Raw genomic sequence first — 57,671 nt, forward strand, 5'->3', positions numbered from 1 at the left:
CGCCCACAGCTCGTCGGCCTCTGACGTCCAGACGACCTTCGCGTCGGGGTCCTGCGGGTCCGGCGCGTTCGGAACGGTCATGAAGGTGATGTTGCCACTGGTCGCGCCCTTGAGGCTGAAGGCGAGCCCGGCGAGGCTCGGGATCGACGAGAGGTTGTCGCTCATGGTGAGCGACTTGGTGCCCGCGTCGACGAACCCGTAGATCTGACCGAGGTCCGAGAGCACGTTCTTCGAGAGAACCTGGTTCACCGTCGCGGCGAGGAGCTGTTGCTGACGGCTGATGCGGCTGAGGTCCGACCCGTCGCCCACGCCGTAGCGGGCCCGCGCGAACCCGAGCGCCTGGGCGCCGTCCAGCGTCTGCCAGCCCGCGGCGAGCTGGAGGTCCGCCTTGGGCGAGTCGATCGCCTCCGGGATGCAGATGGGGACGCCCCCGATCGCCGTGACCATGTTCTGGAAACCGGCGAAGTCGACCACGACGAAGCCGTCGACGAACACGTCGGTGAGGCTCTCGACCGTCTGCACCGTGCACGCGGCGGCGGAGTCGACGTCGCCGCCGACGGTCGCGCCGTTCGCGAACGCCGCGTTGAAGCGCGTGTTCGCGGGTGCGGTCGTCTTGCCGCTCGTCGTGTTGCAGGCCGGGACGTCGACGCGCGAGTCCCGCGGGATCGAGACCATCTCGACGCGCGAGCGGTCCGCGGAGACGTGCACGAGGATCGTCGTGTCCGATCGCATGCCCTCGACGCCCTCGACCTCGTGGCCGTTCTCGCCCCCGCGTTCGTCCGAGCCCATCACAAGGATGTTGAGCGGCTTGCCGGCGTTGGGGTCGTCGGGGTCGGGCGTCGACGGCGCAGGACGGTCCTCGACCAGGTCGAGAGCGCTCGAACCCGAGATGTTCCCCACGATGTTCGACACCGCGGCCGCGCCGCCCACCGCGCCGAACGCGAGCACCGCGGTCGCGACGAGGCCGGCCGTCCTGGCTGCGCCGTGCGTACGGAGAGCCCGCGCGTGCGACGGCCCGCGCGACTGCCGGTCGGCAGCCGCGGTGCGAGCCTGGGCACGGGAACGGGACGTCACGGGCAACGAGCATAAGCGGCGTGTGCGATGCCACGGCGCGGGGGGCGGGCTCGGCGCGTGGAGGAGTTGTGGAACCTAGAGTTCGCGGGGGGCCGCGGTCCGACGGCTGCGCTCGTCGTCCCCGAGGACGGGCCCTGGCTCTGCATTCTCGAGCTGGACGGCGGAGTCGTCCACGCGCTCGAGCCGGGCCTCGGCGAGGCTCAGCTCGCGGGTCAGGACCGTGATCTTGCGCTCAAGCTGGTTGGCCCGACGGTGGCTCGTCGCGATGAAGCTGACGAACGCGATCACCAGGGCGTACAACAGGAGGTCGGTACCGCGACCCACGTCGAGCAGGTTGGCGACGAAGGTCAGTGCCTCGGGGAACAAGATCGCGAGGACGGCGGCGATGACGAACCCGACGAGGAGCAGCCGGCGGATCGCCTGGTGGCGTGCGTTGGTGGTCGACCGGGTGAGCAGCACGGTCACCACCACGACCGCGGCGACGAGGATGACCTGGATGAGCATGACCGATCCCTGCTACTTGAAGACGAGGTCGACGAGGATGTTGACGGAGTTCCAGAGCGACTGGCCCTTGCCCTTGGAGTAGTCCGTGTAGAGCACGTGAACCGGGTGCTCGCGCCACGGGAGGCGCGTCCGGCCGAGCTGGAGGACGATCTCGCTCGCGTGCGCCATGCGGTCCTGCGTGAGGTCGACCTTCCGTGCGGCGTCCACGCGGATGACCCGGAGGCCGTTGTGCGCGTCGGTGAGACGCAGACCCGTGCTCTGGTTCGTGAACCACACCGCCGTCCGGAGCACGAGCCGCTTGAGGAGCCCGGGCTTGGTGCGGTCGTCGAGGAAGCGCGAGCCGAAGACGACAGCGAGGTCGTCGGAGCGGGCCAGCTCCACCATGGCGACGGCGTCCTCGACCTGGTGCTGACCGTCCGCGTCGAACGTCACGAGGTAGCGCGCGCCCTCCTGGTCGCGCGCGTACTCGATGCCCGTCTGGAGCGCTGCCCCCTGGCCAAGGTTCACCGCGTGACGGACCACGATGGCGCCCGCCTCGCGTGCCCGTGCCGCGGAGTCGTCCGTGCTGCCGTCGTCCACGCAGACGACGTTCGGAAAGGTCTTGCGCGCCTCGGCGACGACGCCGCCGACGACCGCGTCCTCGTTGTAGAGCGGGATGACGAGCCACACGTCGTCGGTGACGGTGCGAGTGGGCGCGCGACCGTCCGTCGCCGCGTCCGAAAAGTCCATGCCCTCATTCTTGCAGCATCCGGAGCGAGGTCGGGACGAAGGTCTGTCGTCCCGCGCCGACCGCGTCGGTAGGCTGGCCGACGCGGCGCCGCGGTTAGAGTGAGCCCGCCCACTGCTGTCGAGAGCGAGGAGCTCTTCCCATCATGAGTGTGCGCATCGCACCCAGCGCCGATGTCGCCGAGAATGCCGCGATCGGCGACGGCAGCCAGATCTGGCACCTCGCCCAGGTGCGTGAGGGGGTGTCGATGGGGGAGTCGTGCGTCGTAGGACGGGGCGCCTACATCGGCACCGGCGTGCAGATGGGCCGGAACTGCAAGGTGCAGAACTACGCCCTCGTGTACGAGCCGGCGACGCTCGCGGACGGCGTCTTCATCGGGCCCGCCGTGGTGCTGACCAACGACACGTACCCGCGCGCGGTCAACCCCGACGGGTCGCTGAAGAGCGCGGACGACTGGCACGCCGTCGGCGTGACGATCGGCGAGGGGGCCGCGATCGGAGCTCGCGCCGTGTGCGTCGCCCCCGTGACGATCGGCGCCTGGGCGACCGTGGCCGCCGGCGCCGTCGTCACCAAGGACGTCCCGGACCACGCCATCGTCGTCGGGGTTCCCGCGCGGCGCGTCGGCTGGGTCGGGCGAGCGGGCCGACCGCTGGAGCAGGACGGCGAGCACTGGGTCTGCCCGGTGACAGGGGTTCGCTACGAAGAGCACGACGAGACCATCAGAGAGGTTGCGGCCGAATGAGCCAGACACTGATCCCCGCGGCGAAGCCGATCGTCGGGGACGACGAGCGAGCGGCCGTGGACCGCGTGCTGCGCAGCGGGATGATCGCCCAGGGCCCGGAGGTCGCCGCCTTCGAGCAGGAGTTCGCCGACGTGCTCGTCGGCGGGCGCACGTGCGTCGCCGTCAACTCCGGGACCTCCGGGCTCCACCTGGGCCTCCTCGCCGCGGGCATCGGCCCCGGCGACGAGGTCATCGTCCCGTCGTTCACGTTCGCGGCGACCGCGAACTCGGTCGCGCTGACCGGTGCGACGCCGGTGTTCGCGGACATCGAGCCGGACCACTTCTGCCTGTCGCCCGACGCGGTGCGCGCCGCGATCACCGAGCGCACCAAGGCGATCATGCCGGTGCACCTCTACGGGCACCCCGCCGACATGACGGCTCTCGGCGCGGTCGCGGACGAGCACGGGCTGCTGCTGTTCGAGGACGCGGCCCAGGCGCACGGCGCGACGCTGGCAGGACGCCCCGTCGGTTCGTTCGGCTCGTTCGCGATGTTCAGCCTCTATCCCACGAAGAACATGACCTCGGGGGAGGGCGGCATGGTGTCGTGCGCGACGGACGAGATCGCGCGCAACGTCCGCCTCCTGCGCAACCAGGGCATGGAGCGCCAGTACGCGAACGAGCTCGTCGGGTTCAACGCACGGATGACCGACGTCCACGCGGCGATCGGGCGGGTCCAGCTCACGAAGGTCCAGGGCTGGACGGCTGATCGCCAGCGCAACGCGGCGTTCCTCTCGGAGAACCTCGAAGGCGTCGTCACGCCGCCGGTCGCTGACGGCGCGGTGCACGTCTACCACCAGTACACGATCCGGGTCGCCGACGACCGCGACCGGGTGGTGACGGCGCTCCGCGAGGAGCACGGCGTCGGATCGGGCGTCTACTACCCGATCCCGAACCACCGCCTCGAGAGCCTCAAGCACTTCGCACCCGACCTCGACCTCCCCGAGACGGAGATCGCCGCTCAGCAGGTGATCTCGCTCCCGGTGCACCCCTCGCTCACGCAGGAGGACCTCGACCGCATCGTCACCGCGGTCAACACCGTCGTGAAGGCTGGTGCGTGATGGCAGACCTGCGTGCGGGCCTCATCGGGCTCGGAGCCATGGGCCGGCACCACGCCCGGGTGCTCCGCGAGATCGACGGTGTCGACCTCGTGGCCGTCGCCGACCCGGGCGGTGACCCCTACGGCGTGGCCGGCGACCTCGACGTCCTCCCGGACGTCCAGGGACTGATCGACAGCGGCATCCAGATGGCGGTCGTCGCCGTCCCGACGGTCTTCCACGAGGAGGTGGCGCTCGCTCTCGCCGCCACCGGGGTCCACACCCTCGTCGAGAAGCCTATCGCGGCGACGAGCGAGGCCGGACGCAAGGTGGTCGACGCGTTCGCGGCCGCCGGCCTCGTCGGTGCCGTTGGGCACATCGAGCGGTTCAACCCGGCGCTCCAGGAGCTGCGGCGCCGGATGGAGGCCGGTGAGCTGGGCGAGGTCTACCAGATCGCTACGCGACGCCAGGGACCCTTCCCGTCACGCATCGCCGACGTGGGCGTGGTGAAGGACCTCGGCACGCACGACATCGACCTCACCGCGTGGGTCGCCCAGAGCCACTACCGCTCGGTCGCGGCGCAAACCACGCACCGCAGCGGTCGTCCGCACGAGGACATGGTGACGGCCATCGGGCGTCTCGAGAACGGCGTCGTGACCAACCATGTCGTCAACTGGCTCTCGCCGATGAAGGAGCGCGTCACCATCGTCACGGGTGAGCGCGGTGCGTTCGTCGCCGACACGGGGACCGCCGACCTGACGTTCTACGCCAACGGCGTCATCCCCACGGAGTGGGAGGCCGTCTCCGCTTTCCGGGGCGTCTCGGAGGGAGACGTCACCCGCTACGCCTTCGCCAAGCGGGAGCCGCTGCGCGTGGAGCACGAGGCGTTCCGGGACGCGGTGCTCGGCCTCCGCCAGGATGTCGTGACCATGGAGGAGGGCCTTCGGACCCTCGAGGTCGCCGAGGCCGTGCTCGAGTCGTCGCGGACGGGATCGACGATCTCCCTCTGAGCGCTGGCGCCCCGCCATGCGGAGTTCCTCCTGTGACCGTACGGTGTCGAGAGCGTGCCCAAGGCACACATCTCGATCGCAGGGGAGGAACGATGCGGGCTCGACGCCGGCTCGGAAAGTCACTTCGAATCGTCGTGGCGGGCGCCGCCGCGCTCGCGCTACCTCTCACGGTCGCGATCGCCGCGCCCGCCACGTCGGAGCCCGTCGGCAAGACCCTCCAGCCCGACGGCGGCAGCGAGGGGATCGAGTCCGAGGTCGCGGAGCTCACGGTGGACCAGGGCCCCGAGACGCTCGGCACGCAGGCCGCTCCGGACGACCCCTTCGAGCAGGCTGGTGTCCCCGAGAGCGCCGGGACCGTCGTCGCGACCTCGGGACAGACGTCCGGCCTCGCCGTGGTGGGCGTCACGTGGGCGCACGGCACCGCGCCGGAGGGGGCCAGCGTCGTCATGCGGTCGCGCACGGCGGACGCTTGGTCGGAGTGGGCACTCCTCGAGCAGGAGGACGTCGTCTCGGAGGACCCGGGTGCCGACGACCTCGGGTCGGCGGCGACGGAGGTTCGTGACGGGACCGAGCCGGCCTTCGTCGGCGCGGTCGACGAGGTCGAGGTCGCGGTCCGCGGCGCGGGCGAGGCGCTGCCGCAGGACATCCGGCTCGTCGTGATCGAGCCGGGCGAGGCCGACGCCGAACCCACGGTCGCGAACGCCAGCTTCGTCGGGGACCCGGACGCCGTGCCGGCGCCCGCGATCGTCGACGAGTCCGCGTCCGGGGTCTCGACGGGGACGCCGGACGCCTTCACGACGGCCGCGGTGGCGCGTCCGGCGATCAACACCCGGGCGCAGTGGGGCGCCGACGAGTCGATCATGACGTGGACCCCCCAGGTCGGGCGCGTCAACGGTGCCGTCGTCCATCACACCGCTGGTTCCAACAACTACACCGCAGCCCAGGTCCCCTCGATCATCCGGGGCATCTACACCTACCATGCGCAGTCCCGCGGCTGGGGCGACATCGGCTACAACTTCCTCGTCGACAAGTTCGGCCGCATCTGGGAAGGGCGCGCAGGCGGGGTCGAGCGGGCCATCGTGGGCGCGCACGCGGCGGGGGTCAACTCGCACACGTTCGGGCTGTCGCTCATGGGCAACTACGACCAGGCCTCGGTCCCCGCGGCCGCCATGGACGCGATGTCGCGTCTCCTCGCGTGGAAGCTCTCGCTCCACGGCGTCCGGGCGAACGGGACGGCGAGCATCGACGGCCGGACGCTGCCCGCAGTCGTCGGGCATCGAGACGTCGGCCAGACCGCGTGTCCCGGGGCCAACCTGTACGCGCGGCTCGGTGAGCTGCGCTCGCGCGCCGCCAACCTCCAGCCGAGCCCGCTTCGCGGACCGCTTGTACGCGACCTCACGGGCGATGGCTTCCCTGAGCTCCTCGCTGAGAATGGAGGCGTCGTCTCGCTGGTCACAGCTGGCCGCACGTGGTCGGCGTCCACGAGGTACGGGCCTGGCTGGAATGACGGGAGGGTCTTCTCACCCGGCGATTTCGACGGCAACGGCCGTGGCGACCTCATGCTGATCGACCGCACGGGGCGACTGTACTTCTATGGGTCGAGCGGCTCCGGCTGGCAGCCCCGACGATTCATCGGATCCGGCTGGAGCGTGATGGACGCGGTCGTCGGGGGTCACGACTGGGACGGGGACGGCCGTCCCGACCTGCTGGCGCGCCGTAGCAGCGACGGGTCCCTATGGCTCTACTCCAACAGTGGCGCGGGTGGCTTCCGAGGTTCACGGCAGATCGGCTGGGCGTGGCAGCAGATGTCCGCGATCACCTTGATGGGCGACCTGAGTGATGGCCGACCGTCGCTCGTGGCCCAGCAACCTGACGGTCGGCTCGTGACGTACGTCGGTGACGGGCGGGGGAATTTCGCGGTGAGCCGGCCTCAAGGAACCGGGTGGAACACGATGACGTCGGTCCTGGGGCCCGGTGACGCGACCGGAGACGGCGCGTTCGACCTCGTCGCTCGCGACGGCGCCGGGCGGCTCCTGCTGTACCCCGGCAACGGTGACGGATCCTTCCGTAGCCCCGTCCAGATCGGCCAGGACTGGCAACAGTTTTCCACGGTTTTGGTGACGCGGAGCGGGGAGACCGTCGAGTTCTACCCGGTGTCCCGGAGCGGGGTGCTTCACCGCTACCCATACGTCCGCAGCGGGCAGTTGACGAGCTCGTTCTCGACATCGGTGCGCGCGGCACGCGGTTCGGACGTCATTGTGCCGGGCGACTGGGACGGTGACGGTCGGCCGGACCTCGTCGTGCGCGACCGAGCGGGGAGCCTTTTTCTGCACCGGGGTACAGGAACGGGGACCTTCAGCAGCACCGGCAACCAGATCGGTCGCGGATGGGAGGGCATGCGTGACATCGTGGGTGCACCGAGCTTCGGTGCTGACGGTGAGCCCGGCATCCTCGCGCTCGAGGCCTCCACTGGCCGGATCTGGCTGTACCCCGGAACGGCGCACGGTGCCTTTAAGTCGCGAGTGCTTATCGGGAGCGGCGCCACCCGTGCAGACATGATCGTGAGCGTCGGGACGTGGACCGGAGGGAGCCACGACCTCGTGACCCGGGAAGGTGGCGACCTGATCCTGCGCAAGGGGAACGGGGCTGGTCAGCTCGGGCCCGCCCAGCAGATCGGGTGGGGCTGGGGCGGTGCATCCGCAATTGTCGGAGTGGGCGACGCGACGTCCGACGGCGTGCCTGACCTCGTCTTCGTCGACGCCGGCGGATCGGTCCGTCTCTACCCGGGCAACGGCAAGGGTGGATTCCTTGCGGCCCGGCCGTTCGGCCAGGTGTCGTCGGGAGCAGTGGTGTTCTGAGTCGGGAGCCTGCTGTCCCAGGACCGCGGGACTCGGCTGCTTTCTTTCCCAGTAGTCAGACGAGGCGCTCCACCGAAGTCCAGCCCGGACCAATGGCAGTGCGGCGCGGGAAACTTGTCCCTGACCACGCGTAGAGGTAGAGCGTTCCACCGGGATCGGCTGCGACCAGATCCGGTCGTCCATCGCCGTCGAGGTCCTCCGTCGTGGAGACGAGGCGCATCGGCGACCACCCCTGGCCGATCGGCGTCGCCGCGAAGCCCCCTTTGCCGTTGCCCCGGTAGAGGAACAAGGTCCCCGCCGCGTCCGTCGCGAGGAAGTCGGAATGACCGTCGTCGTTCCAGTCGCCTCCGCCGACCACGTTCGTCATGGAGCCCCAACCTGGGCCGACACGGACCTTCGAGCCGAAGCCTCCGCGACCGTTGCCCGCGTAGAGCCACATCGTGCCCATGTTGTCGACGGCCAAGATGTCGGAGTCCCCGTCGCCGTCGACATCTCCGGGCGCGACGACGGTCGTCATCGAACCCCAGCCCGGGCCTACGGCCACACGCGGTCCGAACCGACCTGCGCCGTTGATCGGGTACCGCCACATCCGGCCTGCGGCGTCGACCGCGAGGACGTCGACGCGCCCATTCCCGGTAAGGTCGTTGGCACGTACGGCTATGCGCATCGCCTGCCAGCCCTCGCCAACCTGCGTGACCCTACCGAAGGTTCCGGCACCCGTACCCTCGTAGTGGTCGAGCGCGCCGTCGTCCTTCTGGACGAGAAGATCCGGTCGACCGTCCGTGCTGAAGTCGGTGTCCAGGCGTGTCGAGCCCGTGATCTTCCACCAGTCGCTCCGAAGCCCCAGCGCGGACCGGATGCCGGCACCCGTCGTGGTCTGCTGACCCTGCGTACCGGTCACCGTCACGCTCTCGACGCGGCCGCCCCACTCCCCATTGGCGGTTCGGGTACGAACCTCGATGCTCCGAATCTGGCCGATCCCTGGGAACGCGGCGGCGAACTGGGAGACCGAAACGGAGACGCTCCACGAATGGACCGGATTGCCGACTGCGTCCCAGGGATCTGCCCTCGCCACCAGGTACGGTTGGCTCCCCGTCTTCGTCCAGCCGCCGTTGGACGAGCTGAACTGCGTGAACGCCGGTGCGCCCCCGTATGTCCGAATCTGCCCGGCCGTCTCGCGGATCGCCGTGTCGGTGCGCGCGGCCTCGTGGACTGTGACGACCGAGCCACTCCCGTTTAGGGTCCGGTAGCCGCGATAGACCTGGCACTGCGTCGTGTCGCACGTGTCCCACGCACGCGAACCTGCGGCCCGTCGGTCGAACGAGGCGTAGGTGCGTGCAGCGACAGCCTGTGCGCGCAGGGCGTCGTAGGGCCAGCTGGACGGTGACTCGGCGGGGACGACAGAACGGAGATAGCTCTCCATCGAGACCTGGTTCACCGAGCGCAAGCCCGGGGAGGAACCGTCGGCGACAGCCCGGATCAAGCCTCGGTACTCTCGTCGTGTCCCGTCAGGGACGACGAGCTGGACTGTATCTCCGGGGGTCGCGAAATCGAGGTGCGTGGTCCGCAGGGTGGACCAGCGAACCCAGCTGCCCGCGGAGAGGCCGTCGACATGGAGGTCGGCTCCCGAGCGGACGACGCGCCACTGCGTGACCGTACGTCCTGCGAACTGGGGGGTTCGCACCGTCCCGGCCGCGTCCCTCACGGTCATCCCCGGGACGGCGACGACTCGCACGTCGTTGTCCGTGTCAGCGGAGACGAGTGCCCGGATCGGGGAGTCGCGCTGGCCGGTGTGCGCGGTGCCCGGGTAGTAGAAGTCGAGGATCGCCCTATACCCCACACCCTGCGTCGCCGCCCCGCGCGCACCGTACTGCGAGAGCCCGATCCCGTGCCCGTAACCGTGGCCGGCGATCGTTACGGTCCCGGACGGCGGTAGGTTCACGCGCTCGGCCGTCACGATCGACGCCTGGGCCGGGGCGCCACCCAGCAGGGCGAGCACGAGCCCGAGCCCTGCGACCACCGCCGCCCCATGTCGCTGCTGCGACCCTCGCAGCCATGTCCACGTCATCGTGCCACCTCGTTCCTTGCGTACGATTCCCCTCCAGGCTAGAGCGTGTCTTCCGCTTTGCGAGAGAGGTGTCCTCGGGAGCATGGGGTGCCCTGTGACGTCTCGGATCCGGCTCCTCGGAGAGCGGAACGTTCTGTAACGGTTCGGTACACCAAGCTCGCAGACGGGGGACTGGCGGTGATCCGCGCTCCGCGTGCCAGGTAGTGTTCTCTCGGTCGTGCGGAGCGTTCGCGTGTCTTGCGAGGCGTCCCGGCGTCCGCGGAGCGGACGCGAGGGTCGCACGGGGCTCATGCGATAGGAAGGTGGATGACGCCGATGGGTCGAGTGACCTTGGCGACGAGGATCTACGCACCCGAACCGGCCGCCGCGGCGTTCCGGCTTCGCGCGCTGGCGACAGCGCTGGTGAACGAGGGTCTGAGCGTCACGGTGCTTACGTCGCGCGCGCCCCTGCGCGGCGGTGAACGTGGAGAGCACTCTTCCGGCGTCGACGTCCGACGCTTTCCCGTCCTTCGCGACCGTACCGGGAGCGTCCGAGGCTACGTGCCGTACCTCAGCTTCGACATACCGCTGTTCTTCCGGATGCTAGTCGCTCCCCGCCCAGACGTTGTCGTGGTGGAGCCGCCCCCGACGACCGGCCTCGCCGTGCGCCTCGCCTGCGCGATCCGGCGCGTCCCGTACGTGTACTACGCGGCGGACATCTGGTCCGACGCGTCGGCCGCGCTCGCGCCCCGGTTCGTGGTTCGCGCACTCCGCGCGCTCGAGTCGTGGGTGATGCGGGGCGCGGCGTCCGTGATCGCTGTGACCGACGGGGTAGCGGAGCGCGCGAAAGAACTGGGAGCTCGTGGCGTCCGACTCGTCCGCAACGGGATCGACACGGCGGTATTCACGCCCGCCGGCTCCGCGCACCCCAACGCTCCAACGGCACCGTACGTCGTCTACGCCGGGACCATGTCGCAGTGGCAAGGGGCCGAGGTGTTCGTCAGAGCGATGGCGCTCGTGCGCGAGAAGGTGCCCGACGCGGTCCTGGTGTATCTCGGTCAGGGAGCATCCTGGCAGACGATCGAACGCGAGGCCCGGAAGCTCCCTGACGGTGGGCGATGCGTGCGCATGCTGCCTCCTGTTCCTCCGGCTGAGGCGTCCGCGTGGCTTCGTGGAGCGCGGGCCGCCCTGGTCAGCATGAGACCGGGCGCCGGATACGACATGGCGTTCCCCACGAAGATCCTCGCCGGCCTGGCGTCCGGCGCACCTGTGCTCTACGCCGGCTCGGGCGTCGCACGAACTGTGGTGGCGCAGCAAGGGCTCGGCCGCACCGCCGACTGGGACGACGAGAGCGTCGCGGCCGAAATGGTCACGATGCTCGAGAAGGCTCTCGACGGGGAGGAGCGCCGCCAGCTCGCTCGATGGGTCGACGCCAACGCGTCGTGGACCGCGCGTGCGAGCGAGGCTGCGAAGATCATCCGTGGGGCATTGCCGGAAGGAGCCCGATGAAGATCATCGTCGACCGGATCCGAGCGCTTCTTCCCTATCTCCCCCCAGGGGCACGAGCGTTCTTGGTGTGGCATGCGATCGTGTCCAGCCTCCTGGCGCTCGTCGACGTCGTGGCGCTCGGCTTGCTCGCCGCGGTGGTGAGCGTCATGGCGACAGGAGGCGAAGGGCAGGTCCCGTTGATTGGGACGGTCGATTCGTCGCAGTACCCGTGGATCATCGTCGTTCTCGTGGCGCTGATCTTGCTGAAGTCGGCTGCCAACATCGCGCTCCAGTGGTTCGCCACGCGCAGGTTCGCGCATTTCGAGCTCGAGATTGGGGACCAGCTCTTCGCGTCGTATATGCGGGCGCCTTGGCTCGACCGCCTCAAGCGGACGACGTCGGAACTCGTGCGGCTGTCGGACGTGGGTATCGCGAACACAATCGCCGGTTTTCTCCTCCCCGTGCTGATGCTGCCGTCGCTCGTTGTGACTTTCGTGGCGCTCGTTGCGGTCCTTCTGCTTGCCCAACCCGTTACCGCGCTCGTCACGCTGTGCTATCTCGGTGGAATCGGAGCAATTCTCTACTTCTGGGTGGCGCGCAAGTCCCTGCAGGCAGGGCGTGTCAACCGGGACTACTCGATGCGCGTTGCGGGCCTAATGACTGAAATGGTCGGGGCGCTGAAGGAGATCACCCTCCGCGACAAGTTCGGCGAGGTCGCCTCTGTCATCCGGGAGAACCGTCAGCGTTCGACTCATGCGCGCGCCAACATCTCGTTCCTGGGTGCCGTACCCAGATTCGTAATCGACTCAGCGCTCGTGGGCGGGTTCCTCCTGGTCGGCGCTGTGAGCTACCTCGTCTCAGGGGCAGAAGGCGCGATCAGCGCGGTCGCCCTGTTCGCAGTCGCGGGGTTCCGCATGGTGCCGTCGTTGACCGGCTTTCAGGGTGTCGTGACGACGGCCACGTCGAACGCCGCCCACGTCTCCGCGGTGCTGGCGGATATCGAGATGGCGAAGACTTACACAGCACGTGCCGAGGAACTCGGGAAACACACCCTTCCCGACGACGCGGAGCGAATCGCCTTCCGAGGGGTGACCTTCAATTACCCTGATCGGTCGGAGGCCGCGGTGCGGGATGTGAACCTGAGCATCGAGCTCGGCTCATCCGTTGCGCTCGTCGGTGCCTCCGGGTCCGGCAAGAGCACCCTGGTCGATCTCATGCTGGGACTGATCGTGCCGCAGAGAGGATCTATCCGCGTCGGGGACGCGCTGCTCGGAGACGTGCTCGGTGCATGGCGCAGGCGTGTGGGCTACGTGCCTCAAGACGTCGCCATCTTCGACGGCACCGTGGCTCAGAACGTCGCGCTCACGTGGGACGAGGAGATCGACAAGGACAAGGTTCGGGAGGCCCTCAGGCGGGCGCAGCTGCTCGACGCGGTGCTGGCGCGGCCCGGCGGGCTAGAGTCACGGGTCGGAGAACGCGGGCTCGCCCTCTCAGGCGGTCAGAGGCAGCGCCTGGGGATCGCGCGCGCACTGTTTGCTGATCCGCTGGTGCTCGTCATGGACGAGGCCACGAGTGCGCTCGACACCAAGACGGAGTCCGACGTGACGGCAGCGCTGCGTGCGCTGCACGGCGAGGTGACGCTTGTCTCTGTGGCGCACCGTCTGGCGACGATCCGTCATGCGGATCAGGTCTGTTTCATGAGCGACGGAAAACTCGTCGCGACCGGCTCGTTCGACGAGCTCGTCCGGGACGTGCCGGAGTTCGCGGTGCAGGCAACTCTGGCGGGCCTGGCATGAGCGGGCCGACCGTAGACGTGGTCATCGCGGTGCACGACTCTGCGCGCCCCCTGCGCCGCGCGATCGACTCAGTTCTCGACGGAGCGCCGTCTGGTGTTCGGGTGATCGTCGTCCGCCACGGGCTGCCGGCGGAGTCGTTCGGTGACCTCCGCGACGCCTACGAGGCGTCACTCGTGACATGGATCGACTTTGCGGACGGAGTCCGCAGCGCGGCGGGGCCGTTCACGGCCGGTGTCCAGGCGGCGACCGCGGAGTACGTGGGTCTCCTCGGCTCGGACGATCGCTTCGAGGTTGGCGCGTTAGCTCGCATGGTGGGGCGTGTCGCGACGGACCGTCCTGACGTCCTGGTCTATCCGATGCGATACGACGACGGCCCCCCGTTGGCCAACCCGCTGAGCCGCTGGCGGCGCGAGCGCCGCCTGGACCCCGTGCGTGACCGCCTCGCCTATCGGACCGCCCCTCTGGCGCTGTTCAGGAGGACGCTCGTGGACGATCTCGGGCTGCGGTTCACGCCGGGCGTCGCTACGGGTGAAGATGCGGAATTCTCGGCGAGGTTGTGGTTCGCCGACGTCCGCATCGACTTTCACCCGCGCGACCCGGGCTACGTGATCATGGCCGACGCCGGTACCCGTGTCACGATGACGGCGCGACCTTTTCGCCAGGACCTCGAGGCGTACCGCGGTCTCTTCGACTCGGACTGGATCCGTGGACTGGGGCCGCGAGAGCGCCACGCGTTCGTCGTCAAGACGGTCAGGGTCCACGTCTTGGGTGCCTTGCTTGCTCGAGCGTCCGGCGAGGCGTTCTCGGCGGACGACGTCGCTGCCGCTCGGGAGCTCGCGCAGATGGGCGTCCAGCTCGCTCCGCGGATGCTCGACCCGTTCTCTCGTGCGGATCGCGCGGTGCTGGACGTTCTGCTGGACGAGTCGACCGGACCTGACCGCATCCGGGCGGTCGGCGCCGAGCGCGGACGCGCGTCCCGTGTCGCCCGGTGGACGCCTCGGGCACCGTGGCGGATCTTCGATCGCGAAGGGACCCTGCGCCGTCTCGTACGCTACGTGACCTGGCCGGGGCGGAGGCAGGGGACCACGACGTGACGCGCTCCCGCCTCGTCCTCCTCACGAACGAGTACCCCTTCGCTCGTGGCGACGCAGCCTTCCTTGAGACGGAGGTGCCGCACCTCGCCTCCGCTTTCGACGACGTCGTGGTCTTCAACTACCCGCAACCCGGGGACGAGGAACTTGTCGCGATGCCGCCCGGCGTCAGGTACGGCGGCTCGGTCAAAGGCGGCAGTCGCCGACGTGCCCTGGGGCACCTGGCCGTGCCCTCGGTGGCGTCCCGCCTGCTCGGTATGCTCGTCCGCGAGTGGCGTGCCGGGCGCCTTCGGGGAAGGTGGCGGACCGAGACGATGGCGGCGCTGGCCAGCATCAAGCGCGGTCGAGACGCACGACTCCGGGCCGCGCTCCGCGAGCCGGGTTGGCGTACGACGGTCTACGCATACTGGGCTGCTGGGGCGGGGCTGGCGGTCGCGGGGCTGCCGAGATCGTCCGGACCGGTCGCGCTCCGGCTCCACCGGTACGACCTCTACGAGGAGGAGCAGAGGTCCGGTCAGCCTCTGCGGGCGAGCTTGATGAACCGGGCGGACGTCGTCCTAGCCATCTCCGAACATGGGCGCGACTACTTGCTGGAGCACTACCCTGAGCACGTTGACAGCTCGTGGATCGAGCTTTCTCGTTTGGGGACAGCGGACCACGGCGTGCAGCCGCAGCGGGTGGCCGGTGGGCCGCTCGTCGTCGTCTCGTGTTCGTCCCTCACGCCGGTGAAGCGCACGACGTTGATCCTGGACGCTGTCCATGCCCTGAGCCGGTCGCGCCCGGTTCGGTGGGTGCATCTCGGTGGCGGACCGCTCGAGCACGATCTCCGTGAGCGTGCGAGTGCGGTCGCCGATGCCGGGCTCGAGGTCGAATTGCGGGGCCAGATGAGCCACGACGAGGTGATCGACTTCTTCCGCAGCACCTCTGTTGACGTGTTCGTGAACGCGAGCGCGAGCGAAGGCGTCCCGGTGAGCATCATGGAGGCGCTCTCGTTCGACGTCCCCGTGGTCGCCACCGACGTCGGCGGTACTGGTGAGATCGTTGGCGAGGCGCACGCTTCTGGCATCCTGGTCGCCGCAGACGTCGAACCCAGCGAACTCGCGGCGTCGATCGAGCGGGCGTTCCTTGAACGTGAGCGGTTCGCGCCGCGCGAGACGTGGAGGCGTCTGAGCGACGCCGACGAGAACGGTCGGCGCACGGCGCAAGTCGTCGCGCACCTCACACCTCGACGGAAAGGTCAAGCCACGTGAGCGGATCGCCGCGTCCCTCTCTGCTCATCATCTCGTTTTCCCGCCTCGCGTCAGACGCACGCGTCCTGAAGCAGATCAAGCGGTTCGCGGGGATCTATGACGTGACGACGTGCGGCTACGGTCCACGGCCTGACCCGCGGGTAGAGCACGTCCGGATCGAGGACGAGCACTGGCGCACCCACCACGGTCGCTACATCACCCTGCGTACATATCCCCTCGCCCACCGGCTCACGCCCAAGGCGGTTGAGGCGCGGGCGAAGCTGCGCGGTCGCCGGTTCGACCTCGCGATCGCAAACGACCCCGACACCATTCCGCTTGCGTTCTCCTTCGTCCCGCAGCGGCGTGTGCTCGCAGACCTCCACGAGTACTCGCCCCGGCTCCACGAAGACGACGATGTGTGGCGTAGCCGGATCGGGCCCTACTACGCGTGGCTGTGCCGGCGGTACGGCACTCGTGCCGGCGCGGCCACCACGGTATCTCAGGGGCTCGCGGACGAGTACCAGCGCGAGATCGGGCTCCGTTGCGAAGTCGTGACGAACGCAGCTCCGTTCGCTGATCTCCGGCCGGGACCGGTCGGAGATCGGATCAGACTCGTACACAGCGGAGCGTGCCTGCGCAACCGGCAGCTCATGCTCTTGCTGGACGCTGTCGAACTGAGCTCCGCCCCGGTGTCCTTGGACCTGTACCTCGTGCCCAACGATCCGGGTTACCTCGACGAGCTCCGCAGCCGCGCGGGGGCCCTTCCGCACGTTCGCGTGAACGATGCCGTCCCGTACGCGGAACTCGTGCCGCTGCTCAACGGTTTCGACGTGGGAGTCCACCTCCTGCCACCAGTGAACTTCAACAACGCGTGGGCATTGCCCAACAAGTTCTTCGATTATGTCCAGGCCCGGCTGGGGTTGCTCGTCGGACCATCGCCAGAGATGGCTTCGGTGACCACGCAGAGAGGGCTGGGACTCGTCGCGCAGGGCTTCACGGCTGAGGATCTCGCAGCACAGATTGATCGGCTGACGCCGGAGACGGTCGCGTCGTTCAAGGCTGCCAGCGACCGAGCGGCGCGACCCCTCGCGGCGGACGCTCAGGTCGACGTGTGGGAGCGTACACTTGCCAGCTTGCTGGAGTCGGGCGCATGAGCCGTCCATCCGTGCTGATCATCTCGTTCTCGCGCATCGCGAGCGACGCGAGGGTGCTCAAGCAGGTCCGTCTCCTGAGTGAGAAGTTCGACGTGAGAACCTGCGGTCACGGCCCGCGGCCCGAGGGTGTGTCGGAGCACGTCGAGATTCCGGAGGAGTGCCAAGCCTGGGTGAAGGACGCGCGGTGGCTGCTCCTCCGGCAGTACAAGCGGGTCTACTGGACGAACGCGGCTGTCCGTGAGGCGCGAGCAAGGCTGACGGGACGCTGCTTCGACGTCGTGCTGGCAAACGATGTCGAGGCGGTCCCGCTCGCCCTCGCGCTCCGCCCACGCGGTGGGGTGCATGCCGACCTCCACGAGTACGCGCCAGGGATGCACTCCGAACTGCCTCGTTGGAGATGGTTCGTGGCCCCGTACTACCGTTGGTTGTGCCGGACGTACGTGACCCGGGCCAGCTCGACGACCACCGTGGGGCCCATGATCGCTGCAAGGTACGCGCAGGAGTTCGGGATCGATGCCGGGGTAGTTCTCAATGCGACCCCCTTCGTCGACCTCGCGGTGGGGGAAGTCGGTCGTCCGATCCGACTGGTCCACAGCGGGAACGCGATGGTCTCGCGCGGCCTGATGTCGGTCGTCCAGGCGGTCGAGGCATCGACGGCCGACGTAACGTTGGACCTTTACCTGATGCCCAACGAGCCGGAGCACCTCGCCGAACTGAAGAGGCGGGTAGCCGGCTCGGAGCGGGTGCGCGTGCTCGATCCCGTCCCTTACGCGCAACTTGTTGAGAGGCTCAACGAGTACGATGTGGGAATCCACGTCCTGCCGTCGATCAACGAGAACAACCGGTGGGCCCTGCCGAACAAGCTGTTTGACTACGTCCAGGCGCGACTCGCCGTGCTCGTGGGACCTTCACCTGAGATGGCCGCGATCGTCCGGGAGCGCGGCCTGGGCGCGGTCACCGAGGGTTTCACAGCGCAGGACCTGACGACGGTCCTCGACGGGCTGGCATCGGACGAGGTCATGGAGTGGAAGCGGTCGTCCGCCTCTGCCGCGCGCGACCTCTCGGCAGAGGCAGCGACGGCCCCGTGGCTCACTGCAATCCAACGCATCGCGGCCTCAGCCGAGACGGCTGACGACGTGCGGTAAAGGACCGCCGTTGGCCCGCTGTCCGCGGGGCGTAAGCCTGCCGCGTGGGGCCTCCGCAGTTGCACCTCAAGCGCTGGGATCGCGGGCCGGCCGCCGATCGCTTCACGCGCGCGCCTCGAGCGTCTTGATTACGCGGTGCGCGGCGTTGCCGTCGCCGTAGGGAGCGGTGTCGGTAGGTCGGGGAGCGGGCCGGCGGACGGCCGCGGAGATCTCGTCCGCGGTGTCGGCAAGGACGTTCCAGCCCAGGTCCACCGTCTCGACCCACTCGGTCTCGGTGCGGACGGTCGTGCACGGGACCCGAAGGAGGAACGCCTCCTTCTGGAGACCACCCGAGTCCGTCACCACCCCGGCGCTCGCGAGCACGGCGGCGACGAGGTCGGGATAGGCGAGCGGAGCGTGCACCCGCAGCGAACCCTGTTCGAGGGCGACGCCGTGGACAGCGGCCTTGGCGACCACGCGAGGGTGCGCCAGGAGGACCACAGGGCGGTCCAGCGTCGAGAGGGCTGCGGCGATCGTGCCGAGCCGCTGCGGGTCGTCGGTGTTCTCGGCGCGGTGGAGCGTCGCCACGTAGTACCCGCCGCGCTCGAGGGAGAGCTCCGTCAGGAGGCCGACAGGTTGCTCTGCGACCGTGTCGCGCACCTGGAACAGGACGTCCGTCATCACGTCGCCCACGAGGACCGACCGCTCGGCGAGACCCTCGGCCGCGAGGTGGCCCATGGCGACGTCGGTGGGCGCGAGGCACAGGTCCGCGGCGTGGTCGGTGAGGACCCGGTTGTGCTCCTCGGGCATGCGCCGGTTGAACGACCTCAGGCCCGCCTCGAGGTGGGCGAGGCGGAAGTGCAGCTTCACCGCGGCGACGGCGGCCGCGAGGGTCGAGTTGGTGTCGCCGTAGGCGAGGACCCAGTCCGGACGGTGCTCCTCGAGCACCCCGTCGAGCGCCCCCAGGATGGCGCCCGTCTGGACGCCGTGGCTTCCGGACCCCACTCCGAGGTGGACGTCCGGGTCGGGGATCTCGAGATCCTGGAAGAACACGTCGGACAGCATCGGATCGTAGTGCTGGCCGGTGTGCACGATGACGTGCTCGACGCCTGCCGCGGACGCGGCGCGGGCGATCGGGGCGAGCTTGACGAACTGGGGACGGGCGCCGACGACACTGAGGAGCTTCACGGGCGACGATGCTATCCGGTCGCCCTGGTAGCGTCCTCCGTGATGAAGATCGTCGCCGTGACCACGTGGTACCCGACCGGGTTGAGCCCGTCGCTCGGTCCGTTCGTCGAGAAGGACGTCGAGGTGCTCTCGCGGGACCACGAGGTCGAGGTCGTCCACCTCGTGCCGCCGTCTCTCCACGACGGGGAGTCCGTGGTCGAGCGGGGTGGTGTTCGCGTTCACCGGGTGGTCATGTCGACCCAGAGGCCCGACCATGTAGCGCGCGCGGCGCGTGAGCTGCGTCCCCTCCTTCGTGAGGCGGACCTCGTCCACACGATGGCCTTCTCCGCGCTCCTTCCCTTCGCGCTCGGTCGCCCCGATGCGCCCTGGGTCCACACCGAGCACTGGTCGGGCCTGACGAACCCGGGCACGTTGCCGGCGGTCTGGCAGGTCGCCCTGCCGGTGCTGCGACCCCTGCTCGCGCGACCCGACGTCGTCACCGCGGTGTGCGAGTACCTTGCGCGCCCGATCCGCGACGTCCGGTCGGGCAGGACCGCCATCGTCCCGTGCATCGTGCCGAGCCCGACGTCCCTCGCGCCACGTCCCGAACGGGGCGAGGTGCTGCGCCTGGCTGCCGTCGGCGGTCTCATCGACAGGAAGGACCCGGTCCTGGCGGTCGAGACGGTGGCGGCGCTCCGGGAGCGGGACGTCGTGGCGGAGCTCACGTGGGTCGGTTCCGGACCGTTGAGGGACCGTGTCCTCGGGCGGGCGAACGAGCTGGGGGTCGCCAACCGGGTCCACCTGCCCGGCGTGCAAGACGCGACGGGCGTCTCTGACGTCCTCGCGGGTGCCGACATGTTCTTCCTGCCCACGCGTGCCGACAACTTCTGCGTCTCCGCCGCGGAGGCTCTGGTGCACGGACGTCCCGTCGTCGTCGGGGCGACCGGCGGCCAGGGCGAGTACATCCGTTCCGAGGTGGGCAGCCTCGTGGACGTCCAGGACGCCGGAGCGTACGCGGACGCCATCGTCGCGACGGATGCTCGGACCCGGTCGCTCGACGCCGCAGAGATCGCTGCCACCATCGGGGACCGGTTCAGCCCCGAGTCGGTGCAGCAGGGTTACGCCGACGCCTACCGGGACGCTGCGGGCGCCCGGCGAGAGGCGGGCAGGTGACACCTCGGGAGGTCGACGTCGTGGTGGCCGTCCACGACCCTCGTCGTCCGGTGGCCCGCGCGGTCGCCTCGGTGCTCGCGCAGGACGGCGTGCACGCACGGGTCACGGTCGTGTGCCACAACACCGATCCCGCCGTGATCGTCGAGGCGCTCGGGGCTGTGCATGCGGCGGGCGGCGACGACCGGGTACGGACGCTCGAGTTGCGCGACGGCGTGCCAAGTCCTGCCGGGCCGTTCAATCTCGGGCTCGACCGCGCCGAGGCGCCCTTCGTGAGCATCATGGGATCCGACGACTGGCTCGAGCGCGGCGCGCTTGCGTCCTGGCTGGAGGTCGCGCGGGGTACGGGCGCGGAGGTGGTGATCCCGCGCCTCGCGCACGCGAACGGAGCGCGGGTCCCGACGCCGGCGGCGCGACCCGGTCGTGTCCGGGACCTCGACCTCGTCGAGGACCGTCTCTCCTACCGGAGCGCTCCGCTCGGGCTTGTGCGACGTGAGACGGTCGACCGGCTCGGGCTCCGCATGCGCGAAGGTCTGCGCGTGGGCGAGGACGTCGCCTTCGCGACCGCGCTGTGGGCCGGCGCGAAGGTCGCGTTCGACCGGCGGGGCCCGGCCTACGTCATCGGTGACGACGCTGTCGAGCGTGTGACGTACACCCCGCGTCCGATCGCCGAGGAGCTGGCCTTCGTCCTCGACCTCGTCGCCCTGCCGTGGTTCACCGCCCTTCCACCGGCCGCCCGTCGGGCGATCGCCGTCAAGGTCGTGCGCATCCACGTCTTCGGAGCGGTTTTCCATCGGCAGAAGCGCGAGCTGTGGACGAGCGAGGAACGTCGTGACCTGAGCGCGGTCGTCCACGCGCTCGACGCCGCCGCGCCGCACTACGATCGGGTTCTCTCGCTCGCCGACCGAAAGCTCCTCGACCTCACGCGCTCGCGCACCGGGACGGCCGATGCGCTGATCGCGGCGTCGGTCAGGAGGCGGCACCACGGACGCCCGGCGACCGTCCTCACGCGCGACCTGTCGCGTCTCCTCGCGCGCGAGGCCCCAGTGCGCTTCATGGCTGCGTCGTTTCTGACGACGCGTTGAGCACGCCTATTGTTCTCTCGGACCACCATCCTGCCGACGCACCTCTGAGGACCACCATGCGCATCGCCGTCATCGCCCTGGGCAAGATCGGGCTTCCCCTTGCTGTCCAGTTCGCCGACCAAGGGCACGACGTCGTGGGCGTCGACGTCAACCCTGCCGTCGTCGACAAGGTCAACTCCGGGGTGGAGCCGTTCCCCGGCGAGGCGCATCTTCAGGACAAGCTCACCGAGCTCGTGCCGGCGGGGCGGCTGCGGGCGACGACCGACTACGGCGACGCGGTCCCCGGCGCCGACGCCGTCGTGCTGGTGGTCCCGTTGTTCGTCGACGAGGAGACGGCGCAACCGGACTTCGGGTGGATGGACGCCGCGACGCGGTCGCTCGCCGAGCACCTGACCCCGGGGACCCTCGTGTCCTACGAGACGACTCTTCCGGTCGGGACCACGCGCAAGCGGTGGAAGCCGCTCCTCGAGGAGGTCTCCGGCCTCCGCGAGGGTGAGGACTTCCACCTCGTCTTCTCCCCGGAACGCGTGCTGACGGGACGGGTGTTCGCCGACCTGCGCCGTTACCCGAAGCTCGTCGGCGGTCTCTCCGAGGCCGGCGCCCAGCGGGCCCGCGAGTTCTACGAGGCGGTGCTCACGTTCGACGAGCGGGCCGACCTCGCCCGCCCGAACGGCGTGTGGGACCTGGGCTCGGCCGAGGCGGCGGAGCTCGCCAAGCTCGCGGAGACCACCTACCGGGACGTCAACATCGGCCTCGCCAACCAGTTCGCCCTGTTCGCCGACGAGCACGCGATCGACGTCTACTCCGTCATCGAGGCGTGCAACTCGCAGCCCTACAGCCACATCCACCGCCCGGGGATCGCGGTGGGGGGTCACTGCATCCCCGTCTACCCGCGGCTCTACCTCTCGGTGGACCCGAAGGCCTCCATCGTCCGCGAGGCCCGATCCGTGAACGCGGCGATGCCCGAGCGTGTGGTCGAGCGCGCGGCCGAGGTCCTCGGCGACCTCTCCGGGCTGCGCGCCGTGGTCCTCGGCGCCGCGTACCGCGGTGGGGTCAAGGAGACGGCGTTCTCGGGCGTCTTCGCGACCGTCCAGGCACTCGAGAAGCGCGGTGCGACCGTCGTCGTCCACGACCCGCTGTACTCCGACGAGGAGCTGCGTTCGCTGGGCCTCGAGCCGTACGCGTACGGCGAGGCCGCCGACCTTGCGGTGGTCCAGACGGACCACGCCGAGTACGCGGAACTCGCTCCGGAGCGGATCCCGGGCGTCCGCCTCGTCGTCGACGGCCGCCGCGTCACCGACGCCGCCCGGTGGTCGGGTACGCCGCGCATCGTGCTCGGTGGCGGGACGGCGTGACCGCACCGGACGGTTCCGCGGCGCGGGTCGTCGCCGTCGTCGTCGCGTACGCGCGCCGAGACCTGCTCGTCGAGGCGCTCGACGCGCTCGCCGAGCAGACCCGTCAGGTCGACGCGGTGCTCGTCGTCGACAACGCGTCGCCCGACGACTCGGCGGTCGTGGCGTCGACGCACCGGGTGCAGCCGACCGTGCTCGAGCTCGCGCGCAACACGGGCGGCGCGGGGGGCTTCGCCGTCGGCATCGCGCACGCCGTCGACGCGATGGGCGCGGACCTCGTCTGGCTCATGGACGACGACACGATCCCGCGACCCGAGGCGCTGCACGAGCTCCTCGCGGCGCGGGACGACTACGACGGACCGGTCGCGATCCTCGGGAGCCGGGTCGTCTGGACGGACGGGCGCGAGCATCCGATGAACACGCCGCGCCGACGCCCCGGCGCGTCGGGTCACGCGATGCGCTCGGCGGCGTCCGTCGCGGCGATGCCGGTGCGGTCGTCGTCGTTCGTGTCCATGCTCGTCGACGCCCGAGCGGTCCGGTACCACGGGCTGCCGATCGCGGACTATTTCATCTGGAACGACGACTTCGAGTACTCGGCCAGGCTGCTGCGGACTGGGACCGGGCTGCACGTCCCGCGCAGCGTCGTCGAGCACCGGACGAAGTCCTTCGGCGCGTCCGACGCCGACCCGGGGCCACGCTTCTATTACGAGGTGCGCAACAAGATCTGGATGCTCACGCGGTCGTCGTCGCTCTCCGCGTCCGAGCGCGTCCTGTATGCGGGCGCGAGCGCGCGTCGATGGGTCCGGACCGCCGGGCGATCCGAGGATCGGCGGGCGCTGCTCAGGGCCGGTGCACGAGGCCTGCGCGACGGCTTGTTCCGGAGCCCCCGGTCGAACGTGACGTCGCTAGCCGGACTCGGCCCCGTCAGCGGCTCGGTGGAGCGACTGGAACGGTCCGCGCGGTGACAGGGACGCCGTTCTCCGTCCTGCTCCCGTACTACCGCAACGACGACCCCGCGCACCTGCGAAGGTCCTTTCTCTCAGTGACGGCCGATCAGACACGCACGCCGGACGAGGTCGTGCTGGTCGAGGACGGTCCGACCGGTCACGAGCTCGACGCGACGGTGCGCGGACTGCTGGAGGGGTCCGTCGTCCCGGTCCAGCACGTGCGCCTCGAGACGAACGTCGGGCTCGCCCGCGCCCTGGAGGAAGGGCTGGCCCGCTGTCGACACGAGATCGTCGCCAGGCAGGACGCGGACGACGTCTCTCGCCCGGGGCGCTTCGCCCGGCAGCTTCCGCTTCTCGAGCAGGGTTTCGACCTCGTCGGTAGTGCGATCGAGGAGCTCGACGACCGGCGTGCCGGAGAAGGGCTCGTCCGTGTGCCACCGACGACGCAGGCCGACATCGAGCGGCGGGCGCGCTTCGCGTCTCCCTTCAACCACCCGACCGTGGTCTTCCGTCGGACCGCGGTCCGGGAGGCCGGTGGATATCAGCACCTCGATCTTCTCGAGGACTACTGGCTGTTCGCTCGTATGATCGCCCGCGGCGCCCGCGTGGCGAACGTCCCGGAACCGCTCGTGCTCTACCGGGTCGATGCCGGCGCGTATCGTCGCCGTGGAGGTCGAAGGCTGCTCCGCTCGGAGATCGAGCTGCAGAGCCGCATGCACCGCATCGGATTCACCACGCGTGCGCAGCACGTCCGCAACGTGGTCCTTCGCGGCGGCTATCGTGTCCTGGGCGAACCGGTCCGGCGCGCCCTCTATCGGTCCTGGGTCCGGCTCGCGACCCGCCGAGCGCCCCTGGGGCCTGCCCGGCACGCGAACCACCAGGCGAAGACCCGTGATGAGTGAGGAAACGAGGCGTCGGTGAGCTGGTGGTCCGTCCTGGACGAGCTCGGGTGGGCGCTCGCCTTCCTCTTCGGACCAGGCCTCGCCGTCGGTGCCGCGCTGGGCCTGCGCCGCGCCTGGCTCCTGGCTGCTGCCCCCGCCGTGAGTGTGGCAACGCTCGGTGGCGGGGCGATCGCGCTCGAGCTCGTCGGGGTCCCGTGGGGACGTCTCGGCGCCGTCGCCGTCACCGTGGTCGTCGTCCTATGCGTCCTCGGGCTCCGTCGTCTTTTCGGCTCCCGGTGGCCATCCGACTCCGCTACCCCGCCCTCCGGCATCTGGACGCTCGTCGGCCTCGCGGTCTCCGTCCCGCTCGCGGCCCTGCCCATCAAGCGAGGGATGGTCGACCCAGGCATGCCGGCTCAGACGTGGGACACGCCGTTCCATGTCAACGCGGTGCGCTGGATCCTCGAGAACGGAGACGGGTCGACGCTCCACCTCGGCGCGGTCTCGACCAACCCGCAGATCGAGCGCTTCTACCCGGCGGGCTGGCACGACGTCGTTGCGCTGGTCGTCGGTGACTCGATCCCCGCGGCGATCAACGTCACCGCCATCGTCGTGGCCGCGGTCGTGTGGCCTCTCGGCCTCGCGTGCCTCGCTGGCGCGATCGTGCCGGCGAGCCGCCTGGCGCCCGTCGTCGCGATGTGCGTCGGCGGCGCGTTCGTCGCCTTCCCCGCCCGCATGCAGTCCGTCGGGACGCTCTGGCCCAACGCGCTCGCGTTCGCCATGCTCCCCGTCGCGCTCGCTCTGACCGTCCGGCTGACCGGGATGCGGCGTGCCGCGCTGCCGGGAGCAGATGCCGGGAGCCGACCCGTCGTCCTGCTCGCGCTCGTCGCGGTGCTCGGGGGTATCGGTGTCTGTCACCCCAACGGTGTCCTGGCCTACGTCGTCCTGAGCGCCCCGCTGTGGGGCGCCGCATGGTGGCGTGCCGCCCGCGACTACCGGACGGCGTCGGTCGCGGTGCGATCCGTGGTGGTCGCGATCCCGGTCGCGGTCCTCGTGGTCGGATCGGTGCTCGCGTTCTCCCCGCTCGTCCGTTCCGTGTCCGCGTACGAACGGGAGCATCTCCAGGGCCGCGGCAGCGCCGTGGTCAGCGTTCTCACGGACGCCCAGCAGGCGGGCATGATCTACGGCAACTCGGACAGGGCGTGGTGGCTCCTCGTGCTCGTCGCAGCCGGGGTGCTGACGGCCCTGCTGCTCCGTCGTGGTCGATGGCTGCTCGTGAGCCTGGCTCTGGTGACCGGCATGTACACCCTGACCGTCGCCCCGATGCCGGCGCTCCAGTGGATCGTGGGGCCGTGGTACTCGGACCCGCTGCGCATCGGCGCTCTCGGTGTGGTCGCGATGGCACCCCTGGCCGCGCTCGGTGTCGTCGGCGTCGGCGAGACTGCCCGCCGGGCCGTGGGCGCGCGCGGAGGGGGAGGGGCCCGGCGCGCGGCGGTCATGGCCGACGTCGTCACGGCGGGAGTGCTCGTCGTCGCGGTCGTCGGCAGCGGCTGGCTGCGCGCCGACGGTCGGCAGTGGATGTACGACCTCTATTACGCTGACCCCGAGGGCCGTTGGGGGCTGGTGACCGAGGACGAGCTCGCGATGATCGAACGACTTGGCGACGAACTGCCCGAGGACGCGGTCGTGCTCGGTTCGCCTTTCACCGGCGCCCCGTTCGTGTACGGGATGACTGGTCGCGAGGTGGTGTTCCCCCACATCACGGGCACGTGGGGGCCGGACGAGAGGCTGATCGCGACCGATCTCGATCGGCGGTGGGACGCGGACGAGGTCTGCGCGGCGATGGAACGCGTCGGGGTGACCCACCTCTACGTCGACTCTCGTCCCTACTGGCCGGAGAACGAGAACCAGGTGCTCTACGAGGCCTTGCTCGACGAGCCCGACGAGCTACCGCTCGGCCTCGAGCTCGTGGACGAGGGCGGCTCGGCGCGCGTGTACGCGATCACCTCATGTGAGTAGCCGTCCCCGCCCGTGAACGTTCGGTGTTGACCCCGTCGCCGGAGCCCGCGACGACGGTCCCGGACCTGCCGGTCACGTAGGCTGTCCCGGCCAGCGTGCTTACTAAGGAGATTGAGTGGACGCCGACCTTGTCGTTGTCGGTTCGGGTTTCTTCGGCCTGACCGTCGCAGAGCGCATCGCCGCGGAGCACGGCCGGAAGGTGCTCGTGATCGACCGCCGGCCGCACATCGGGGGCAACGCCTTCAGCGAGGCCGAGAAGACGACGGGTATCGAGGTGCACCGCTATGGCGCGCACCTCTTCCACACGTCGAACGAGCGGGTGTGGGAGTACGTCAACCGCTTCACCGCGTTCACGAGCTACGTCCACCGCGTGTACACGACGCACCGTGGCGAGGTCTTCCCGATGCCGATCAACCTCGGCACCATCAACCAGTTCTTCCGGTCCGCCCACGGCCCGGACGCTGCGCGCGCGCTGGTCAAGGAGCTCTCCGCCGAGCTGGGCGGCAAGAAGCCGGAGAACCTTGACGAGCAGGGCGTGTCCCTCATCGGACGTCCCTTGTACGAGGCCTTCATCCGCGACTACACCGCGAAGCAGTGGCAGACCGACCCGCGCGAGCTGCCCGCCTCGATCATCTCGCGCCTGCCGGTCCGCTACACGTATGACAACCGCTACTTCAACGACACGCACGAGGGCCTGCCGGTCGACGGGTACACCGCGTGGCTCGAGCGCATGGCGGACCACCCGAACATCGAGGTCCGCCTCGGGGTCGACTTCTTCGACGAGTCGCAGCCGGTGAGCAAGGGCAACGTCGTCGGGAACGTCCCGGTCGTCTACACGGGGCCGGTGGACCGGTACTTCGACTACGCCGAGGGCGACCTGTCGTGGCGCACCCTCGACTTCGAGGAGGAGGTGCTCCCGGTCGGCGACTTCCAGGGCACCTCTGTGATGAACTACGCCGATGCGGACGTGCCGTACACCCGCATCCACGAGTTCCGGCACTTCCACCCTGAGCGGGACTACCCGACGGACAAGACCGTCATCATGAGGGAGTTCTCGAGGTTCGCCGAGCGTGCCGACGAGCCGTACTACCCCGTCAACACGTCGGCGGACCGCGAGCGGCTGCTCAAGTACCGCGACCTCGCGGCAGCGGAGAAGGACGTCCTCTTCGGCGGTCGGCTGGGCACGTACAAGTATCTCGACATGCACATGGCTATCGGAGCGGCGCTCTCGATGGTCGACAACAAGCTCGCGCCGTACTTCGGCGGCGGGACCAGCATCGTGAGCGGAGGAGTCGACGCGTGACCGCGACCGAGGAGAGGGAGAAGGTCGACGAGGTGGTGGAGATGCGCACTGTCCAACGGGTGATCTTCCCGCTGGAGTCGGACTCCGACAGCCTGGCGCTCTACGTTGAGGCGGGCGACGCACGGCCCTCTCCGACGAAGACGGACCTCGCCTCGCTCCGCGCCGGTACCGCGCAGGGCCAGCCTCGGGCGACCGCCGAGTCGATCCGCTCGCAGGATATTCGGAGCAGGTCCTCGATGAGCGTCCGTGCCGGTCGCCGGGTGTCGTTCGGCAGCTACTTCAACGCCTTCCCGGCGGGTTACTGGCGCCGGTGGACCGTCGTGCGCACGGTCCGGCTGACTGCGGAGCTGCGGGGCTCGGGGAACCTGACCGTCTACCGTTCGAACGCCAAGGGCGCACAGCACCGTGTGGAGTCCTTCCACGTCGAGGGGCACCGGACCATCACGGTCGACCTCCCGCTCGACCGGTTCGGGGACGGCGGATGGTACTGGTTCGACCTCATCGGCGGGACCGACCCGATCATCCTCGAGCGTGCGGAGTGGTCCGTCGAGGAGACTGCGGCGCGGCGCGGGCGGACGTCGCTCGGGATCACGACCTTCAACCGCCCCGACTACTGCCTGGAGACGATCCGCAGCGTCGCGTCGAACGAGGGCGTCCGCGAGATCCTCGACGAGCTGATCATCGTCGACCAGGGGACGCAGCGGGTCGAGGACGAGGACGGGTTTGCCGAGGTGGCGGCGGAGATGGGCGACCAGCTGCGCATCATCAAGCAGGCGAACATCGGGGGTTCTGGCGGTTTCTCCCGGGCGATGTACGAGACGGTCACCCAGGGGCGGAGCGACTACGTCATCCTCCTCGATGACGACATCGTCCTCGAGCCGGAGAGCGTCGTGCGCCTCGTGACGTTCGCGGACTTCACGCGTGTTCCGACACTCGTCGGCGGTCACATGTTCGACATGTACAACCGGTCCGTCCTGCACACGTTCGGGGAGATCGTGGAGCCGTGGCGCATCCAGCCCGGCCTGCCCCACCCGGACATGGAGAACGGGCACGACTTCCGCGAGAGCGGACTCCGGGCGACCTCCTGGCTCCATCGGCGAGTCGACGTCGACTACAACGGCTGGTGGATGTGCCTGATCCCGACCGAGGTGATCCGGACCATCGGCCTCTCGCTCCCGGTGTTCATCAAGTGGGACGACGCCGAGTACGGCTTGCGGGCGCGTGCGCACGGGTTCCCGACGGTCTCGCTTCCAGGTGCGGCGGTGTGGCACGTCTCCTGGGGTGACAAGGACGACCTGGTCGGCTGGCAGTCGTACTTCCACGAGCGCAACCGACTGATCACCGCGCTGCTCTACTCCTTGTACGAGCGAGGTGGCCGTGTGCTCCGTGAGTCGACGTACATGGACGTCAAGCACCTCATCTCGATGCAGTACTACACCGAGCGAGGGCGAATCCTCGCGATGCGGGACGTGCTCGCTGGTCCGGGCGGCCTGCACGACATGATCGGCACGAAGCTGCCCGAGATCCGTCAGCTCACGAGCGAGTTCACGGACGCGCAGTTCAAGCCCGATCTGGACGCGTTCCCGGCCCCGGGAGCGGCCAAGCCGCGCAACAAGGGGCGTGGGGTGCAGATGCCGAGCCGGCTGATGTTGGGGCCGTGGGCGGCGAAGACCGTGGTGCGGCAGGTGGCGAAGCCGGTCCCCGAGGCCAAGCAGGGGCGCCCCGAGGCGGTCGTCCCGCACCAGGACGCGCGGTGGTGGCGTCTGTCGCAGTACGACTCCGCGATCGTCTCGAACGCCGAGGGCACGGGCGTCTCCTGGCACAAGAGGGACCCTCGGGTCGTCCGGCGGATGCTCGCCGAGGCCGTGAAGTTGCATGCGGAGCTGTTCGCGCGGTGGGGCGACCTGCGGACGACGTACCGTGACGCACTCCCGCACATCACGTCCTTCGAGGCCTGGGAGAAGACCTTCGCCGACAACCCGCCGGCGTCGTGACCACGGGGGCACCGCTCGTCGCCCCAGGACAAGGTCGCGGGCTTCTCGACGTCCTGGACCGCCGGTTCCTCCTCCGGCTCATCGTCCGGAAGGAGCTCCGGGTCCGCTACCGCGGATCCGTGCTCGGGATGGCCTGGTCGTACGTCAAGCCGGCGACGCAGTTCGCCGTCTTCTTTGTGGCGATGGGGCTTTTTCTCCGGCTCGGTGACCAGATCGAGGACTACGCGGTCTACCTCTTCTCGGGCATCGTCGTCATCAACTTCTTCGGCGAGGGCTTCGGCAACGCGACCCGCTCGATCGTGTGGAACGCGCCGTTGGTCCGAAAGATCTACCTGCCGCGCGAGCTCTTCCCCGTGGCGTCGATCTATGTTTCGGCGGTCCACTTCTTCCCCCAGCTAGTGGTCCTCCTCGTCGGGACCGTGATCGCCGGCTGGAGGCCCAGCGCCGCCGAGTTGGCCGCCGGCGTGCTGGGGCTCGTGATCATCGCGACGCTCGCCCTCGGGCTCGGGCTCCTCGCGGGGGCGATCAACGTCTTCTACCGCGACGCCGAGAACTTCGTCGACCTCATCGTCATGGTCGCGACCTGGGCGTCTCCCATCCTCTACAGCTGGGAGATGGTCCGGGACACCCTTCCAGGGTGGCTCTTCACCGTCTACCAGCTCAACCCCATCACGGCTGCGGTCGAGCTCTTCCACTACTGCTTCTGGTTCCCTGCCACGTCCCGGACCGCCGAGATGCCGCCGAACCTGTGGATGTGGGGATTCGTGGGCCTCGGAATCTCCGTCGCGGTCGTGTTCCTCGGCCAGTCCGCCTTCCGGCGCCTCGAGGGGCGCTTCGCGCAGGAGCTGTGATGACGACGTCCATCGAGATCTCTCACGTCCAGAAGCGGTTCACGCTGCGACACAACCGCTCCCTCAAGGAGCTCGCCGTCGCGCTGGTGCGCGGAAAGGACCTGTCCGACACGTTCCTGGCGCTCGACGACGTGTCACTGACCGTCCAGGAGGGCGAGACGGTCGCCCTGCTCGGGTTCAACGGCTCAGGAAAGTCGACGCTTCTCAAGCTCATCTCCGGCGTCCTGCAGCCGGACTCCGGGACGATCGGCACCCGTGGCCGGGTCGCGGGGCTCATCGAGGTCGGCGCGGGCTTTCACCCGGACCTCACGGGTCGCGAGAACGTGCTGCTCAACGGTGCGATCCTCGGCATGTCCGAGAAGCAGGTCCAGCAGCGCTTCGACGACATCGTGGCCTTCAGCGAGATCGAGAAGTTCATCGACACCGAGGTGAAGTTCTACTCGTCCGGGATGTTCCTGCGCCTGGCGTTCGCGGTCGCGGTGCACTCCGACCCGGAAGTCTTCCTCATCGACGAGATCCTGGCCGTCGGGGACGAACCTTTCCAGCGTAAGTGCCTCGACCGCGTGCGCCAGCTGCGTGACGAGGGGCGGACGCTCGTGATCGTCAGCCACGACCTCGACATGGTGGCCGACCTGTGCGACCGCGGTGTCCTGCTCGAGAAGGGTGTCGTCATCGCGGACGGCGAGTCGCACTCCGTCGTCGAGAAGATGCGCCAGGGCTGACGCGCCGTGACGCGCTCTGAGCGATAGTCCGGTGGTGGCGCGCACCCCGGAGGTGCGCGCCGCTGGCGTCACCAGACCGTGACGCGCTCGGCGGCGACGAGCCGGGAGAGCGCCTCCGCGTCCGCGGCGAGCGCGTGTGCCCGGCCGCAGGAGAGCTGGACGACCGACCCGTCGTCGGCCAGGACGCCGAGCACCGCGCGGAGCGCCTCCTCGAGGGTGGTCCCGCCCCGTGCCAGGACGCGGGCGCCCGGGGTCGCACCCTCCGGGGGCACGGACCCCAGGACGAGGTCGGCGTGCAAGGCGACGATCCCCGCGGCGGTCTCGAGCGCGGCCGTCCCGCGGCCCGGCTCCGGAGACCAGCCGACTTGATCCCCGTACGTCATGACGGCGGACGCGGCGTCGACGGCGCCCGCCGGGAGGTCGCCGTCGTAGCGCCGTGCCAGCGCGGGCAGGGAGATGGCCACGAGCTCGGCACGGGTGCCGGCCCAGCGGTCGGGGCGCGTCGTCACGACGACGTCCGGTCGCGCGGTGCCGCGACCCGTCGTAGCGTCGTCCTCGGCGGCCACGAGCACGACCGTCGCTCCGACGCGCCATACAGCCAACGCCCAGACGACCGTGCGCCAATGCACGGGAAGGTCGAGGACGACTCGTGTACCGGGGCCCGCGTCGAATTCTTCGACGAGAAGGTTGGTCGTCTTGTTGACCCAGTTCTCGAGCACGGCGCCGGAGAGCTCGACGCGCTCACCGTCGTCGCCGTACCACGTCAGACGCGGCCGGCCCGGGTCCCGGGTGAGGAGATGCAGCAGGTCAGCGACGTGCGCGGGGCGGTCGCTGCGAGGTCCGAGGGGATGGGGAGCGGTCACCATGGACTCCACCCTAGAGTGCTGATATCGCGTCCCGACATGTCGGAATTTCACCCCTCGCCTCCTCGTCGCTATCACATTTCGGCTTGACGCCCGCGGACGACACGCGTGTAATTTCCTCAATGCAGTTTCCGGCGGGGTTCTCGCCACGAGGCCCGGCGAACGGCATGAAGGGGCGCACGATGTGGAACATGCTGGACGGGACGGGAGGGGCTTTCCCCTCCGACGCTGAACGAGAGGTGGAGCGCGTGGCACCGGTGCTGCCGCTCTTCGGCGAGCCGGTCGACGACTCGCTCATGGGGTGGCAGGAGCGCGCGCTCTGCGCCCAGACGGACCCGGAGGCCTTCTTCCCGGAGAAGGGCGGGTCCACGCGTGAGGCCAAGAAGGTCTGCACGGGCTGCGAGGTCCGCGCGGAGTGCCTGGAGTACGCGCTCGAGAACGACGAGCGGTTCGGCATCTGGGGCGGTCTCTCGGAGCGCGAGCGCCGCAAGCTCAAGCGCCGCGTCGTCTGACGACGAGCCCACCTCGGGCCCGTCGTCGGGCCGCACCGTGACGGGGTCACGACACCCCGCCACACCGGGGCGCGCAAATGCCGCGCCCGGAGCCGTGTCCGTCGCATGATCGACGGGACATGACTTCCTCCGACCTCACCACGTCCGCACGCAGCGCCCGCCCCGGCGACCTCACGCCGGGGGCGGCCGCGCGTGCCGCTGCGGTGCCGGGCGTCGTCGCGGCGCCCGAGATCGTCGCCGCCATCACCGGGGCGCTGCCCGTCGTCACGACCGTCACGGCCGTGGTCGTGACACGCGGGAGCACGCCGTTCCTCGCGCACACCTTGGCCGCGCTGCGCGCACAGACGACGAGCCCGCACGCGGTCGTCGTCGTCGACGCCGCGACCGGCGACGCGACGCGTGAGCACGAGGGCCTCCAGCTGGGGGACGCGCGGTTCGTCGCGGCCCCGCGGGCCCGCTCGTTCGGGGACGCTGTCGACACCGCGCTCGCGCACGTCGAGCCGGGCACGTGGCTCTGGTTGCTCCACGACGACTCGGCCCCCGCGCCCGATGCGCTCGCCGAGCTCCTGCGCGCGGTCGAGCACTCGACCGCGGTCGCGGTGGCGGGACCCAAGCAGGAGCGCTGGACGGTGGGCAGAGGAACCGATCCCGCCGCGCCGTTCGAGCCGGGCACGGCGAGCCGCCTCGTCGAGGTCGGCGTCACGACGACGCCCCTGGGGCGGCGGATGACGGGGATCGACGACGACGAGATCGACCAGGGCCAGCACGACGCGCGCGACGACGTGCTCGCCGTCGGGCTCGCGGGCGCGCTCGTGCGCCGCACGGTGTGGCAGGAGCTCGGCGGGACCGACCCCGAGTACGGGCCGTTCGGCGACGGTCTCGACCTGTGCCGCCGGGCGCGGCTCGCCGGGCACCGCGTGATCGTCGTGCCGTCCGCGGTGGTGCGGCACGCGCAGGCGTCCCTCCTCGGCCTGCGCGACCGACGACGCGGGACGAGCGCGCTCCCCGCGCCCGATCCGGACTCCTCGTCCGCCGCACGGCGCCGGTCGCAGCTTCATGCGCGGCTCGTCGGAGTCGCTGCGCCGTGGTTGCCGTTCGTCGCGCTCGCGATGGTCCTCGGCGCGCCCTTCCACGCCGCCTACCGGCTGCTCGTCAAGCAGCCCGGCCACGCCCGGGACGAGCTGCTCGCTCCGTTGTGGGCGCTCGTCCGGGTCGGGCCCGTGTGGCGCGCGCGGCGCGCCGCGCGACGCACCCGCAGGCTCCCGCGTCGTGCGCTGCGTCCGCTCCGCGGCACGTGGCGCGAGGTCCTCGCGGAGCGTCGCGACCGCCGTCTGGCCCGCGCGGAGCAACGGCGGACCGCATGGGCCCCGACGGACATCGAGCGGCGCGAGCTGCGCGCCCTCGCCCTACGGCGGCGGACAGGGCTCGTCGCGACGGTCGTGGCCCTGGGGGCGTTCACGGCCCTCGTGTTCGGCCCGCTCGCGGGGGCGCTGCTCGCCGGCGGGCGCCTCGTCGGCGGGTCGCTGCTCCCCGCGACGGGCACGCTCGGCGACGTCTGGCGCGCCGCCACGACCGGGTGGGTCACGACCGGGCTCGGAGCCCCGGCGCCGGCCGATCCCTACGTGACGGCGCTGGTCCCCGCCTCCCTGCTCGCGGGCGGGGCGACGCAGACCGCGGTGAACCTCCTGGTGCCGGCGTGCTTCGTCGTAGCGGGGCTGGGCGCCTGGTTCGCTGCGGGGACCCTCGTCCGCTCGGTCCCGGCGCGTGCGTGGGCCACCCTCGTGTGGGTGGCCGCGCCGGCGCTGCTCGCCGCCGTCGGCGCTGGGCGGGTGGGCGCCGTGCTCGTGCACGCCACCCTGCCGTGGCTCGCGCTCGCGATCGTCCGGGCGCTCGGGCTGCAGCGCGTCGACGCCGTCGCCCCGGCAACGCCCGATGCCGCGCGTCCGGTCCCGCGGCGCGAGCCGGGGTCGCTCGCCGCGGCCGCGACCGCGGGCCTGCTCTTCGCCGTCGTCGTCGCGGGCTCGCCCGTGCTCCTCCCGGTCGGCGTGCTCGTGCTCGTGGTGGTCGCGGTCGGGGTGCCGGCCCACCGCCGCTACCTGGCCCTCGTGCCGGTCCCCGCACTCGTGCTGTTCGCACCGTTCCTCGTGCACGTGGCGAGGACCGCGGGCGACGGCGGGTGGCGTCTTCTGCTCGCCGACCCCGGTGCGCCCGTCGCGGCCACGGCCGCGCCGCCGTGGCAGCTGCTCCTCGGCCTGCCCGTGACGCCGGGCGCCTGGTTCGGGCTCGACGGCTCGGGCGCTGTCGACCTGCTCGCGCGGTGGGCGCCGTTCGCGGCCGGGGCGGTGGTCGTGGCGCTCGCCGTCGTGGCCGTGCTCCGCGGTCGTCGCCTCGCCGTCGGCGCGTGGTTCGTCGCCGCGCTCGGCCTCGCGACCGCCATCCTCGCCGGCTCGACCGTCGTCGCCGCCGGGACGACGCCGGACGCCCCGGTGACGGGCTGGCCCGGCGCGGGCACCTCGCTCGCGCTGCTCGCGCTCCTCGGTGCCGCGCTCGCCGGGGCGCCGCGGCTGCCCGACGGCGACGCCCCGCCCTGGCGGTCGGGTGCCGTCGTCGCCCTCGGTCTCGTCGTGACGCTGCTCCCGCTGGGCACCGCGGCGTCGTGGACGGCGGGCGTGCTCGACCGGGACGACGCCCGGGTCGGCGACGTCCGCGCGACGACCCAGCCCGTCGTCCCGCCGGTCGGCCGCCAGATGCAGTCCTCCCCGCGCCAGGCCCGGGTGCTCAGCCTCGAGCTCGGTCCCGGTGGGGTGGTCGAGTACGCGGCCCTGCGCTCGGACGGTCCGCAGGCGGTCGACTCCTCGGTCGTCGTGGAGGCGTGGCAGGCCGCGGACCCCGGCGCGTCCGAGGGCGAGCTGCCCCGGGTCGTCGCCGACCTGGTCTCCGGCACGTCCGCCGACGTGAGCGACGGCCTCGGGCGCCTCGGCGTGGGCGCCGTGCTCCTGCCGGCGTCGGCGGAGCAGGACCAGGCGCGCGCGGAGCTCGTCGCGCGGCTCGACACGGTGCCCGGTCTCGAGCGCATGACGGAGGGGCAGTCGGGGCTGGTGTGGCGCGTGGCGCCTGACGGCCTCGACCCCGCCTACGCGTGGGTCGAGTCGGCCGCGGGGGCGCAGCCGCTCGACGCCGACCGTCAGGCGCTCCGACCCGTCGACACGGCCGTGCCGGCGGGGTCCGAGGACCGCGTGGTCGTGCTCGCGGAGGACGCCTCGTCGGGGTGGCGGGCGACGCTCGACGGCCGGCCCCTCGAGGCCGTCGACCCGGCGACCACCGGGGGGCTCCAGACGTTCGCCCTGGGTGGCGCGGGCGGGCGGCTCGAGGTGTTCCACGCGGCCGACCACCGGTCGGGCTGGATGACGGCGGCAGGGATCACCCTGCTCGTGTACGTGCTGCTCGCGGTGCCGGTGCGGCGTCGTCGGGCGGGGACGAGGTAGCGCGGTGACGACGGAGAACGAGACGGGCGAGGGCCGGGCGGTCCCGGACGGGACGACCGCCGGGACGTCCCGCAGCCGGCGGCGCGGGATGGTGCGACGCGTCACGACGACCGGCGCCGGCCTGGTCGGGATGCTCGCGGTCGGCGCCGTGGCCGCGCTCGGGAGCACGGGTGCGACGCTCGTCCCCGCCGCGCCGGCCCCCGCCGACCCGGTCGAGCAGGTCGCCGTCGAGCCGGCCCCCGAGATCACGGTCTGCCCGGGCCCCGCGCGCCTCACCGACCCGGAGACGGTCGGCGACGCGCAGTTCGGTCCCGCGCCGGTGGGCACCGAGAGCAGCCTGCGCGCGGTCGTGGCGGGCGACGGGTCGGCCGGGCTCGGCGCGTTCGACGGCACGGCCGCGCGCGCCGACGCCCGGGCGCTCGATCGCGCCCCGGACGCGGACGCGACGGTGAGCACCGTCGAGGACCCTGCTGCGGGCAGCGTCCTGACCGTGCGCCCGGGCGAGGGAGCGGCGCCGCGGGTCGCGGCGTCGGTCGGATCCGTGACGACCGCCGGCGACCTGCGCGGCCTCGCCGCGGCGAGCTGCGCACGGCCCGGCATCAGCCAGTGGCTCGTGGGCGGGAGCACCCAGATCGGCAGCAGCACCCAGCTCGTGCTCCAGAACCCGGGCCTCACGCCGGCGGTCGTCCAGGTGGACGTCTGGGGCCAGGGCGGCCCGGCGGTGCTCTCCGGGGGCGGGCAGCAGCTCGTCGGTCCGGGCGAGGAGGTCGTGACGCTCGTCGAGGCCGCCGCCCCCGAGCAGCGCCGCCTCGTCGTGCACGTCGCGGCGTCCGGCGGGCTCGTCTCCGCGTACCTCCAGCACTCGACGCTCGACGGTCTGGTCCCGCTCGGGGTCGACTATGTCGTCCCCGGTGCGGAGCCTGCCGAGGACCTCGCGCTCGCGGGCGTCACGAGCGTCGGCGAGGCCGTCGACGACCCGCACGCCCCGCAGCTGCGCCTCCTCGCCCCGGGCGACGCCGCCGGGACCGCACGCGTCACGGTCTACGGTGCGGACGGCCCCGTGCCGCTGCGTGGCGTGGAGGACGTCGCCCTCACGCCCGGGGTGGTCACCGACGTCTCGCTCGGCGGGCTCCCGGCCGGCTCGTACGCCGTGGCCGTGCATGCGGACGTCCCCGTCGTCGCCGGCGCGTCGGTCGACCGGCGCGGCGAGGCAGACCCCGACCTGCTGCACGAGGAACGTCAGTACGACCGGGCGTGGATCGCGGCGCGCACGCTGACGCCGGCGTCCGCGGACGCTCTTCCCGACGAGGACGCCCCCGTCCACGAGGCCGACGCGCGTGCGGGTCAGGTTGCGCTCGTGCCCGGGACGGCGTCGGCGCTGACGCTAGCGGCGGTCCCGACGGCGGGCGGGGCGGAGGGCGACGACGTGACCGGACGCCTCGAGCTCCGCGTCCGCGCCTACGACGAGGACGGCGCCGAGGCCGGGACCACGACCGTGCAGCTCGCGGCCGGCACGGCGCAGACGCTCGACCCGTCCACGCTGCGGCCCGAGGGCTCGGAGGCGGTGGTCGCGGCCCTGACGGTCGACGTCGTCGGTACGCGGGGTGACCTGGACCCCGTCTGGTCGGTCACGGCGAGCGCGGGTCCGCCGAGCGGCGACGAGGGCGACGAGACACCGAGCCTGCTCTCGGTGCTGACGCCCGTCGTCGACGCGCCCGCGCCCGGCGAGGTCGCCGTCCGCGCGTCGGGCACCGCCGGCCTCGGGGGCTGACGGGCGCCGCACTCAGCGGTCGCCCGTGTACCGGGGGTCGATCTCCTCGGGGGTGCGGGCCAGCAGGTGCGCGACCTGCTCGACGAGCACGTCCCGGACGAGGTCCTCGAGATCCTCGGCGTCGAAGGCACGAGCCTCGATCGGACGCCGGTAGACGACGATGCGTGCGGGCTGCCCGGACTCTGCGGGGAAGCACCGGCCGAGCGGCACGCCACCGTCCTCCCAGGGTGCCGGGTCCGACGGCGGGACGTCCTCGACCGCGAACTCCGTCCCACGCAGCTGCTTGGCCCACGAGCGCTCGACCCGTTCGACGACGTCCACGACGACGTCGTCGAACTTCTCCGCCCGCGTGCGGCTCGCGGGGGCGGTGGGCGGCAGGAGCGGCCCGCGGATGCCGCGACCACGGCGGTCCCGGCGTCGCGGCACGGGTCCCTGGCCGCCCGGACCGGGCGCACGGGGCGGGATGACGAGGTCGTCGAAGGAGACCGGAGCAGGGGTGGCGGCGCCGCGCCGCGACCAGCGGTCGCGGGCTCGGCGCCCCTTGCCGGCGGGCTCGGGCCGCGAGCCGGGGGAGGGAGTGTTGCCACGCACACGACGACTCTAGCCCGCGGCGAACCGGCGCAGCGTGCCCACCACCGGCGGCGCAGGCACCTCGGACGGCGTGTGGCGTCTCCGCGACACGCCCGGAGGGCGTAAGGTCAGCGCGTGAGATCCGTCAGGCAGTGCTCGCGCACGGCGTGCGTCCGTGCCGCCGTCGCGACCCTCACCTACGTCTACGCCGACTCCACGGCGGTTCTGGGCCCGCTCGCGCACCTCGCCGAGCCGCACAGCTACGACCTGTGCGCCGAGCACGCGGAACGCCTCACCGCGCCGCGCGGCTGGGAGGTCGTGCGTCTGTCGCCGCAGTTCGTCGAGACCGGCCCGAGCGACGACGACCTGTCAGCGCTCGCGGACGCGGTGCGCGAGGCCGGCAAGGTGCGGACGGAGCCCGAGCCGCCGGATGTCACCGAGGTCGGACGACGTGGTCACCTGCGCGTGCTGCGCGCCGAGGGCGACTGACCCGTCACCGGCCGAGGGTGCGCACGTACGCGTCGACCTCGTCGGCGCGGGGGAGCGCACCGGCCTCGAGCGCGGCCCGGAGCGACGGGGCCGCGGCGTCCTTCGCGGAGAACGACGGGACCAGCACGCGTCCGTCGGGCCCCGACGTCGGCCAGGCGATCGCGAGGTCGCGGTCGGTCGGGTCCACGCCGTGCTCACGCTCGGGCGCGTACCCGCTCGAGCAGAGGTAGACGACGGTCGCCCCGTCCTCGAGCGCCATGAACGCGTGCCCCACGCCCTCCGGGAGGAAGACCGCGCGACGCTCGTGCGTGTCGAGGGTCACCGCGTCCCAGTGCCCGAACGTCGGGGAGCCGACCCGGAGGTCGACGACGACGTCGAGGACGGAACCCGCGACGCACGTCACGTACTTCGCCTGACCGGGCGGGACGTCGGCGTAGTGGACGCCGCGGACGACGCCGGCTGCCGACACCGACGCGTTCGCCTGCGCCAGGTCGAGGGCACGTCCGGTCGCCTCGCGCAGGACCGAGGCCTTGAACCACTCCAGGAAGACCCCGCGCTCGTCGGCGTGCTGGCGCGGGGTGAGCTCCCACGCGCCGGGGACGGTCAGCTCACGGGCGTTCATGCTGCTCCTCGGTAGGGTGCGTGCGGAGGTGGTCGTGGTGCGATGGGTGGTCACGGGGGCCGGGGGGATGCTCGGCACCGACCTCGTCGACCTGCTGCGCGCCCGGGGCGAGAACGTTCGCGCACCGGGCCGTGCGGGGCTGGACGTCACGGACGCCGCGGCGGTCGACGGCGCGGTGCGGGGAGCGGACGTCGTCGTCAACGCGGCCGCGTACACCGCGGTCGACGCGGCGGAGGACGACGAGGCACGAGCCTTCGCCGTCAACGCGGTCGCCGCACAGCACGTCGCGCGGGCAGCGGCGCGGCACGGCGCGCGGCTCGTCCACGTCTCGACGGACTACGTCTTCGACGGCGGGGCGACCGGCCCGGACGCGAGACCCTACGCCGAGGACGCCCCGCTCGCGCCGCGCTCGGCGTACGGGCGCTCCAAGGCGGCCGGGGAGTGGGCGGTGCGGTCCGAGCACCCCGGCGGCCTGGTCGTCCGCACGGCCTGGCTCTACGGCGCCCACGGCACGTGCTTCCCTCGGACGATCGTGCGCCTCGCGCGCGATCGCGGGTCGGTGGACGTCGTCGGCGACCAGGTCGGTCAGCCGACGTGGACCATGGACGTCGCCGATCTCGTGATGCGTCTCGTCGGCGCGGGAGCGCCGGGCGGGACCTACCACGGGACGGCCCAGGGGCAGGCGTCGTGGTGGGAGCTCGCACGGGAGGTCGTCGCTGCCGCAGGTCTCGACCCGGAGGGCGTCCGGCCGACGTCGAGCGCGGTCCTCGCCCGTCCCGCGCCCCGTCCCGCGTGGTCCGTCCTGGGGCACGACGCGCTGCGTCGCCTCGGGGTGGAGCCGATCGGGGACTGGCGCGAGCGGTGGCGTGCCGCCGCCCCGCGAGTGCTCGCCGGGCTCGACGACCCGAGCGCTCACGTGTCGAGCAGCGACAGCAGGTAGGTGCCGTAGCGCGACGGCGCGAGCGCGGTCGCCCGCTCGCGCAGCTCCTCGTCCGAGAGGAACCCGCGCCGCCACGCGACCTCCTCCGGCGCCCCGATCTTCAGCCCTTGACGGTTCTCGATCGTGCGGACGAAGTCGCTCGCGTCGAGCAGCGAGTCGACCGTCCCGGTGTCGAGCCAGGCCGTGCCCCGCGGCAGGACCTCGACCTGGAGCCGTCCTTCGCGCAGGTAGTGCAGGTTGACGTCGGTGATCTCGTACTCGCCGCGCGCCGACGGCCGGAGCGAGCGTGCGACGTCGACGACGTCCGCCGAGTAGAAGTAGAGGCCGGGGACCGCGTAGCTGCTCCGGGGCCGGACCGGCTTCTCCTCGATGCTCAGCGCGCGCCCGGTATCGTCGAACTCGACCACGCCGTACGCCGTCGGGTCAGCGACGCGGTAGGCGAAGACGGCGCCGCCGTCGATCCCCGCGAAGCGCTGGAGCCGGTCGCCGAGACCGGGGCCGTAGAAGATGTTGTCGCCGAGCACGAGAGCCGCGGAGTCGCCGTCGAGGAAGTCGGCGCCGAGCACGAACGCCTGCGCGAGCCCGTTCGGCTCGGCCTGCACCGCGTAGGAGACGGAGATCCCGAACTGCGACCCGTCGCCGAGCAGGCGCTCGAACGCGGCGGCGTCGTGCGGCGTCGTGATGACCAGGACGTCGCGGATCCCGGCGAGCAGGAGCGTCGAGAGCGGGTAGTACACCATCGGCTTGTCGTAGACGGGCAGGAGCTGCTTGCTCACGCCGAGCGTGATGGGGTGCAGGCGCGTGCCCGCGCCCCCTGCCAGGACGATCCCCTTCATCCCGGAAGGCTCTCACGAGAGCCGCGCCCGGCGGCGGGTGAAATGCCCGGTGACGGGCCGGGACGCGACGCGCCGTCGATAGACTCGCCGCGGCAGGTGGACGCGTCGAGGAGGTCGGCTGTGCGGGTGCTCGTGACCGGAGGCGCCGGCTTCATCGGGGCGAACTTCGTGCGTCGCACGGTCGAGACGCGCCCCGACGCGCACCTCGTCGTGCTCGACGCGCTGACGTACGCGGGCGACGCGCGCTCGCTCGACCCGGTGCGCGACCGCGTACGGCTCGAGGTCGGCGACGTGGCGGACCCGGACGTCGTGGACCGGCTCGTCGCCGAGGCCGACCTCGTGGTGCACTTCGCCGCGGAGTCGCACAACGACAACTCGCTCACGGACCCGTCGCCCTTCGTGCGGACCAACGTCGTCGGCACGTTCACGCTCCTGGAGGCGGTGCGCCGCCACGGCGTGCGCCTGCACCACGTCTCGACCGACGAGGTCTACGGGGACCTCGAGCTCGACGACCCGGGGCGCTTCACCGAGGCCACGGCGTACAACCCGTCGTCGCCCTACTCGTCGACGAAGGCGTCGAGCGACCTGCTCGTGCGCGCGTGGGTGCGCTCGTTCGGCGTGCGCGCGACGATCTCCAACTGCTCCAACAACTACGGCCCGTACCAGCACGTCGAGAAGTTCATCCCGCGGCAGATCACCAACCTCCTCGACGGGGGCCGCCCCAAGCTCTACGGCCGGGGCGCGAACGTGCGCGACTGGATCCACGTGGACGACCACAACGACGCGGTCTGGGCGATCGTCGAGCGCGGGACGCCCGGCGAGACGTACCTCGTGGGGGCGGACGGCGAGCGCTCGAACCTCGAGGTCGTCCAGGACCTCCTCGAGATCTTCGGCCGCGACCGCGACGACTACGAGCTCGTCGCGGACCGCGCGGGCCACGACCTGCGGTACGCGATCGACGCGACGCGTCTGCGGACCGAGCTGGGCTGGGCGCCGCGGTACACGTCGTTCCGCGAGGGGCTCGCGCGGACCGTGGACTGGTACCGCGAGCACGAGGACTGGTGGCGCCCCGCCAAGGCGCGCACCGAGGCCCGGTACGCCGCGAGCGGGCAGTAGCGGCGTCCCGGCCGGGAGGGCGCCGCGGCGCGTGCGGATCGTGCGCGGATACAGTGGGCGCGTGACGACCGACCTCTCCCACCTCATCAAGGCGTACGACGTCCGCGGCACCGTCCCGGACCAGCTCAACCCCCAGGTGGCGCGGGCCGTCGGCGCGGCGTTCGCGCGGGCCGTCGTCCTGCCCGAGGCGCCCGCCGGGTCGAGCGACGCGCCGGCGCGGTCGCGCGTCGTCGTCGGGCACGACATGCGCGACTCCGGACCCGCGCTCGTGGACGCGTTCGCGGCGGGCCTCACGGACGCGGGCGTGGACGTCGTGCGGATCGGGCTGTGCTCCACGGACGGGCTCTACCACGCGTCCGGCGCGCTCGGCGTGCCCGGCGCGATGTTCACCGCGAGCCACAACCCGGCGGTGTACAACGGCATCAAGCTGTGCCGCGCGGGGGCTCGTCCCGTGGGGCAGGACTCGGGGCTCGCGGAGGTGCGCCGACTCGCGGAGGGCTACCTCGACGAGGGCCTCCCGGACCCCGCTGACGACCCGGGATCGGTCACGGACCGCGACACGCTCGCGGACTACGCGGCGTTCCTGCGCTCGCTGGTCGACCTGTCGGGGATCCGGCCGCTCAAGGTCGTCGTGGACGCGGGCAACGGGATGGGCGGCTACACCGTCCCCGCGGTGCTCGGCACGGGTGCCGGGCTGCCCGCGCTGCCGCTCGACGTCGTGCCGCTGTACTTCGAGCTCGACGGCACGTTCCCGAACCACGAGGCGAACCCGCTCGACCCGGAGAACCTGCGCGACCTCCAGGCCGCCGTCGTGGAGCACGGCGCCGACCTCGGGCTCGCGTTCGACGGTGACGCCGACCGCTGCTTCGTCGTCGACGAGCACGGCGACCCGGTGTCGCCGTCCGCGATCACCGCGCTCGTGGGGCTGCGCGAGGTCGCAAAGGAGCTCGAGGCGGGGCGCACGCCGACGGTGATCCACAACCTCATCACGTCGCGCGCCGTGCCGGACTTCCTGGGGGCAGCGGGCGCGCGGACCGTGCGCACGCGCGTCGGCCACTCGTTCATCAAGGCGGAGATGGCGGACAACGACGCCGTGTTCGGCGGCGAGCACAGCGCGCACTACTACTTCCGCGACTTCTTCTTCGCGGACACCGGGATGCTCGCGGCGATGCACGTGCTCGCCGCGCTCGGGTCGCAGCCGCACCCGCTGTCGGCGCTCGGGGAGATGTACGAGCCGTACGTCGCCTCGGGCGAGATCAATTCGACCGTTGCCGACGTGCCCGCGGCCCGGGCGCGCGTCGTCGAGGCCTACGTGACGCAGCAGGGCGGGGGCCCGGTCGAGGTCGACGAGCTCGACGGGCTGACCGTCTCGCACTGGGACTCCCACCCGCAGTGGTGGTTCAACCTCCGCGCCTCGAACACCGAGCCGCTGCTGCGGCTCAACGTCGAGGCGGCCGACGAGGACATCATGGAGAAGGTGCGCGACGACGTCCTGTCGCTCGTGCGCACGCACGACGACGAGGAGCGAGCATGAGCCTGCAGATCGACCCCTGGGTGCGCGAGGCGCTGCGCTGCCCCGTGACGGGCGCGCGGCTCGTCGAGGGCACCGGGCCGTCCGGCGAGCCGGAGCTGCACTCCACCGACCCCGACCGCCCGCTCGCATACCCCGTGCGCGACGGGATCCCGGTCCTGCTGGAGAACGACGCGCGCGAGCTCTGAGAGCCGCAGCGGTCCCCTGAACGGCAGAAGGCCGGCTCCCCGCTGGGGAGCCGGCCTTCGTCGTCAGCGCGCCTGGGCGCACCGACGCGGCTGCGGCGAACCGAGGACCGCAGCCCGTCCGTCGCGCGGCGTCAGACGCCCGCGGACTCCTTGAGGTCGTCGACGAACGTCGGGTTCGCCTCGAGCCACGCCTGGACGGCCTCGGCCTCGTCGGCGTACTCGTCGGAGTTGAACATCATGTTCTCGAGCGAGAAGAGCTGCTCGTCGTCCAGGGTGAAGGCACCGACGAGCTTGGTCAGCGTCGGGTAGCGCTCCTCGAAGTCGCCCGCGCCGTAGGTGTGGATGGACTCGGCGTCACCGAGCGTGCCCTCGGGGTCCTCGAGGTCGCGCACGGGGAACTCGTCGTAGGCCCAGTGCGGACGCCAGAGCGTCACGGCGATGTTCTCGCCGGCCTCGGTCGCGCCCTTGAGCTCGGCGAGCATGGCCGGGGTCGAGGAGATGGTGTAGTCCATGCCCTCGAGGCCGTACGTGGGGATGACCGCGTCCTGGGTGACCTTGGTCAGGCCGGCGCCCGCCTCGATCCCGACGAGCTTGTTGCCGTACTCGTCGGCCATGGACGCGAGGTCCTCGAGGGACTGCGCGGGCGAGTCCTCGTTGACGGCGATCGTGAGCTTGGCGTCGTCGTACCACGTGCCGAGGTCGGTGATGTCGTCGCCGTACTTCGCGACGTACTCCTCGTGCGTGATCGGGAGCCACGCGTCGAAGAGCAGGTCGAAGTCGCCGCCCGCGAGGCCGGTGAACACGACGCCGATCTCGCCGGTCTGCGTCTCGACGTCGTAGCCCTCCTCCTCGAGGATCGCCTTCCACAGGTGGGAGACGGCGATGCCCTCGTCCCAGCCGGAGGGGATGCCGATCGAGACCGAGGACTCGTCCTCGCCGGTCGAGGCGTCGCCGGAGCCGGAGCCCGACTCGGACGCGCAGGCGCTCAGGCCGAGGCCGAGCACCGCGGCGGCGGCGACGGCGGCCGAGCGGCGGGCCGTGCGGGTGCGGGACGTGCGTGCGGGAGTCATGCGTGTCCTTCCGTCGGGCGGCCGGAGACCGGCCGCCGTGGGTGGGGTGGGTGCCCGACGGCGTCGGGCGGGGCGTACGGGGCGCGGGCGGGCCGCGCCGTGGGTGGGGTCAGGCCCGCGTCGCGGCGAGGGCGCGCGCGACGGGCGCCTTGGCGCCGAGGCCGGCGGTCACGCGGTCGAGGAACATCGCGAGGATGACGACGGACAGGCCCGCCTCGAAGCCGAGCGCGATGTCGATGCTCGACAGCGCCGCGACGACGTCGTTGCCGAGGCCGCCGGCGCCGACCATGCCCGCGATGACGACCATGGAGAGCGACAGCATGATGACCTGGTTGACGCCGGCCATGATCGTCGGCAGGGCGAGCGGGAGCTGGATCTGGCGCAGGATGCGGCCCGGCGTGGAGCCGAACGCGTGCCCGGCCTCGACGACCTCGGAGTCCACCTGCCGGATGCCGAGCTCGGTGAACCGGACGCCGGGCGCCATGGCGAAGATGATCGTCGCGATGATCCCCGGCACGGGGCCGGTGAGGAAGATGACGACGGTCGGGATGAGGTAGACGAACGCCGGCATGGTCTGCATGAAGTCGAGCACCGGCCGCACGACCGCGGAGACGCGGTCGTCGCGCGCGGCCCAGATGCCGAGCGGGACGGCGAGGAGCAGCGCGATCGCCGCCGACAGCAGGACGAGCGCGAGGGTGTCCATCGCGTTGCCCCACTGGTCGACGCCGGCGATGACGACGAACCCGACGAGCGAGCCGAGCGCCAGCTTCCAGCCCTTGACGAAGAACGCGAGGGCGGCGAGCACGACGGCGACGACCCAGAACGGCGGGCTCGCCAGGATCGTGTCGAGCGCGTCGTAGACGCCGACGAGGACGTCCTTGACGAAGCGGAACAGGGGGCGGAACGTCGTCGTGATCCAGCTGACGAACGTGTCGACCCAGTCGCCGAGGGGGATGCGGGGCACGAGCGTGTCGGTCACGCGGCACCTCCCTCGGTCGAGGCGACGGCGTCCGGGGCGGTGCCGAGGTCGATCTCGCCGGTGCGGGGCTGGTCCGCGGGGACCATGGCCTCGAGCAGCGTCACGCGCGGGACGACGCCCACGAGCCGGCCGTCGGCGTCCGTGACGGGCACGGGGAGGGAGGACTCCGCGGCGGGGGCGAAGATCTCCGCGAGGGGCGTGTCGGGCGAGACGGGCGCGACGCCGTCGTGCACGAGGTCCCCGATGGTCTCCTTGCCGGCGCGGAGCGCAGCCACGGCGTCGTCGTCGCGCACGATGCCGTGGAGCACGCGCTGGCGGTCGACGACGTACGCGGCCGACACCTGCGCCTCGCGCATCGCGCGGCTCGCCTGGCGCGGCCCACCGCTCACGGGGACGACGACGGCAGGGCGCACCATGACGGACGAGGCCGTGAGGACGCGCGTGCGGTCGACGTCGGCGACGAACTGGGCGACGTAGTCGTTCGCGGGGTCGGACAGGATCTGCTCGGCGGTGCCGATCTGGACGATCCGGCCGTCGCGCATCACGGCGATGCGGTCGCCGAGGTGCATGGCCTCGTTGAGGTCGTGCGTGATGAACACGATCGTCTTGCCGAGGCGCTGCTGGAGGTCGAGGAGCTGCTCCTGCATCTCGCGGCGGATGAGCGGGTCGAGCGCGCTGAACGCCTCGTCCATGAGCAGCACGTCGGTGTCGGCCGCGAGCGCGCGGGCGAGGCCGACGCGCTGGCGCATGCCGCCGGAGAGCTGCGACGGGAGGGAGTCCTCCCAGCCGCCGAGCCCGACGAGGTCGAGCGCGCGGCGCGCCTTCTCGCGGCGCTCGGCCTTGGCGACGCCCTGGATCTCGAGCGGGTACGCCGCGTTGTCGAGGACGGTGCGGTGGGGCAGGAGCGCGAAGTGCTGGAACACCATGCTCACGCTGCGGCGGCGCAGGGCGCGCAGCTGCTTGGCGTCGGTCGCCGCGAGGTCGGTGCCGCCGACGAGGACGTGGCCGGACGTGGGCTTCCACAGGCCGTTGAGCATGCGGATGAGCGTGGACTTGCCCGAGCCGGACAGGCCCATGACGACGAAGATCTCGCCGCGCCGCACGTCGAAGCTGGCGTCGATGACCGCGGCGGTGCCGAGCACCTTGACGTCGTCGCGAGACGCGCCCTGCTCGAGGCGGCGGATCGCCTCGACGGGGCGGCGGCCGAAGACCTTGTAGACGTCGCGCACGGAGACGGCGACGTCGGACGGGGGCGGTCCGGTCGGGGACGACGGCCGGTCGGCGGCCGTCGTGGTGTCGGGAGGGGTCGTGCTGGGGGCTGTCACGCGAGTGGGCCTCGCCTTCCGTGCGGGGGACCGGCACGCCCCGCGCGAGGACGGCGCCAGAGGGGGCTCCGGCGGCGGCGTCTCGGGGGCGTGGCGCGAGGACCGCGTCGGCGCGTCACGGCTCGGCGCCGGGCGGCGCCCTCCGCGCTGCTCGCGCAGCGGTCCTCGTGCTGGTCCGACATCCATCGGTACCGCACCACCCTGCCTGATTCGAGGTTCAAATTCTACCTGAGGGGCCGCTGTCGGGGGTGATTCCAGGACGATTCTTGACCCGGCAACGCTGCAACGACGCGGATCGCGGCAGATCACGGATCGTTATCCCTTCGTGACCTTGAGATGGTCAAGCATTCGTGTTACGCGCGCGCCCGGGCGCGCGCGCCGGACGAAGCAGCGCGGCCTGCCCGCGCACCCCGGTCGCGCGCGCCCCGGCCGCGCGCCCGTCGTCGTCGGTAGGCTGGAGCCCGGCGGGACCGCGGTCCCGCACGGCGCGGACGGGAGCCCCCAGCGCAGCCACCGGCCGACCGCCGGCGGGCCGGCACGACCGGTCCGGCCGGCACCGAGATCGCACAGGAGAACCATGTCCACCACAGCGCAGGCCCCGACGTCCGGCGCCACCCCCGGCTTCGACGAGGTCCCCGGCCGCTACAAGGTCCGCGACCTGTCCCTCGCGGAGGCGGGCCGCCACCAGCTCCGCCTCGCCGAGCACGAGATGCCCGGCCTCATGGCGCTGCGCGCCGAGTACGGCGAGTCCCAGCCGCTCGCGGGCGCTCGGATCGCGGGCTCGCTCCACATGACGGTGCAGACCGCCGTCCTCATCGAGACCCTCGTCGCCCTCGGGGCGCAGGTGCGCTGGGCGAGCTGCAACATCTTCTCCACGCAGGACGAGGCAGCCGCGGCCGTCGTCGTCGGGCCCCACGGGACGCCCGAGGACCCGCAGGGCGTGCCCGTCTTCGCGTGGAAGGGCGAGTCGCTCGAGGAGTACTGGGACTGCACCGAGCAGATCCTGCTCTGGCCGCCCGCGGCCGACGGCACGCCGTCCGGCCCGAACCTCATCCTCGACGACGGCGGCGACGCCACGATGCTCGTCCACCTCGGGCTCCAGTACGAGCGCGCCGGGGTCGTCCCGCCGGACACGCTGCCGGGCGAGCCCGACCACACGCACGAGATGAACGTCGTGCGCGCGGTGCTGCGTCGCGCGCTCGACGCCGACCCCCTGCGCTGGACGACGGTCGCGCAGGGGATCCAGGGCGTCACCGAGGAGACGACGACGGGCGTGCACCGTCTCTACCAGCTCGCCGAGGCGGGGGAGCTCCTGTTCCCGGCGATCAACGTCAACGACTCGGTGACCAAGTCGAAGTTCGACAACAAGTACGGCATCCGCCACTCGCTGCCCGACGGGATCAACCGCGCGACCGACATCCTCATCGGGGGCAAGGTCGCGTTCGTCGCCGGGTACGGCGACGTCGGCAAGGGCGCGGCCGAGGCGTTCCGCGGCCAGGGCGCGCGCGTCGTCGTGTCCGAGGTGGACCCGATCTGCGCGCTCCAGGCCGCGATGGACGGGTTCCAGGTCGCGCGCATCGAGGACGTGCTCGGCGAGGCGGACTTTTTCATCACGACGACCGGCAACAAGGACGTCATCCGTGCCGAGCACCTCGTCGCGATGAAGGACAAGGCCGTCGTCGGGAACATCGGCCACTTCGACAACGAGATCGACATGGCGGGCCTCGCCGCGGTGCCGGGCGTCACGCGCACGGAGATCAAGCCGCAGGTGCACGAGTGGACGTTCGCCGAGCCGGGCCCGGACGGGCAGCCCGCGGGCCGCTCGATCGTCGTGCTGTCCGAGGGGCGCCTGCTCAACCTCGGCAACGCGACGGGCCACCCGTCGTTCGTCATGAGCAACTCGTTCTCCAACCAGGTGATCGGCCAGATCGAGCTCTTCCAGGACGCGACCGCCGCCGCGAGCGAGGGCCGCGAGCGCGCCTACGCGCGCCAGGTGTACCGCCTGCCCAAGGTGCTCGACGAGAAGGTCGCGCGGCTGCACCTCGGTGCGCTCGGCGTCCGGCTGACCGAGCTCTCGCCGTCCCAGGCGGAGTACCTGGGCGTGCCGGTCGAGGGCCCGTACAAGCCCGAGCACTACCGCTACTGAGCACGGGCCGCTCGGACCACCTGGAGGCAGCATGGAGCCGTCGCACGACGAGCGCGTCCCCGGCGCGCCCGCGCCCCGCGGCGGGGCGGCGGGCCGAGGCGGCGAGGTGATCGGGACCCGGCCCCCGGGCCGGGTGCGGCCCCTGTGGCACCGCGTGGGCGACCGCTGGGAGCGCGAGCCCCCGCACGACCTGCTCTACGGGGCGATCGTCGCGGGCTTCGTCATGGCCGTGTCGAGCGTGCACGCCCCGACGGGCGACCGCGTCGTGGTCGCGACGTCGCTCGTCGCCGTGGGCTACTGGCTCGCGCACTGCTACGTCGACGCGGTGAGCGGCCGCTTCCACGACAGCGGGCACTCGCTGTGGGAGCGGACGGTCGCGGCGCTCCGGCTCAACCTGGGCGTGCTGCTCGGCGCGGTCCCGGGGATCGTCGTGTACCTGGTCGGGCACGCGCTCGGCCTCGCGGTGGAGCAGGCGGCGCTCGTCGCGGTGTGGTGCACGGTCGTGCTCCTCGGCGTCGTCGGCTTCTTCGCCGCGTACCGGGCGGGCGCGCGCGGCGGGCGCCTCGTGAGCGAGACGGCGCTGGCCGCCGCGTTCGGCGGCGTCGTCATCGCCGTGAAGTACCTGCTGCACTGACGGGACCGGCGTCCGCCCGGCCGGGACGGGGGTTGTCCCCACCCCGGCCCGGCGGACGCCTCCCTGTCACGCCCGCGCGCGCTCGTCGAGACTGGCACCATGACTGCCGTGACCCCTGACCAGCCGAGCGTCGTGCCCCCGGGCGGCCCCGCGAGGCCGGGCGCCCCGTCCACCGGTGCTGCGCCCGGCCCCGGGACCGTGACGCCCGACGGCACCGCGCAGGCGGCGCCCGGCGACGTCGCGGCGTTCACCGGCTCGCGGCCCGACCCCCGCTACGTCGACCACCGCGAGCACGTGTCGTTCGTGCGCGCGCCCTTCGCGGCGCGCACCTGGCGCGAGTACGGCTACCTGTGGCTCGCGATCCTGCTCGCGCCGTTCGCGTTCGCCTACGGCCTGTTCTCCGTGACGTTCCTCGTCGCGATGCTCGTCCCGGTCCTCGGGCTCGTCCTCGCGGGCTGGGTCGTGGTCGGCGGGCGCGGCTGGGGCTCGATGTACCGGTCGATCGCGCGCTCGACGCTCGGCGTGGACGTCGCCGCCCCGGCGCCGTACGTCCGCCGCAAGGGCTTCTGGAGCACCCTGTGGCACGGGATCGGGGACGGGACCGGCTGGCGCGCCGTCCTCTTCCTCCTCGTGACGTTCCCGCTCGCGATCGTCGCGTTCGTCGCGAGCACGGTCTTCCTCGCGGTCGGCCTGGGCGGCACGACCCACTGGATCTGGTCGCGGTGGCTGCCGCTGCAGCAGGCGAGCGACGGGTCGTGGCACCGCGGGGCGTCCTTCGGGGCGAGCTGGTTCGTCGACACCCCCGTGCGCCAGCTCGCGCTCGTGCTCGCCGGGCTCGTCGTCCTCTGGCTGTGGGCGCAGGTCACGCGCGGGTTCGCGCACCTGTTCCGCGTGCTCACCGTCGCGCTGCTCGGCCCGACGCTGTCGAGCCTGCGCGTCGCCGACCTCGAGGAGTCGCGCGGGCGCACGGTGGAGGACGCCGACGCGAAGCTGCGCCGCATCGAGCGCGACCTGCACGACGGCACGCAGGCGCGCCTCGTCGCCGTGGCGATGCAGCTCGGCGAGGCGAAGGAGCAGCTGGCCTCCGGGGGCGACCCCGTCGACGCCCTGGAGCTCGTCGAACTCGCGCACTCCTCGACCAAGGAGGCCCTCGTCGAGCTCCGCGAGCTTGCGCGCGGCATCCACCCGCCCGCGCTCGACAACGGGCTCGCGGTCGCGCTCGAGACCCTCGCCGCACGCTCGCCCCTGCCCGTGACGGTCGACGTCGACCCCGCGGTCGAGGCGTCGGGCCGCCTCGCGCCCGCCGTCGAGTCGATCGCGTACTTCTGCGTCGCCGAGCTCGTGACGAACGCCGTCAAGCACGCACGCGCGACGGGCGTCTACGTGCTCGTCGAGCGGCAGGGGAGCGGGCGCGGCGCGCGCCTGCGCCTGCGGGTGCGCGACGACGGCCAGGGCGGCGCGCGCGTCGTGCAGCCCGGGGAGGACGGGCACCGGTCCGGGCTCGCGGGCCTCGCGGAGCGCGTGCGGTCCGTGGACGGCACGCTCGACCTGACGAGCCCCGTCGGCGGGCCGACCGTCGTCACGGTGCTCCTGCCCGTGCGCGTCTGACGTGTGCCCCCCCGACGGCGTCCTCCCGGGGCGGGGGACCGGCGTCGGGCACGATGGCCCCGGGGGATCCCACCAGCCCGGGCCGCACGGCCCGGCCGACCGGAAGGACACCATGCGCCTCGTCATCGCCGAGGACTCCGCCATCCTGCGGGACGGGCTCGTCGCGCTCGTGACCCGCCGCGGGCACGAGGTCGTGGCGGCCGTCGCCGACGGCGACGAGCTCGTCGCCCAGGTCGGGCACCTCGCCGCGCAGGACGCGCTGCCCGACGTCGCGGTCGTCGACATCCGCATGCCGCCCACGTTCACCGACGAGGGGCTGCGCGCCGCCCTCGCGCTGCGCGCCGCGCACCCCGACCTCGGGGTCCTGCTCTTCTCGCAGTACGTCGAGACGCGCTTCGCGAGCGAGCTCCTCACGGGCGGCGCGCGCGGCGTCGGCTACCTCCTCAAGGACCGCGTGGCCGACGTCGGCGAGTTCGTCGACGCGCTCACGCGCATCGCCGCCGGGCAGACCGTGCTCGACCCGGAGGTCGTCAGCCAGCTCATGGGCGCCTCGCGCGCCGACGACGGTCTCGCCCGGCTCACGCCGCGCGAGACCGAGGTGCTGGAGCTCATGGCGCAGGGCCGGTCGAACTCGGCGATCGCGCAGCAGCTCTACCTGTCGTACGGCGCCGTGGAGAAGAACGTCACGTCGATCTTCGGCAAGCTCGGCCTCCCGCAGGACGCGGGCGACCACCGGCGCGTGCTCGCCGTGCTGCGCTACCTCAAGGTCTGAGCGCGGGGGACAACCCCCGTACCGGCCGGGTGGCCGGCCGCGGCGAGGCCGGGGGACCCTCCCGTACCGGGACGAACGGGATGTTTCGAGACTGGTGAGCACCGGGCAACCGCCCCGGACCGCCGACCTTGGAGCATCCCGTGGCCGTCCTCTCGCCGCCGCCGTCCCCGTCCCGCACGTCGTCGCGGGCCCGCCCCACGTCCGCCCGCCCAGGCGCGTCGCCCGACCGGACGGGCCGTCCGACGTCGGACCGCGCCACGACCCCGGGCGCCGCCGCGGTCGCCGCCGCCCAGCGCGGACCGCGCCGGCCGCCGCGCGACGTGTTCGTCGACGCCGTGCGCGCCGTCGCCACCCTGAGCGTCCTCACGGCGCACTGGCTCATGGCCGACGCGACGTGGGACGGGGAGCACCTGCACGTCGGCAACGCGCTCGCGCACGGCGCCGGCTGGACGGTCACGTGGGTGCTCCAGGTCCTCGCGCTGCTGTTCTTCGCGGCCGGGGCGTCGGCCGCGTACGGGGTGCGGCCCCGGCCCGACGGCGGAGCGTCCCCCGGCCGCGCGGGTGCGGGCCGGGTCGTGGCCCGCCCGAGCGTCCCCGCCGACCTCGCGTCCGGCCTGCGCCTCGCCGGGCGGCGCCTGCCGCGGCTGCTGCGCCCCGTGGGCGTGTTCGTCGGGGCGTGGGCCGTCGCGATCGGCCTGCTGCTCGCGGCGGGCCTGCCGGGGGACGCCGTGCGCACGCTCGCGACGCTCGCGCCGCAGCTCCTGTGGTTCCTCGCCGTCTACCTCGGCCTCGTGGTGCTCACCCCGCTCCTGCGCCGCGCGCTGCACGCCGCGGGCTGGTGGGCCGTCGGCGCGCTCACCGCGCTGCCGCTCGGCGTCGAGGTGCTGCGGTTCGACGCCGGGCTGGAGCGCCTCGCGCTCGTGGACGTGCTGCTCGTCTGGGCCGTGCCCTACGCGATCGGGCTCCTGTACGCCGACGCGCGGGCGGGCGTGCGGGTCGTGCGCCGCGGCCGGGTCGTGCCCGTGGCGGTGCTCCCGCGGCCGGTCGTGCTCGTGGGCGTCGGGCTCGCCGCCGCGGCGCTCGCGGCCCTGCTCGTCGCGGTCGGCCCGTACCCGGTGTCGCTCGTCGGGATGCCGGGCGACGCGATGTCGAACCTCGGCCCGCCCACGGCGCCCGTCGTCCTGCACGGGGTCGCGCTCGTCGCGCTCGCCCTCGCCGCGCGAGGACCGCTCGTCCGTTGGGCCGACGGGCGGGGTCGGGGCGTGGTCGCGGGCCTCGCGCGGCGCTCGATGACGGTCTACCTGTGGCACCTCACGGCGATGATCGTCGTCGTCGGGGTCGTGCTCGTGGTGCTCGGTCAGGACCTCCCGGCCGTGGGCGGCGCCGACTGGTGGGCGAGCCGGCCCGTGTGGTTCGGCGCGTTCGCGCTCGTGCTCGTCGGGATCTCGCGTCTCGTCGGGCGGTTCGAGGGACCCGCGGCCGGCGCGCCGGCCCCGGCGTCAGCGCGTCGGGTCGGGCACCGAGTAGGGGAGCCGGTGCAGCATCTCCGCCTGCTCGTGCGCGAGGGCCTGCGCGCGCCGGGCCGTGGCCCGGTCGCGCTCGCGCCGCTCGGTGAGCACGGCCACGAGGAACGCCTCCGGGTGCGTCCCCGGGGGCGGACCCGGGGCGACGTACCGCTCGACCTGCGCCGCGAGCTCCTGACCCAGACGGGCGCGCGACGCGGGGTGCAGCCGGGCCGCGCGGCCGAGGAACTGGCGGGCCGCGAGCGCGAGGCCGTCGGGCAGACGGCGCATGTCGGCCCGGGCGGCCCACGCGGCGAGGTAGGGCGGCATCGCGAGCGGGGCGAGCGTCGGTCGCCCGCCCCGCACCCGGATCGCGTACGTGCCCGCAGCCATGTCGCCGAGCCGCTTGCCCTTGTCGTTCGTCAGCGACGCGACGAGCGCGACGGATCCGAGCGTCAACCAGATCTCGCCGATCCCGACGAGGGCGCGCAGGAACGCGTGCCGGAACCGGACCGGGCCGCCGTCGTCGCGCACGACGCGGATGCCGAGCGCGAGCTTGCCGAGCGACCGCCCGCGCGAGAGGGTCTCGACCGTCGTCGGGACGACGACCATGACGAGCACGGCGATCGCGACGCTGATCGCGGGCGCGAGGTCGGGGTCGACGAGCTCGAGCGTGCCCGCCGTGGCCCACAGGAGCGCGATCAGCACGACGAAGATCGTCAGGAGGTCGAGGAACAGCGCGAGGCCGCGCGTCACGAACGACGCCGGCCGCGCGTCGAGGACCACGCCCTCGCCGATCAGGATCCCGTCGCGCACGCCCGCTCCTCGCCCTCGTCCGTCCCGGGCCCGCGCCCGTCCCTCGATCGGCGCACCGGCGGCACGCCTCGTGTGGCAGGGTATCGGTCGTGGACCTCGACGCCTTCACCGACGTGCACCGCGCGGAGTGGGACCGCCTGGAGACCCTCACGCGGCGCCGCACGCTCGACGGCGCCGAGGCCGACGAGCTCGTGCGGCTCTACCAGGCGGTCGCGACGCACCTGTCGACCGTGCGGTCCGTCGCACCCGACCCGGTGCTCGTCTCGCAGCTCTCCGTGCTCCTCGGCCGGGCGCGCACGCGCATCGCCGGCGCGCACGAGCCCGCGTGGCGCGACGTGGTCCGGTTCCTCACGGTGTCGCTCCCGGCCGCGCTGTACCGCATCCGGTGGTGGTCGGTCGGCGTGACGGTCGCGTGCCTCGTCGTCGGCCTCGTCGCGGGCGTGTGGGTCGCCACGACTCCCGAGGGTCTCGCGTCGATGGGCCCGCCGAGCGTTCAGCAGAACTACGTCGACGAGGCGTTCGCGTCCTACTACGACCCGGGCATCGACTTCGCCGCCGTCGTGTGGACCAACAACGCGTGGATCGCGGCGCAGTGCGTCGGGCTGGGCATCACGGGCGTCTTCCCCGCGTACGTGCTGTTCTCCAACGCGGTGGCCGTCGGGTCGATCGGCGGCATGATGGCGGCGCACGGCGAGCTCGCGCTCTTCCTCCAGCTCATCACGCCCCACGGGCTGCTCGAGCTCATGTCCGTGTTCGTCGCCGGCGCCGCTGGCCTGCGTATCTTCTGGGCATGGGTGGACCCGGGCCCGCTGCCGCGCTCGCGCGCGCTCGCCCAGGAGGGACGCGCCCTCGTGACCGTCGCGATCGGGCTCGCGATCGCGCTCGCGGTCTCGGGCGTCATCGAGGGCTTCGTCACCGGCTCGACGATGCCCTGGTGGCTCAAGATCGTCATCGGCGCCCTCGCTCTCGCCGCGTTCTGGGTCTACACGATCGTCCTGGGCCGCCGCGCCGTGGCGGCGGGCGAGACGGGCGACCTCACCGCGGATCACGCCGGCGACGTCGTGCCGGTGGCCGCCTGAGCCGTCCCCGGCCGGTCGGTCACGCGCTCGCGTCGTGCACGACGACGCGCGCCCGGGCGTGCGGCCACGCGCACCCGACCCAGGACCGCGCCCGGTCCTCGATCCCCTCGCGGACGCCCGGTGCGCGCAGCCGGTCGGCACCGAGCGGCCGGACCTCCACGAGCACGGTGTCCTCACCGTCGGGGCGGGCCGTCCAGGCCCCGGCGACCCGGCCGTCGACGAGCACCGTCGCCGCCACCTGCCCGTTGACGCTCACGACGCTCTTCACGGGCACGTCGCCGAGGACGCGCGTGCGGTCGGCGTGCGACAGCACGAGGTTGTCGAAGTCCCCCGCGAGGACCACCGGCACGGGTGCCGTGCCGGGCGGCCGGGGCGCGTCGGGGAGGTCGAACAGCGGCGTGCCGTCCGGGCCGGTGAAGGTCACGAGCTCCGGGCGCAGCGCGTCGAACGCGGCGCGCAGGCGCGTCAGGCCCGCCCAGCGCTGCGCGTCCGCGACGGACGCGGGCCCGAACGCCGCGAGGTAGCGGCGTACGAGCCGCACGCGCGCGGCGAGGGCCGCGTCGGGGTCGGCGTCGTGCGCGACGGCGTCGAGCGCCGGGTCGGACCGTCCGAGCCACGCGTGCGCCGTCGTCCACGTGGTCGTCGTGCCGGGGCCGCTCGCACCCCACAGGCCGCGCGGCGGGACCTGGACGAGCGGGAGGAGGCATCGCGCGGCGTACGCGAGGTGCGTGGGGTCCACGTCCTCCCACCGCTGCGCGAGGCGTCGCCCGAGCTCGACCGACGTGAGCGGCTCGGCGAGCAGGTCGCGCGCGGCGCGCTCGACGTCGTCGAGGTCGACGTGCGCGAGCGCGGTCCCGTGCTGGTTCTTCGACCGCAGGTACGTCGCGAGGCCCGGGCGGGCGAGCGCGGTGAGCTCGAGCGCGTCGTCGGCGGCCACGAGGTGCACCGTGCCGCGCAGGGTCGCGACGCGCACGACCTCGCGGTCGAGCAGGCGGTCGCCCAGGTCGGCCGGGGCGAAGGCCGCCAGGCGCGACCAGAGCGCGGGGTACGGCGACGACGGGACCTGCGACTGCAGCCCCACGAGGTGGCGCACCTCGTCGAGCACCGTGGCGTCGCGCGGCACGTCGAGGTGCTGCCGCGCGAGCAGCGCGCGGTTGAGGTCGTCGTGGCTCAGCCGCGGCCCGTGCCGCTCGTCGCCCATCGCCGGGTCAGGAGAGCACGATCGCGAGCGCGGGGATGAGGAACGTCGCGAGCAGCGCCGCCACGACGATCATCGCGACGCGGCGGTTGCGTCGGGCGCGCTGCCGGGGGTCGGTCGGCTGCCAGGCCACGGGGTCTCCTGAGGTCGGGGGACGTGCTCGACGACCCTACCGCCCGACCCGTGCGGTCCCGGCCGAGCATGCGCTGAG

At 72.1% G+C, this 57,671-nt stretch carries 48 protein-coding genes and 1 pseudogene (1 of these 49 only partly in view); 34 read left to right on the forward strand and 15 right to left on the reverse strand.

Going from position 1 to position 57,671, the window contains the following annotated elements:
- The 3 genes from GJV82_RS05550 to GJV82_RS05560 all read right to left on the reverse strand — a co-directional run.
- Nucleotides 1-1,074: the 5' portion of an LCP family protein gene (locus tag GJV82_RS05550; RefSeq protein ID WP_318657315.1), read on the reverse strand. 219 nt of this gene lie to the left of the window's left edge; the window shows 1,074 of its 1,293 coding nt (coding positions 1-1,074); the start codon lies at nucleotides 1,072-1,074; its stop codon lies off the left edge, out of view.
- Between the two features lie 75 nt (nucleotides 1,075-1,149).
- On the reverse strand, nucleotides 1,150-1,578 hold the full coding sequence (locus tag GJV82_RS05555) for a DUF2304 domain-containing protein (RefSeq protein WP_155098528.1): 429 nt from the start codon (nucleotides 1,576-1,578) through the stop codon (nucleotides 1,150-1,152).
- Between the two features lie 12 nt (nucleotides 1,579-1,590).
- Nucleotides 1,591-2,307: a glycosyltransferase family 2 protein gene (locus GJV82_RS05560; protein ID WP_155098529.1), complete on the reverse strand. Its 717-nt coding sequence runs from the start codon at nucleotides 2,305-2,307 to the stop codon at nucleotides 1,591-1,593.
- A 143-nt stretch (nucleotides 2,308-2,450) separates the two neighbouring features.
- Between GJV82_RS05560 and GJV82_RS05565 the strand changes: the two genes are divergently transcribed.
- The 4 genes from GJV82_RS05565 (at nucleotide 2,451) to GJV82_RS05580 (ending at nucleotide 7,988) form a co-directional block, all read left to right on the forward strand.
- Nucleotides 2,451-3,047 (forward strand): acyltransferase, encoded by a 597-nt coding sequence (locus GJV82_RS05565; RefSeq protein WP_155098530.1) that lies wholly within the window; start codon nucleotides 2,451-2,453, stop codon nucleotides 3,045-3,047.
- On the forward strand, nucleotides 3,044-4,144 hold the full coding sequence (locus tag GJV82_RS05570) for a DegT/DnrJ/EryC1/StrS family aminotransferase (protein WP_155098531.1): 1,101 nt from the start codon (nucleotides 3,044-3,046) through the stop codon (nucleotides 4,142-4,144). Before GJV82_RS05565 ends, GJV82_RS05570 begins: the two co-directional genes overlap by 4 nt.
- A complete protein-coding gene (locus GJV82_RS05575; RefSeq protein WP_155098532.1) occupies nucleotides 4,144-5,130 on the forward strand; it encodes a Gfo/Idh/MocA family protein in 987 nt (328 codons plus the stop codon). Before GJV82_RS05570 ends, GJV82_RS05575 begins: the two co-directional genes overlap by 1 nt.
- A gap of 92 nt (nucleotides 5,131-5,222) precedes the next feature.
- Entirely contained in the window at nucleotides 5,223-7,988 is a 2,766-nt protein-coding gene (locus GJV82_RS05580) for an FG-GAP-like repeat-containing protein (protein ID WP_155098533.1), read from the forward strand.
- A 55-nt stretch (nucleotides 7,989-8,043) separates the two neighbouring features.
- On the opposite strand, the gene GJV82_RS05585 is transcribed toward GJV82_RS05580, so the two are convergent.
- Nucleotides 8,044-9,945, reverse strand: a complete 1,902-nt coding sequence (locus tag GJV82_RS05585; RefSeq protein WP_196217189.1) for a SpoIID/LytB domain-containing protein — start codon at nucleotides 9,943-9,945, stop codon at nucleotides 8,044-8,046.
- 417 nt (nucleotides 9,946-10,362) lie between these two features.
- On the opposite strand from GJV82_RS05585, the gene GJV82_RS05590 reads away from it, so the two are divergent.
- The 6 genes from GJV82_RS05590 to GJV82_RS05615 are packed head-to-tail and all read left to right on the forward strand — an operon-like array spanning nucleotide 10,363 to nucleotide 17,938.
- Nucleotides 10,363-11,544, forward strand: a complete 1,182-nt coding sequence (locus GJV82_RS05590; protein WP_155098535.1) for a glycosyltransferase family 4 protein — start codon at nucleotides 10,363-10,365, stop codon at nucleotides 11,542-11,544.
- Complete coding sequence (locus GJV82_RS05595; protein ID WP_155098536.1) at nucleotides 11,541-13,319, forward strand: ABC transporter ATP-binding protein; 1,779 nt, start codon at nucleotides 11,541-11,543, stop codon at nucleotides 13,317-13,319. The genes GJV82_RS05590 and GJV82_RS05595 overlap by 4 nt, the downstream gene beginning before the upstream one ends.
- Nucleotides 13,316-14,413: a glycosyltransferase family 2 protein gene (locus GJV82_RS05600; protein ID WP_155098537.1), complete on the forward strand. Its 1,098-nt coding sequence runs from the start codon at nucleotides 13,316-13,318 to the stop codon at nucleotides 14,411-14,413. Before GJV82_RS05595 ends, GJV82_RS05600 begins: the two co-directional genes overlap by 4 nt.
- Nucleotides 14,410-15,660, forward strand: coding sequence for a glycosyltransferase (locus GJV82_RS20675; RefSeq protein WP_155098538.1), 1,251 nt, complete (start codon nucleotides 14,410-14,412; stop codon nucleotides 15,658-15,660). The genes GJV82_RS05600 and GJV82_RS20675 overlap by 4 nt, the downstream gene beginning before the upstream one ends.
- Complete coding sequence (locus tag GJV82_RS05610) at nucleotides 15,657-16,793, forward strand: glycosyltransferase family protein (RefSeq protein ID WP_318657316.1); 1,137 nt, start codon at nucleotides 15,657-15,659, stop codon at nucleotides 16,791-16,793. Before GJV82_RS20675 ends, GJV82_RS05610 begins: the two co-directional genes overlap by 4 nt.
- Nucleotides 16,794-16,804: 11 nt before the next feature.
- Nucleotides 16,805-17,938, forward strand: coding sequence for a glycosyltransferase family protein (locus GJV82_RS05615; protein ID WP_196217190.1), 1,134 nt, complete (start codon nucleotides 16,805-16,807; stop codon nucleotides 17,936-17,938).
- A gap of 102 nt (nucleotides 17,939-18,040) precedes the next feature.
- Here GJV82_RS05615 and wecB read toward each other — a convergent pair whose 3' ends face one another.
- Nucleotides 18,041-19,105, reverse strand: a complete 1,065-nt coding sequence (gene wecB, locus GJV82_RS05620; protein WP_318657317.1) for a non-hydrolyzing UDP-N-acetylglucosamine 2-epimerase — start codon at nucleotides 19,103-19,105, stop codon at nucleotides 18,041-18,043.
- Nucleotides 19,106-19,420: 315 nt separating this feature from the next.
- Between wecB and GJV82_RS05625 the strand changes: the two genes are divergently transcribed.
- From GJV82_RS05625 to GJV82_RS05670, 10 genes are all read left to right on the forward strand, one after another.
- Nucleotides 19,421-20,257 (forward strand): glycosyltransferase, encoded by an 837-nt coding sequence (locus tag GJV82_RS05625; RefSeq protein WP_225873135.1) that lies wholly within the window; start codon nucleotides 19,421-19,423, stop codon nucleotides 20,255-20,257.
- A gap of 23 nt (nucleotides 20,258-20,280) precedes the next feature.
- Complete coding sequence (locus tag GJV82_RS05630) at nucleotides 20,281-21,339, forward strand: glycosyltransferase family A protein (protein ID WP_318657330.1); 1,059 nt, start codon at nucleotides 20,281-20,283, stop codon at nucleotides 21,337-21,339.
- Between the two features lie 56 nt (nucleotides 21,340-21,395).
- Complete coding sequence (locus GJV82_RS05635) at nucleotides 21,396-22,694, forward strand: nucleotide sugar dehydrogenase (protein ID WP_155098541.1); 1,299 nt, start codon at nucleotides 21,396-21,398, stop codon at nucleotides 22,692-22,694.
- On the forward strand, nucleotides 22,691-23,656 hold the full coding sequence (locus GJV82_RS05640; protein ID WP_318657318.1) for a glycosyltransferase: 966 nt from the start codon (nucleotides 22,691-22,693) through the stop codon (nucleotides 23,654-23,656). The genes GJV82_RS05635 and GJV82_RS05640 overlap by 4 nt, the downstream gene beginning before the upstream one ends.
- Nucleotides 23,653-24,540 carry a glycosyltransferase gene (locus GJV82_RS05645; RefSeq protein WP_318657319.1) on the forward strand — a complete coding sequence of 296 codons (888 nt, stop codon included), beginning with the start codon at nucleotides 23,653-23,655 and terminating at the stop codon, nucleotides 24,538-24,540. The genes GJV82_RS05640 and GJV82_RS05645 overlap by 4 nt, the downstream gene beginning before the upstream one ends.
- Nucleotides 24,541-24,555: 15 nt before the next feature.
- The gene (locus GJV82_RS05650; RefSeq protein ID WP_155098542.1) at nucleotides 24,556-26,538 is read left to right on the forward strand and encodes a DUF6541 family protein; all 1,983 of its coding nucleotides are present in this window, start codon (nucleotides 24,556-24,558) and stop codon (nucleotides 26,536-26,538) included.
- 115 nt (nucleotides 26,539-26,653) lie between these two features.
- Complete coding sequence (gene glf / locus GJV82_RS05655; protein ID WP_318657320.1) at nucleotides 26,654-27,841, forward strand: UDP-galactopyranose mutase; 1,188 nt, start codon at nucleotides 26,654-26,656, stop codon at nucleotides 27,839-27,841.
- Entirely contained in the window at nucleotides 27,838-29,835 is a 1,998-nt protein-coding gene (locus tag GJV82_RS05660; protein ID WP_318657321.1) for a glycosyltransferase, read from the forward strand. Before glf ends, GJV82_RS05660 begins: the two co-directional genes overlap by 4 nt.
- Nucleotides 29,832-30,686, forward strand: a complete 855-nt coding sequence (locus GJV82_RS05665; protein ID WP_318657322.1) for an ABC transporter permease — start codon at nucleotides 29,832-29,834, stop codon at nucleotides 30,684-30,686. Before GJV82_RS05660 ends, GJV82_RS05665 begins: the two co-directional genes overlap by 4 nt.
- Nucleotides 30,686-31,408 carry an ABC transporter ATP-binding protein gene (locus GJV82_RS05670; protein WP_155098544.1) on the forward strand — a complete coding sequence of 241 codons (723 nt, stop codon included), beginning with the start codon at nucleotides 30,686-30,688 and terminating at the stop codon, nucleotides 31,406-31,408. Before GJV82_RS05665 ends, GJV82_RS05670 begins: the two co-directional genes overlap by 1 nt.
- A gap of 68 nt (nucleotides 31,409-31,476) precedes the next feature.
- Here the strand turns inward: GJV82_RS05670 and GJV82_RS05675 are convergent, their stop codons facing one another.
- A complete protein-coding gene (locus tag GJV82_RS05675; RefSeq protein WP_155098545.1) occupies nucleotides 31,477-32,274 on the reverse strand; it encodes a TIGR03089 family protein in 798 nt (265 codons plus the stop codon).
- A gap of 179 nt (nucleotides 32,275-32,453) precedes the next feature.
- On the opposite strand from GJV82_RS05675, the gene GJV82_RS05680 reads away from it, so the two are divergent.
- The 3 genes from GJV82_RS05680 (at nucleotide 32,454) to GJV82_RS05690 (ending at nucleotide 38,039) form a co-directional block, all read left to right on the forward strand.
- On the forward strand, nucleotides 32,454-32,783 hold the full coding sequence (locus GJV82_RS05680; RefSeq protein WP_275892227.1) for a WhiB family transcriptional regulator: 330 nt from the start codon (nucleotides 32,454-32,456) through the stop codon (nucleotides 32,781-32,783).
- Between the two features lie 119 nt (nucleotides 32,784-32,902).
- Nucleotides 32,903-36,268: a glycosyltransferase gene (locus GJV82_RS05685; protein WP_155098546.1), complete on the forward strand. Its 3,366-nt coding sequence runs from the start codon at nucleotides 32,903-32,905 to the stop codon at nucleotides 36,266-36,268.
- Between the two features lie 4 nt (nucleotides 36,269-36,272).
- Entirely contained in the window at nucleotides 36,273-38,039 is a 1,767-nt protein-coding gene (locus tag GJV82_RS05690) for a DUF5719 family protein (protein WP_155098547.1), read from the forward strand.
- 12 nt (nucleotides 38,040-38,051) lie between these two features.
- Here GJV82_RS05690 and GJV82_RS20680 read toward each other — a convergent pair whose 3' ends face one another.
- Nucleotides 38,052-38,630, reverse strand: coding sequence for a metallopeptidase family protein (locus tag GJV82_RS20680; RefSeq protein WP_318657323.1), 579 nt, complete (start codon nucleotides 38,628-38,630; stop codon nucleotides 38,052-38,054).
- Between the two features lie 114 nt (nucleotides 38,631-38,744).
- Between GJV82_RS20680 and GJV82_RS05700 the strand changes: the two genes are divergently transcribed.
- Nucleotides 38,745-39,098, forward strand: coding sequence for a DUF3499 domain-containing protein (locus GJV82_RS05700; RefSeq protein ID WP_047232115.1), 354 nt, complete (start codon nucleotides 38,745-38,747; stop codon nucleotides 39,096-39,098).
- A 4-nt stretch (nucleotides 39,099-39,102) separates the two neighbouring features.
- Here GJV82_RS05700 and GJV82_RS05705 read toward each other — a convergent pair whose 3' ends face one another.
- Nucleotides 39,103-39,720, reverse strand: coding sequence for a dTDP-4-dehydrorhamnose 3,5-epimerase family protein (locus tag GJV82_RS05705; RefSeq protein WP_155098548.1), 618 nt, complete (start codon nucleotides 39,718-39,720; stop codon nucleotides 39,103-39,105).
- A gap of 37 nt (nucleotides 39,721-39,757) precedes the next feature.
- Between GJV82_RS05705 and rfbD the strand changes: the two genes are divergently transcribed.
- Nucleotides 39,758-40,660 carry a dTDP-4-dehydrorhamnose reductase gene (rfbD, locus tag GJV82_RS05710; protein WP_318657324.1) on the forward strand — a complete coding sequence of 301 codons (903 nt, stop codon included), beginning with the start codon at nucleotides 39,758-39,760 and terminating at the stop codon, nucleotides 40,658-40,660.
- Here rfbD and rfbA read toward each other — a convergent pair.
- Complete coding sequence (rfbA, locus tag GJV82_RS05715) at nucleotides 40,633-41,496, reverse strand: glucose-1-phosphate thymidylyltransferase RfbA (RefSeq protein ID WP_155098550.1); 864 nt, start codon at nucleotides 41,494-41,496, stop codon at nucleotides 40,633-40,635. The genes rfbD and rfbA overlap by 28 nt on opposite strands.
- A gap of 120 nt (nucleotides 41,497-41,616) precedes the next feature.
- Between rfbA and rfbB the strand changes: the two genes are divergently transcribed.
- From rfbB to GJV82_RS05730, 3 genes are all read left to right on the forward strand, one after another.
- A complete protein-coding gene (gene rfbB, locus GJV82_RS05720; RefSeq protein WP_318657325.1) occupies nucleotides 41,617-42,612 on the forward strand; it encodes a dTDP-glucose 4,6-dehydratase in 996 nt (331 codons plus the stop codon).
- A 61-nt stretch (nucleotides 42,613-42,673) separates the two neighbouring features.
- Nucleotides 42,674-44,146 (forward strand): phosphomannomutase/phosphoglucomutase, encoded by a 1,473-nt coding sequence (locus GJV82_RS05725; RefSeq protein WP_318657326.1) that lies wholly within the window; start codon nucleotides 42,674-42,676, stop codon nucleotides 44,144-44,146.
- A complete protein-coding gene (locus GJV82_RS05730) occupies nucleotides 44,143-44,331 on the forward strand; it encodes a Trm112 family protein (RefSeq protein ID WP_155098552.1) in 189 nt (62 codons plus the stop codon). The genes GJV82_RS05725 and GJV82_RS05730 overlap by 4 nt, the downstream gene beginning before the upstream one ends.
- 131 nt (nucleotides 44,332-44,462) lie before the next feature.
- Here GJV82_RS05730 and GJV82_RS05735 read toward each other — a convergent pair whose 3' ends face one another.
- The 3 genes from GJV82_RS05735 to GJV82_RS05745 all read right to left on the reverse strand — a co-directional run bounded on the left by GJV82_RS05735 (nucleotide 44,463) and on the right by GJV82_RS05745 (nucleotide 47,705).
- Entirely contained in the window at nucleotides 44,463-45,401 is a 939-nt protein-coding gene (locus GJV82_RS05735) for a glycine betaine ABC transporter substrate-binding protein (protein WP_155098553.1), read from the reverse strand.
- A 109-nt stretch (nucleotides 45,402-45,510) separates the two neighbouring features.
- Complete coding sequence (locus GJV82_RS05740; protein ID WP_024839364.1) at nucleotides 45,511-46,380, reverse strand: ABC transporter permease; 870 nt, start codon at nucleotides 46,378-46,380, stop codon at nucleotides 45,511-45,513.
- Nucleotides 46,377-47,705, reverse strand: coding sequence for a quaternary amine ABC transporter ATP-binding protein (locus GJV82_RS05745; RefSeq protein WP_404812929.1), 1,329 nt, complete (start codon nucleotides 47,703-47,705; stop codon nucleotides 46,377-46,379). Before GJV82_RS05745 ends, GJV82_RS05740 begins: the two co-directional genes overlap by 4 nt.
- 577 nt (nucleotides 47,706-48,282) lie before the next feature.
- Here GJV82_RS05745 and ahcY point away from each other — a divergent pair.
- From ahcY to GJV82_RS20865, 5 genes and pseudogenes are all read left to right on the forward strand, one after another.
- Nucleotides 48,283-49,851, forward strand: a complete 1,569-nt coding sequence (gene ahcY / locus GJV82_RS05750) for an adenosylhomocysteinase (RefSeq protein WP_155098554.1) — start codon at nucleotides 48,283-48,285, stop codon at nucleotides 49,849-49,851.
- Between the two features lie 31 nt (nucleotides 49,852-49,882).
- The gene (locus GJV82_RS05755) at nucleotides 49,883-50,485 is read left to right on the forward strand and encodes a hypothetical protein (protein WP_155098555.1); all 603 of its coding nucleotides are present in this window, start codon (nucleotides 49,883-49,885) and stop codon (nucleotides 50,483-50,485) included.
- Nucleotides 50,486-50,584: 99 nt separating this feature from the next.
- Complete coding sequence (locus tag GJV82_RS05760) at nucleotides 50,585-52,093, forward strand: sensor histidine kinase (protein ID WP_155098556.1); 1,509 nt, start codon at nucleotides 50,585-50,587, stop codon at nucleotides 52,091-52,093.
- A gap of 112 nt (nucleotides 52,094-52,205) precedes the next feature.
- A complete protein-coding gene (locus tag GJV82_RS05765) occupies nucleotides 52,206-52,865 on the forward strand; it encodes a response regulator transcription factor (RefSeq protein ID WP_024839359.1) in 660 nt (219 codons plus the stop codon).
- A gap of 380 nt (nucleotides 52,866-53,245) precedes the next feature.
- Nucleotides 53,246-54,247: pseudogene (locus GJV82_RS20865) on the forward strand (acyltransferase family protein); the annotation flags it as partial.
- Between the two features lie 117 nt (nucleotides 54,248-54,364).
- Here the strand turns inward: GJV82_RS20865 and GJV82_RS05775 are convergent.
- Nucleotides 54,365-55,183, reverse strand: a complete 819-nt coding sequence (locus GJV82_RS05775) for an RDD family protein (RefSeq protein WP_115942987.1) — start codon at nucleotides 55,181-55,183, stop codon at nucleotides 54,365-54,367.
- 89 nt (nucleotides 55,184-55,272) lie between these two features.
- On the opposite strand from GJV82_RS05775, the gene GJV82_RS05780 reads away from it, so the two are divergent.
- The gene (locus GJV82_RS05780) at nucleotides 55,273-56,262 is read left to right on the forward strand and encodes a stage II sporulation protein M (protein WP_024839356.1); all 990 of its coding nucleotides are present in this window, start codon (nucleotides 55,273-55,275) and stop codon (nucleotides 56,260-56,262) included.
- A gap of 19 nt (nucleotides 56,263-56,281) precedes the next feature.
- Here GJV82_RS05780 and GJV82_RS05785 read toward each other — a convergent pair whose 3' ends face one another.
- Both GJV82_RS05785 and GJV82_RS20440 read right to left on the reverse strand, forming a co-directional pair.
- Nucleotides 56,282-57,463 (reverse strand): winged helix DNA-binding domain-containing protein, encoded by a 1,182-nt coding sequence (locus GJV82_RS05785; RefSeq protein WP_155098557.1) that lies wholly within the window; start codon nucleotides 57,461-57,463, stop codon nucleotides 56,282-56,284.
- Between the two features lie 7 nt (nucleotides 57,464-57,470).
- Nucleotides 57,471-57,593, reverse strand: a complete 123-nt coding sequence (locus tag GJV82_RS20440) for a hypothetical protein (protein WP_255318720.1) — start codon at nucleotides 57,591-57,593, stop codon at nucleotides 57,471-57,473.
- Between the last annotated feature and the right edge of the window lie 78 nt (nucleotides 57,594-57,671).

Source organism: Cellulosimicrobium composti (genome assembly GCF_009711085.1).
Classification (GTDB): domain Bacteria; phylum Actinomycetota; class Actinomycetes; order Actinomycetales; family Cellulomonadaceae; genus Cellulosimicrobium; species Cellulosimicrobium composti.

Bases quoted from the DNA above. Each gene is read 5' to 3' on its own strand.
- ahcY (WP_155098554.1), top strand. From the start codon at position 48,283: ATGTCCACCACAGCGCAGGCCCCGACGTCCGGCGCCACCCCCGGCTTC.
- rfbA (WP_155098550.1), bottom strand. From the start codon at position 41,496: ATGAAGGGGATCGTCCTGGCAGGGGGCGCGGGCACGCGCCTGCACCCC.
- GJV82_RS05765 (WP_024839359.1), top strand. From the start codon at position 52,206: ATGCGCCTCGTCATCGCCGAGGACTCCGCCATCCTGCGGGACGGGCTC.
- GJV82_RS05570 (WP_155098531.1), top strand. From the start codon at position 3,044: ATGAGCCAGACACTGATCCCCGCGGCGAAGCCGATCGTCGGGGACGAC.
- GJV82_RS05705 (WP_155098548.1), bottom strand. From the start codon at position 39,720: ATGAACGCCCGTGAGCTGACCGTCCCCGGCGCGTGGGAGCTCACCCCG.
- GJV82_RS05730 (WP_155098552.1), top strand. From the start codon at position 44,143: ATGAGCCTGCAGATCGACCCCTGGGTGCGCGAGGCGCTGCGCTGCCCC.
- GJV82_RS05595 (WP_155098536.1), top strand. From the start codon at position 11,541: ATGAAGATCATCGTCGACCGGATCCGAGCGCTTCTTCCCTATCTCCCC.
- GJV82_RS05625 (WP_225873135.1), top strand. From the start codon at position 19,421: ATGGCCTTCTCCGCGCTCCTTCCCTTCGCGCTCGGTCGCCCCGATGCG.
- GJV82_RS05580 (WP_155098533.1), top strand. From the start codon at position 5,223: ATGCGGGCTCGACGCCGGCTCGGAAAGTCACTTCGAATCGTCGTGGCG.
- GJV82_RS05590 (WP_155098535.1), top strand. From the start codon at position 10,363: ATGACGCCGATGGGTCGAGTGACCTTGGCGACGAGGATCTACGCACCC.
- GJV82_RS05755 (WP_155098555.1), top strand. From the start codon at position 49,883: ATGGAGCCGTCGCACGACGAGCGCGTCCCCGGCGCGCCCGCGCCCCGC.
- GJV82_RS05680 (WP_275892227.1), top strand. From the start codon at position 32,454: ATGTGGAACATGCTGGACGGGACGGGAGGGGCTTTCCCCTCCGACGCT.
- GJV82_RS05675 (WP_155098545.1), bottom strand. From the start codon at position 32,274: ATGGTGACCGCTCCCCATCCCCTCGGACCTCGCAGCGACCGCCCCGCG.
- GJV82_RS05735 (WP_155098553.1), bottom strand. From the start codon at position 45,401: ATGACTCCCGCACGCACGTCCCGCACCCGCACGGCCCGCCGCTCGGCC.
- GJV82_RS05785 (WP_155098557.1), bottom strand. From the start codon at position 57,463: ATGGGCGACGAGCGGCACGGGCCGCGGCTGAGCCACGACGACCTCAAC.
- GJV82_RS05575 (WP_155098532.1), top strand. From the start codon at position 4,144: ATGGCAGACCTGCGTGCGGGCCTCATCGGGCTCGGAGCCATGGGCCGG.
- GJV82_RS05555 (WP_155098528.1), bottom strand. From the start codon at position 1,578: ATGCTCATCCAGGTCATCCTCGTCGCCGCGGTCGTGGTGGTGACCGTG.
- GJV82_RS05560 (WP_155098529.1), bottom strand. From the start codon at position 2,307: ATGGACTTTTCGGACGCGGCGACGGACGGTCGCGCGCCCACTCGCACC.
- GJV82_RS05760 (WP_155098556.1), top strand. From the start codon at position 50,585: ATGACTGCCGTGACCCCTGACCAGCCGAGCGTCGTGCCCCCGGGCGGC.
- GJV82_RS05600 (WP_155098537.1), top strand. From the start codon at position 13,316: ATGAGCGGGCCGACCGTAGACGTGGTCATCGCGGTGCACGACTCTGCG.
- GJV82_RS05685 (WP_155098546.1), top strand. From the start codon at position 32,903: ATGACTTCCTCCGACCTCACCACGTCCGCACGCAGCGCCCGCCCCGGC.
- GJV82_RS05635 (WP_155098541.1), top strand. From the start codon at position 21,396: ATGCGCATCGCCGTCATCGCCCTGGGCAAGATCGGGCTTCCCCTTGCT.
- GJV82_RS05565 (WP_155098530.1), top strand. From the start codon at position 2,451: ATGAGTGTGCGCATCGCACCCAGCGCCGATGTCGCCGAGAATGCCGCG.
- GJV82_RS05670 (WP_155098544.1), top strand. From the start codon at position 30,686: ATGACGACGTCCATCGAGATCTCTCACGTCCAGAAGCGGTTCACGCTG.